A 57,357-nucleotide genomic window follows, 5' to 3' on the forward strand; every position below is an offset into this window, starting at 1 on the left:
TCGGGAGGCCACCCGCACCGGGTGAAGGAGACCTCGAACGATCATGTTCGAGGAGGCTTTGTGCCCGTGCAATCCGTGGCGTCGCCCGGTCTGTGGTTCGTGAGCATCGCGGCGCTGCTCGCCCTGCTGGTGGTCGACTTCCTGGTGACCCGCCGCCCGCACGAGGTGTCCGTCAAGGAGGCCGCGGGCTGGTCCGTCTTCTACCTCGCGCTGCCGCTGGTGTTCGGGCTCTGGCTGTGGTTCGAGTTCGGCAGCGGTCAGTCGCTGGAGTTCGTCACCGGGTTCGTGGTGGAGAAATCCCTCTCGGTGGACAACCTGTTCGTCTTCATGCTGCTGCTCGCCGCGTTCAGCGTGCCGTCGGAGATCCAGCAACGCGTGCTGCTCTACGGCATCGTCGGCGCGTTGGTGCTGCGCGGCATCTTCATCGCGGCCGGCGCGGCGATGCTGTCGGCCGGGACCTGGGCGTTCCTGGTGTTCGGGCTGGTCCTGTTCGCCTCGGCGCTGAAGATCCTGCACTCGGCCCTCGCCGGTGAGCCGGCCGCGAAGGACACCTCGAAGATGCTGTCCGTGCGCCTGCTGCGCAGGCTGATGCCGGTCACCGACGACTACCGTGGCACCAGGATGACCGTCCGCGAGAACGGCCGGAGGGCTCTCACCCCGCTCGCGATCGTGGTGGTGGCGATCTTCGCGACCGACGTCGTGTTCGCGATCGACTCGGTGCCGGCCGTGTACGGCATCACCGAGGACCCGTACCTCGTGTTCACCACCAACGCGTTCGCGCTGCTCGGCCTGCGGGCGCTCTACTTCGTGCTGCAGTCGTTGCTCGCCAAGCTCGTGCACCTCAACCACGGGCTCGCGATCATCCTGGCGTTCATCGGGGTGAAGCTGGTGCTGCACTGGGCGCACGGCGTGTGGCCGGCCGTGCCGACGATCCCGACCCCGGTGTCGCTGGGCGTCATCGTGGCGACGCTGGGCATCGTCACCCTGACCAGCCTGCGTTCCCGGCGCGAGGAAACGGTCCCCAGGCCGTAAGTTCGGTGGATGCAGGAACAGCCTTGGGCCATCGAGGTGCGCGGCGCGCGGGTGCACAACCTCCAGGACGTCGACGTCACGGTGCCGCTGCGCCGGCTCGTCGCCATCGCGGGCGTGTCCGGATCGGGCAAGTCCTCGCTCGCGATGGGCGTGCTGTACGCCGAGGGGTCGCGGCGCTACGTCGAGGCGCTGTCGACGTACACCCGCCGCCGGATGTCCCAGGCACCGCGGGCGGCCGTCGACAGCGTCCGGCACGTCCCGGCCGCCCTCGCCCTGCGGCAACGGCCGGGCGTGCCCGGGGTGCGCAGCACGTTCGGCACCTCCACCGAGCTGCTCAACGTGCTGCGCCTGCTGTTCTCCCGGCTCGCCTCGCACCGCTGCCCGAACGGCCACAGACAGGAACCCACGATCGCCGTGGCGCAGGAGCTGGACCTGACCTGCCCGGTCTGCGGCGTCACGTTCACCCCGCCTGGTGCGGAGTCGCTGGCGTTCAACTCCGACGGCGCGTGCCCGCACTGCACCGGGACCGGCGTGGTCCGGGAGATCGACGAGGACCGGCTGGTCCCGGATCCCTCGCTCACGATCGCCGGCGGGGCGGTCGCGCCGTGGTCGCTGTTCGGGCTGGCCGTCATGCCCGAGGTCGTCGGGGAGTTCGGCGTGCGCACCGACGTGCCGTACGCCGATCTCACCGACGAGGAACGCGAGATCGTCCTGCACGGTCCCGCGGAGAAGCGGCAGATCCGCGTGCCGTCCAAGGCCGGCAGGCTGTTCGACCTGAACTTCACCTATCGCAACGCCCGGGTGGCCGTCCAGGAGGCGATGGACAACGCCACCACCGAACGCGGCCTGAACCGGGTCAACAGGTTCATCACCACGCAGACCTGCCCCACCTGCCACGGCACCCGGCTGAGCCCGCAGGCGCTCGCCCCGCTGGTCGGCGGGATCAACCTCGCCGAGGCCACCGCGAAGACGCTGGACGACCTGGTCGCCTGGGTTCCGCTCGTGGTGGAGTCCCTGCCGCCGGACATGCTCGCGATGGCCCGGAGCATCACCGGTCAGCTGCTGGGGACCGCGCGGCGGCTGGTCGAGCTCGGCCTCGGGTACCTGAGCCTCGACCGGGCGTCCTCGACGCTGTCCACCGGCGAACGGCAGCGCGTGCAGCTCGCGCGGGCGGTGCGCAACGAGACGACCGGCGTGCTCTACGTGCTGGACGAACCGTCCATCGGCCTGCACCCGTCCAACGTGGACGGACTGCTCGGCGTGGTGCGGGACCTGTTGCGGGACGGCAACTCCGTGGTGCTCGTCGACCACGACGTCCAGGTGCTGCGCGAGGCCGACTGGCTGATCGAGATCGGTCCCGGTTCCGGAGCGGAGGGCGGGCGCGTTCTCGCCACCGGCGACGTCACCGCGCTCGCGGAGCATCCGGACTCGTTGCTGGGCGGCTTCCTCGTCGGCCGCGAACCGGTGGTCGTGCGGTCACGGGCCGGCGAGGCCGAGATGTTCGAGCACGGCCGCATCCACCTCGCCACGCGTCCGCTGCACACGGTCCACGCGCTGGACCTCGACCTTCCTCAGGGGCGCCTCACCGCGGTCACCGGCGTGTCCGGTTCGGGGAAGACCACGCTGGTCCTCGAAAGCCTCGTGCCCGCGCTGGAGGCCAAGAACTCCGGCACCAGGCTGCCCGCCTGGGTCGAGGAGGTCGACGCCGGTTCGATCACGCGGGTGAACGTGGTCGACGCGACCCCCATCGGCGTCAACGTCCGCTCCACCGTCGCCACCTACAGCGGTGTGCTGGACGACCTCCGGCGTGCCTACGCGGCCGCCGCGGAAGGCTTGACGGCAAGCGACTTCTCCTACAACACCGGGTCGCTGCGGTGCCCGCGGTGCGAGGGCACCGGCGAGATCTCGCTCGACGTGCAGTTCCTGCCGGACGTCGACATCGCCTGCCCGGACTGCGGCGGCACCCGCTACTCCCCCGCCGCGAGCGGGTTCCGCCGCGCCGAGGGCGGGATCCCCCTGCCCGGACTGCTCGCGCTGACCGTGCGGCAGGCCGTCGAGCACGTGTGGGACATGCGCCGGGTGCGCACCCGGCTGCAGGCGTTGATCGATCTTGGTCTGGGCTACCTCACACTCGGCGAGGCCACCACCGCGTTGTCCGGCGGCGAGGCCCAGCGGCTGAAGCTCGCCTCCGAACTGGACCGGGACCAGGCGAACGCGCTGTTCGTGCTGGACGAGCCCAGCGTCGGCCTGCACCCGCTCGACGTCCGCACGCTGCTGTCGGTGATCGGGCGCCTCACCGACAGGGGCGCGACGGTCGTCGTCATCGAGCACGACCTCGACCTGATCGCCAACGCGGACCACGTCGTGGACATGGGCCCCGGAGGCGGAGCGGCGGGCGGCACGATCGTCGCCGCGGGAAGTCCGCAGCGCGTCATCTCGGAACCGGGCAGCCTGACGGGCCGGTACCTCGGCAAACACATCGCCGTCTAACGGACAAGTGTCCGATATCGTGGGCACATGCCTGCTCGCCCTGACACCGGCCCCGACTTCATCGAGGCGCTCGCCCGCGGCCTGGACGTGATCCGCGCGTTCCGGCCGTTGCGCCCGGTGATGACGCTCAGCGAGGTCGCCTCGGCCACCGGGCTCGCGCGACCGACGACGCGCCGCATCCTGCTGACGCTCGCCGAGCTCGGGTACGTGCGGCAGAGCGAGGCCGGCTTCGCGCTCACGCCTCGGGTGCTCGACCTGGGCGTCGCCTACGTGCGGTCGATGGGCCTGTGGGACGTGGCCCGGCCGCACATGGAACGGCTCTGCGCCCGCACCAACGAGTCCGTGTCGATCGCGCAGCTCGACGGGCCGGACATCATCTACGTCGCACGGGTCGCCGTGCCGAAGATCGTCACGCTGTCCGTGCAGATCGGCACGAGGTTCCCGGCTCTGCCGACATCACTGGGGAAGGTGCAGCTCGCCGCCCTGGCGCCGGACGAGCTGGAGGCCGTGCTCGCGCAGCCGACCCGGTCCGGGCTGACGTCGCGCTGGCAGCCGGACGCGGCCGAGCGCGACGCCGAGCTGCGGGACGTCCGGGCGCGCGGGTGGGCGTTGACCGACGAGCAGCTCGCGCTGGGCATCCGGTCGGTCGCGGCGCCGTTGCGCGACGGGAGCGGCAAGGTCGTGGCCGGGATCAACGTCAACTGCCACGCGTCCGAGACATCGGTCGAGCACATGGTCGAGCACCACCTGCCGCTCCTGTTGCAGGTCGCGGGCGAGATCAGCGCCGACTTCGCCCGGCTCGGCACGGTGCCGCACGAGGTCGTCGCGTCCTGAGGGGTTGACCAGCGGCCGTCGAAGGTTGACGATTCAACGGACACCTGTCCGCCAGACGGTCAAGGGAGTTCCCGATGGGTTCGGTCGTCCTGAGAAACGGCACTGTCCTGACCATGGACGGCCGCCAGCCGCTCGTCGACCACGACGTCCTCGTCGCCGATGACCGGATCGCCGCGATCGGGCCTCGGCTGGAGGTGCCGGAAGGGACCGTCGAGATCGACGCCACGAACGGCATCGTCATGCCGGGCATGATCGACACGCACCGGCACATGTGGCAGACGGCGATGCGCGGCTACGGCGCCGACTGGACCCTCACGCAGTACTTCGTCTGGTACTACCTGGAGTGGGGCAAGGCCTTCCGGCCCGAGGACGTCCACGCCGGCAATCTCCTGGGTGCGGCCGAGGCGCTCGACGCCGGTGTCACCACGACCGTCGACTGGTCGCACGGCCTGCAGACCACCGACCACGCCGACGCCGCCGTCGACGCGCTGCAGGCAGTGCCCGGCCGGTTCGTGCTGGCCTACGGCAACATCCAGGACAGCCCCGCCGCCTGGACCGCCACACCCGAGTTCCGGGACTTCGTCTCCCGCCGCATCACCGGCGACGACATGCTGGGCTTCCAGCTCGCGTTCGACGTCACGGGCGACCCGTCGTTCCCCGAGAAGGCCGCCTTCGAGGTCGCGCGGGAGCTCGGCGTCCCCGTCACGACGCACGCGGGCGTGTGGGGTGCGACGAACGACGACGGCATCAGGCTGATGTACGACAACGGCTTCATGACGCCGCAGTCGATCTACGTGCACGCGGCGACGTTGTCGGCCGACTCCTACCACCGCATCGCGGCGACCGGCGGCTCGATCTCCGTGTCGACCGAGAGCGAGCAGAGCGCGGGCCAGGGCTACCCGCCCACCTGGGAGATCCGCGAGCACGGCATCCCGGTGTCGCTGTCGATGGACACGTCGGTGTGGTGGAGCGGCGACCTGTTCTCCGCGATGCGCGCGACGCTCGGTGCCGACAGGGCCCGCGAGCACATGGCCGCGCACGCCAACAACGACACCGTCACGCACTCGTCGTTGCGGGCCGAGCAGGTCGTGCAGTGGGCGACGATGGGGGGCGCACGGGCGTTGGGACGCGCCGCGGACCTCGGCAGCCTCGAAGTCGGCAAGAAGGCCGACATCGTGCTGCTGCGCAACGAGGACTCCCCCGCGATGTTCCCGATCCTCAACCCGTACGGGCACGTGGCGTTCCAGGCGCAACGGTCCGATGTGGACACCGTGCTCGTGGACGGCCGGATCGTGAAGCGCGACCACAAGCTCGTCGGCGTCGACCTCGGCTCCATCCGCGCCAGGGTGTCGGACACCGTCGACCACCTGCGGGCGCAGCTCGGCGAGGAGGCGTGGGCGAAGGGCATGAACCCGGACATTCCGGAGTCCAAGGTTTTGGACAACCCCTACACCTACACCGAGTACCGCGGCGACACCCGGACGTCCGTCTGATGGGCCCTCTCGAAGGCCTGCTCGTCGCCGACTTCTCGCGCGTGCTGGCGGGCCCGTACGCGACCATGCTGCTGGCCGACATGGGCGCCTCGGTCGTCAAGGTCGAGGGACCGGCCGGCGACGAGACCCGCACGTGGATGCCGCCCGTCCGCGACGACGTCTCGACCTACTACCTGGGCGTCAACCGGGGCAAGCGGTCGATCGCGCTCGACCTGCGCACCGAGGACGACGCCGCGCTGGGACGGGAACTCGCCCGGCGCGCGGACGTGGTGATCGAGAACTTCAAGCCCGGTGGCCTCGCCAAGTACGGGCTCGACCACGCCTCGGTCAGCGCTGCGAACCCGCGGGTGATCTACGCGTCGATCACGGGGTTCGGTTCCGGGGAGGGCAGCCACGTTCCCGGCTACGACCTGATGGTGCAGGCGATCTCCGGGTTGATGAGCCTGACCGGTGATCCGGACGGACCGCCTTACCGCGCGGGCATCTCGGTGTTCGACGTGATGGCGGGCAATCACGCCGTGATCGGCATCCTCGCCGCGCTGCGCCACCGCGACTCGACGGGGCAGGGCCAGCTCGTCGAGGTGAACCTGCTGTCGTCGGCGCTGACGGGTCTGGTCAACCACAGCTCGGCGTTCGCCGCGGGCGGCGTCGTGCCGTTCCGGATGGGCAACGCGCACCCCAGCGTGTTCCCCTACGAGCCGTTGCCGACCGCGGACAACGACCTGATCGTCGCGGCGGCCAACGACGGCCAGTTCCGGCGGCTGTGCGAGGTCCTGGAGCTGCCCGAGGTGCCGGACGACCCGCGGTTCGCCCGCAACGCCGACCGCACGCGCCACCGCGAGGAACTGCGGCCGATCCTGGTGGAACGGCTCCGGACCCGTGGCGCCGTCGAGTGGTTCGACCTGCTCGTGGGGGCCGGGGTGCCGTGCGGGCCGATCAACACGATCGACGGCGGGTTCGCGATGGCCGAACGGTTCGGGCTCGACCCCGTCGTGGTGGTCGGCGACGTGCCGACGACCCGGCACCCGATCCGCTTCTCGGAGACACCGGCGGTCTACCGGCTGCCACCGCCCGAACTGGACGAGCACGGCGAAGAGCTGCGCGCATGGCTGAAGGAGGACCGTGACGGTCTATGAAACGGCGCTCGGCGCGTCCACGCCCGACACCATCACGTTGCTGGGCAAGGACCTCGCGCGTGACGTGATGGGCACCGTCGGGTTCGGCGAGCTGGCGTTCTGGCTCGCCACCCAGCGCAGGCCGAGCCCCGGCGAGACGCGGCTGTTCGAGGCGGTGCTGGCCGCGCTCGCCGACCACGGGTTCACGCCGACCGCCATCGTCAGCCGCCTGACCTTCCTGTCGGCCCCCGACTCCGTGCAGGGCGCGCTGGCGGCGGGACTGCTCGGCGGCGGTTCGCGGTTCCTCGGCGTCACCGAGGACGCGGGCCGGTTCCTCAACGCCGTGGTCACCGCCCACGCACCTCGCGAGGACTGGGACGCACTCGCGTTGGAAACCCTTCAGGCGCAAGGAAAAACCCGCATTCCCGGGCTCGGGCACCACGTGCACAAGCACGGCGATCCCCGCACCCCGCGCCTGTTCGAGATCGCCGAGGAGGAAGGCCTGGTCGGGCCGCACCTCTCGTTGTTCGCCGCGATCGGCCGCGTGCACCCGCAGGTGCTCGGCAGGACGTTGCCGCTCAACGGCGCCGGCACGTGCGGCGCGGTGCTCGCCGACCTCGGCCTGCCGCTGGAGCTGTTGCGGGGCTTCGCGTTGCTGGCCCGCACCGCCGGGCTGATCGGGCAGCTCGCCGAAGAGCTGCGCAACCCCGTCGCCAACCAGATCTTCCTTTCCGTCGATGAGAACACCAGGTCCGTCGCGCCTGTCGAGGAGTGAGCAATGCAGCTCGTCACCGAGGACAACATCACCGCGCTCGCCGAGCAGCGCTGGGCCACCGCGAAGGACCCGCGGACCGCGCAGCTCATGGCCGCGCTCATCCGGCACCTGCACGACTTCGCCCGCGAGGTGCGGCTCACCGAGGCCGAGTGGATGGCCGCGATTCAGTGGCTCACCGCCACCGGGCAGATCAGCGACGCCAAGCGCGAGGAGTTCATCCTGGCCTCGGACGTGCTCGGCCTGAGCATGCTCGTGGTGCAGATGAACCACCGGTTCTCCGCGGGTGCGACACCGGCGACCGTGCTCGGGCCGTTCCACATCGACGGCTCCCCCGAGCTCGGGTTCGGCGGTGACATGTCCGACGACGTGGACGGAACTCCCCTGTACCTCACCGGAAGCGTGCGTTCGCTGGACGGTTCGCCGGTGCCCGGCGCCGTGCTGGACGTCTGGCAGGCCGACGCCGAGGGCGCGTACGAGGCACAGCTCGAAGTGGACGAGGCACGGCTGCGCGGGAAGTACCGGGCCGAAGCAGATGGCACCTACTGCGTCCGCACGATCACGCCGAAGGGGTACGCGATCCCGATGGACGGGCCGGTCGGCGCGTTGATCGGACAGACCGCGATCAGCCACTTCCGGCCGGCGCACGTGCACTTCCTGCTCACCGCCGAGGGGTACGAGCCGCTGATCACGCACCTGTTCGAGGAGGGTGCCGAGTACCTCGACAGCGACGTCGTGTTCGGCACCAAGCAGGAGCTCGTGGTCAGGTTCCAGCCGCGCGAGCCCGGTCCGACGCCGGACGGCGGCACGTCCGAGGTGCCGTGGGTCCTGGCCGAGTTCGACTTCGTGTTGCAGCCGTGCGCGCCGCAGTAGTCGTTCGTCCCGGTCAGCCTCCGTCGCTCGTTGACCGGGACGAGCCCACCGGCGAGGTCGTCGTGGACGTCCTCGCCGCGCCCATCACCCCGCTGGACCGCTTGTGCGCCAGCGGCACGTCCTACTTCGGCGTGCCCGCGACGCCCTATGTGCCCGGGGTGCAGGGGATCGGGACCGTGAGCGGGCGGACGGTGTGGTTCCCCACCAGCGCCGGGATGGCTCCCGGCGACGGGAGCATGGCCGCGAAGGCGGTGGCACGGGAGGAAGACCTCGTGTTCCTGCCGGACGTCGACCCGGTCGTGATGGCCGCGCTCGGGCTGTCCGCGGTCGCCGCGCACATGGCGTTGAGCAGTCTGTCGCCGGGCGAGTCCGTGGTCGTGCTGGGCTGTGGCGCCGTTGGTCAGGCCGCGATCCAGCTCGCCCGGCTCGCCGGAGCCGGACGGGTGGTGGCCGCCGCGCGTTCGGCGGAAGGCCGTGCGCGCGGTGCGGGCGGGAGCGGACGTCGTGGTGCCGCTGGAGGACGTGGCCGAGGCCGCCCAGGACGCCGACCTGCTGATCGACCCGTTGTTCGGGGCGCCCGCCGCCGCGGCCGCCCAGGCGTTGCGCCCCGGCGGCCGGTGGGTGAACCTCGGCGGGTCGGCGGGCGAGACGAGCCCGATCACGTCGTCCACGCTGCGCAGCCGGTCGTTGCGCCTGTCCGGCTACACCAACAACGAGCTGACCGCGCGGCAGCGGGCCGACGCCATCTCCGTGATCGCCGGGTACGCGGCGGCGGGTGCGCTCACCGTCGACCACGAGGTGGTACCGCTGGCCGACGTCACCGGCGCCTGGCACCGCACCGCGCACGGCCGGGTCGTGCTGGTCGTGTAGTCCCGCACCGCCCACGGAGTGCGGAGCTGATCATGGCGTGCCAGCATGGATCAGGTGGATCGACGCGGATTTCTGAAGGTCGCGGGCCTGGCCGGTGCGAGCGCGGCGCTCGCCGGCTGTTCCTCCCCCACCACCACCCCGGTTCCGCCACCGTCCAGTTCGTCCGTTCCGAGTGGACCGCCCGACTGGACCGCTTTGCGTTCCAGGCTGTCCGGGCAGCTCGTGCTGGCCGGCGACGACGGGTTCGCGTACCAGGGCTTCAACCCCGTGTGGGACGGCCGGAAACCCGCCGCCGTCGCCAAGGTCGCCTCCGCCGCGGACGTGCAGGCGTGCGTCGAGGCGGCACGGGGACGCGTGGCCATCGCCGCCCGCAGCGGAGGTCACAGCTATGCCGGGTACTCGTCGCCGTCCGGTGGCCTGCAGGTCGACGTGCGCGGGCTGGCCGGCGTCGAGGTGCTGCCGGGTGATCAGGTCCGCGTCGGGTCCGGTGCCGCTCTCGGCGACGTGGCCGGCAAGCTGGTGGCTTCCGGCCGGTGCCTGCCGACCGGCACGTGCCCGTCCGTCGGCGTCGCCGGCCTCACGATGGGCGGTGGTATCGGCGTGCTGTCCCGCAAGTACGGGCTGACGTGCGATCACCTGGTGTCGGCAACGGTGGTGACCGCCTCCGGACAACTGGTCGCCACGTCCGCCCAGCAGGAGCCCGACCTGTTCTGGGCGTTGCGCGGTGGTGGCGGGGGCAACTTCGGGATCGTCACCGAGTTCGTGTTCGCCACGGTCCCCGCGCCGGACGTCACCGTGTTCTCGCTGTCCTATCCGGCCGGTGCCGCGGCGGACGCGCTGGGCGCGTGGCAGACCTGGATCGCCAAGGCGCCGAACGAACTGTGGTCGAACGTCGTGGTGCGTGGTGGCGCACAGCCGAGTTGCAAGATCGGCGGGTGCTTCGTCGGCTCTGTCGGTGGGCTCGCCGCGCTCGTGAACGAGCTGCCCGCGCCGGCGCAGCGGTTCATCCAGGCCCAGACCTACACGGAGGCCACGCGGTACTTCGCGGGTGGTCCGATCGCCCGCGAGTCGGCCGTGGCGTCGTCGCGCATCGTGCGTGAGCCGATCAGCGACCCCGCGCAGGCCGTGGACCTGCTGGCGGGCCAGTCCGACGAGACGTACCTGATCTTCGACGGTCTCCGCGGCGCGGTGGCCGGCGTCGCGCCGGACGCGACCGCGTTCCCGCACCGCACGGCTCTCGCGAACGTGCAGATCTACCTCAAGACGCCGCCCGAGGCCGCCGACCAGGCGCGCGGGACCCTGGCGACCATCCGCGACGGGCTCGGCGCGCTGGTCGGCGACGCCGGGTACGTCAACTACATCGACCCGCAGATGCCGCAGTGGGCGCAGGCGTACTACGGCGGCAACCTCGCCCGTCTGAAGGACGTCGCCGCCAAGTACGACCCGGACCACGTGTTCGCCTTCGCGCAGGCGGTGTCCGGGTGACCCGCTCGTGAAAACGACACGGCGGCGGATCAGGCGGCGTCCCGTGAGCAGGCGGGACGCCGCCTGAAAATCAGGGAATGCGGGCGCCCACCGCGGCGAGGGCTCGGGTGACGGGCTGGAAGAACGTCACGCCGCCCTGGCGGCAGTCGCCGCTGCCACCCGAGGTCAGGCCGATCGCGTTGCCGTTGGCGGTGAAGAGCGGTCCGCCGCTGTCGCCGCCCTCCGCGCACACGGTCGTCTGGATGAGACCGGTGACGCGTCCCTCCGGGTAGTTCACGGTGGCGTTGAGCCCGGTGACCCGACCGGCGCGCAGTCCTGTCGTGCTGCCCATCCGCTGGACCTGCGTGCCGACCCGCGCCTCGGCGGCGCGCTGGATCCGCACCTTGCGGCCGTTGCCGGTGTCGACCTCGCTGGGCGCGTCGGCGTTGCGGTCGTTGTAGGTGAGCAGGGCGAAGTCGCCGTTGCCGGGGAACGTCGAGCGCGCGACGGTCGCGGCGGCACGGCCGCCGGGGGTCAGGGAGAACTGCCTGCCCGCGGCCGTGCAGTGGCCTGCGGTGAGGATGCCGGGACGGCCGTCGTCCGTGACGACGTTGAAGCCGAGCGAACAGCGGCTGTTGCCGGCGAAGATCCCGTCGCCGCCCTCGGCGAACAGCTTGAACGTGCCCTCGGTGCGTTGCAGCCTCACCCCGGCGCCCATGCCCTTCACCGTGGACACCAGGTTGTCCCACTTGGCGCCGGTCACGGTGCTGTCGGCGGTGACCAGGACCTCGTTCGTCGACGGGTTGACGGCCCACGCGGTGCCCGGCACGGAAGCCTTCTCCCGCAACGTCTCGGTGGCCTGTGCGGGCGCCGTGCGCTGCTCCGGTGCCGCCTGGCTCGCGGTGAACGTCGCGGCGGTGATCGCCACGGCGACGAGCCCGATGGCGCCCGCGATCACCTTCGCCCGGCGGTTGTCGTCGTGGTGTTTGCCCATGTGGCGCCCTCTCGTTACCGGATCGAGATCCGCTCCTGTCTGGGAGTACGTACAGCGCCACGTTCCGGTTTAGATGAATCGTCGGCCTCAGAACGATCGGCGAACACCTGCACATGTCCTCTTAGGACGTACAGGCGAGGATGGGGGCATGAACTCGCTGTTGCTCGCCGCCGCGTTCGCCGTGGTCGTCCGGTCGCTGGCGGCGAACCGGCTGGACCGAGCATCGAGCTCGACCCCTCAGGGCCGAGAAGCTGACAAGCTCTTGGCGAAGTGGAACGCGGGGATGACGAAGCCCGACGCCAGGTAGAGGCGGTGCGCGTCGTGCCTCGGCGTACCGGAGTCGAGGTGCACGCCCGCGCAGCCCAGGCGGCGGGCCTCCTCGTCCACCCACCGCAGCAGCGCCGCCCCGTGCCCCTGCCTGCGGGCGTACGGGAGCGTGCTCAGGTCGTCGATGTAGAGGTGCGGCCCGGCGTAGAGGTTGGTCATGTGCCGGAACCCCGCCACGGCGACGACCCGGCCGTCCGCGTCGAACGAGGCGGCGATCCGGTAGCCCTCCCGCCGCTGGGCGCGCACGAGCTCGACGAACTCGTCGACGTCGGTGAGGTGCGGCCGGAGCTCGCGCATCGCATCGAAGGCGAGGGCGGTGTCCGCGCCGTCCAGCTCGGCGATCGCGAGGGTGTGCTGAGTGGTCATGCTGATGATGTTCGCCGAACAAGTGGCCTCTAAGAATACCCAGTGCAGGGATAAACCAAGAGGCCACTTGCCACGGAGCCTACGGGGTCAGGTTGATGCCCCACGTGTCGATCGTGCCGACGTCGGACGCCGCGAGGTCGCGGACGCGGAGCTTCCACGTGCCGTTGGCGGTCTCGCCCGACAAGTTGGCCGTGAAGGTGCGGTCGATGTTGTCCGCGGAACCACCCGAGCGGTTGTGCAGTGTGTACGCCGAGCCGTCCGGCGCGATCAGGGCCACCGTCAGGTCGCCGACGTACGGGTGGACGATCCGCACCGTCACCACCGAGCTGGCGGACGGCGTCGCGGAACACCCGGCGATCACGACGTCGCTGTCGACCGCGGCGCCCGCGTCCGGGATGGCGACGTCGCTGGGGTTGGTGCCGGTGCAACTGCCGCCACCGCCGCCCGTGACGGTCAGCGAGTAGGTGGCCGTGCGGGAGGCCGAGCCGGCCGCCGTGATCGTCACCGGGTATGTGCCCGCCGCGACGGACGCCGTGGTGCTGATGGTGAGCGTCGAGGCCGATCCCGTCTGGACGGACGCCGGGCTGAAGGAAGCCGTTGCGCCGGAAGGAAGTCCGGACGCGGACAGCTGCACGGTCTGCGGGTCACCGCTGACCGTCGCGGTGCCGACGGTGGCCGAGACCGATGAGCCCGCCGCCACCGAACCGGACGTGGGCGACACCGACACGGAGAAGTCCGCGCCCGGCGTACCGGTGCCGACAGCGGACTTCCACAGGGTGTAGGCGATGCCGTCGACCGCGCGGTTGAGGTGCGTGTCGCTGATGTTCGCGACGGTGTCGCAGGACGCGTGGTAGCAGGGGTCGAACGCGGCACCCGAGGTACCGCCCCACTTCGTCGCCTGCGCCGCCGTCTTGCGGGCGCTCGCACCCATCGCGTAGCCGGACGCGGGGATGCCCGCGTTGGTGAAGGACGCGTCGTCGGAACGGTTGCGGCCCTCGGTGTTCTCCTCCGGCTGCAGGCCCAGGGAGTCCCAGTACGCCTTCATGTGCGTGGACTGCGCCGAGGTGATGTTGTTGATGAAGTAGCCGCCGTTGGTCGAGGCCACCATGTCGAAGTTGTAGTAGGTCTTGATCTTCGTGCGCTCGGTGGACGGGAGCTGCGAGACGTAGAAGCGCGAGCCGTTGAGGCCCTGCTCCTCGTCGGTCCACCAGCCGAAGCGGACCTTGTTCAGCATCGACGGGTTGGTGCGCGAGAGCACGAGCGCGGTCTCCAGCAACGCCGACGAGCCCGAGGCGTTGTCGTTGATGCCGGGACCCGCGGACACGCCGTCGAGGTGGGCGCCGAACATGTAGACGTTGTTCGCGTTGCCGCCGGGCCACTCCGCGATCACGTTCGGACCGGCACCGGTGGTGCAGCCCGAGGTGCAGGGCTGCTCGGTGACGCTGAAGCCCGCCGCGGTGAGCTTGTCCTTCACGTACGTCACCGACGCGCGGTAGCCCGCCGAGGTCGAACGCCGGTTGCCGCCGTTCTGCGAGGCGATCGTGCCGAACGCGGTCAGGTGCGCCTTGACCGCGTTGATGTCGATGTCCGGGATCTGCGGACCGGTGCCGCCGGTGACCGTCAGCGTGTAGGTCGCGGTCTTGGTCGTGCCGCCCGCGGCCCGGACGGTGATCGGGTAGGTGCCCGACGAGATCGACGCCGTGGTGCTGATCGACAGGGTGGAGTTCGTGCCCGTCGTGATGGAGGAAGGGCTGAACGACGCGGTGGCGCCGGAGGGCAGGCCGGTCGCGGTCAGCGCGACGGTCTGCGCCTGGCCCGCCGTGGTCTGGGTCTGGACGGTCGTCGAGGCCGCCGAGCCCGCCGCCACCGAACCGGAGGCGGGTGAGACGGCGACGGAGAAGTCGTTCGCCGGGGTGGAGCCGCCGAGGTTCAGCGACCACGCGTCGATCCGGCCGACGTCGTTGTTCGCGTTGTCGTTGACCCGCAGCTTCCACGTGCCGTTCGAGGTCTCGCCCGACAGGTCGACGGTGTAGGTCTGGTCGATGTTGTCCGCGGAACCGCCGGAGCGGTTGTGCAGGACGTAGGCGGAGCCGTCCGGGGCTACCAGGCTGACCTGGAGGTCACCGACGTAGGTGTGGACGATCTTCACCGGCACCGTGGCGGTCGCGGACGGGGCCGAGGCGCAGTCGGAGATGACGATCGAAGACTCGACGGTCGTGTTGTCGCCGATCGACACGTCGCTTTCGTTGGTGCCGGAACACCCGGCCAGTGCGGCGGGCGCGGCCGATGCGGGGACTGCCAGCGCTGCCACGGTCATCGACACCAGTGCTGTGGCGAGCAGAGATCTTCTTCTTCGCACAGTCGGGCTCCTTCGCAGGGATGCAGGGTCACGCGACCGTAGCCGTCGAAGTCGCGGCCGACATCCGGTCGTTCGGATGGTTGTCACCACGATCGACGTGCGGTGATCCACCGATGTCCGTTTTCACTTTTAAGTCACGGCTTCCGTTGCGCCATCGGAGGGATAGCGTCGGAGAACCCGGCCGGAAGGAGACATCGATGTCGCTCTCGCCAGACACGCCTCCTGGCTTCGCGGACGCCCTGCGCGCGGCCGTCGCGGCACGCGGCCTGTCGCTGGAACGGATCCGCGACCACCTCGCCCGCCGCGGGGTGTCGGTCAGCCTCGCGACGCTGAGCTACTGGCAGACGGGCCGCAGCCGTCCGGAACGCCGTGCGTCGCTCACGGCGGTCGGTCATCTCGAAGAGGTGCTGGTTCTCGAACCCGGTGCGTTGTCGGAACTTCTCGGTCCCGCACAGCGCGGAAGCCGTCGTGAGGCGGGCACGATCAGCGCGTTCTGGCCGGTGCCGTCGGTGATAGACGACGTTGTCGGCGGGGTCGACACGCGCTGGGACTCGCGGCTGACCCGGATCAGCCAGCACGACCGCGTGACGGTCGGGCCGGAGCGCGGCGAACGGTCGTACGTGTCGCGGCAGGTGCTGCGGGCCGAGGAGGACGGGCCGGACCGCTGGGTGGTGATCCTGCACCTCGACGAGCACGACCGGCCGTTGCCGTCGATCAGGCCGCTGCACAACTGCCGGCTCGGACGCGTCGTGACCCGGCCGTCTGAGGGACTTCTCGTGGCGGAGCTGATGTTCCGGGCGCCGTTGCGCCGGGGGCAGACCGTGATCACCGAGCACGAGCTGGTCAACCAGGCGCCGTATCCGCCGGCCACCAACTACTCCCGCAAGTTCCGCCGGCCTGTGCACGAGTACGTCCTGGAGATCACCTTCGACGCCTCGGCGCTGCCCCGCTCCTGCCGCCGGGTCGTCCGGGACGCGGACGGCGGGCGGCAGTCGTCCGGGGTGCGGGTGGACGAGGGCGACTCGGTGCTGGGCGTCGCCCTGAAGTTCGGGCCCGGCTGCTACGGGTTCGAGTGGACCTGGTGAGCGGTCGCCCACCAGGTCCACCCCCTTGCTAGACCGTGAGCGACCAACTGCTCAGGACGCCCGTGTCACCGGGGCCGTTGTCCCCGATGCGCAACGTCCAGGTGCCGCTCGCGGTCTCCCCTGCACCGGGGACCACGGTGAACGCCTTGCCCGCCGGGAACGGGTGGCAGCTGTAGCCGCCACCGGGCGTGCGCATCAGCGCGTACGCGCGGCCGCTCGGCGCGACGAGCGTGACGTTCAGGTCTTCCAGGCACGTGTGGGTGGCGTCCACCTTGACCGTGATGGGGTTCGTGGCGGAGCCCGTGGCGGTGGATCGCACCGCGCTGATCGCCACCTGGAAGTCACGGATCGGGTAGTCCGTGTCGTTGGTGAACGTGCGGGTGTTGCCGGACGACGTGCGCGCGTTGAGTTCAGCCGACGGCTTCGACTGGTTCCCGGCCGCGTCCACCGCACGGACGGAGAACGTGTACGCGGTGTCGGCGTTCAGACCGGTCACGGTCGCGGTGGTGCCCGTGACCGTTGTGGCGACGGCGCTGCCGTTGAGCACCTCGTAGCCCGTCACGCCGACGTTGTCGGTCGAGGCGTTCCAGGCCAGCGAGACGCTCGACGCCGTGACGCCGGTCGACCGGAGGTTGTCCGGTGCGGTCGGCGGTTCCGCGTCCGCGGTGCCCGGCCGGGTGCGGGCGCTGACGGCCGCACTGGCCGCCGACGCGTTGCCCGCGGCGTCCTTGGCCTTGATGGTGAACGTGTAGTCGTTGTCCGCCCTGAGACCGCTCACGGTCGCCGTGGTGCCGGTGACCGCGGTGGCGAGCGTGCTGCCGTTGTAGACGTCGTAACCCGTCACGCCGACGTTGTCCGTCGAGGCGTCCCACGCCAGCGAGACGCTCGACGCGGTGGTGCCGGTCGAGCGGGCGTTGCCCGGAACGCTGGGCGCCGTGGTGTCGTTCGAGCCTCCGGTCACCAGGGTCAGGTTCCACTTGCGCAGGGCCTCGTCGACCGGCTGGAAGATCGACAGGTCGGCGTCGTTGGTCGGGTTCTGCACGCACTGCGACGGGCCGCCGTCGTGCAGGCCGACCGCCTTGTCGCCGAGCAGCCACGCGCCGCCGGAGTCACCGCCCTTGGAGCACGCGGTCGTCCAGGTGAGGCCCTCGATCACCAGGCCACCGCCGTAGTCCACGGCCTTGTTGGTGTACTTGACCTCGCCGCACTGCCACTTCGAGGTGTTACCGGAGTGGCAGACGCGGTCGCCGACCATCGCCTCGGCCGAGCCGGTCACCGTGATCGCGGGCTGGCCCCAGGTGTTGACCGCCGCGGACAGGGTCCAGCCGGCCTCGGTCACCGCGACCACGCCCATGTCGCCCTCGCGGGCGTTCACGCTGCGGGAGCCGCCGACGTTCGAGGTGCCGATCCTGTTCTGCTGCCCCGACTGCCCGTACGCGGCCTGGTTGGCGTCGTTCGTGCAGTGCCCGGCGGTGAGGAAGTGCTTGCCGCCGTTTGCGTCCGTAGCGGCGAACCCGATCGAGCAGTTCGACTCCGACCCCGGCCACCACGGGCTGCCGGCCTGCACGGTGCCGGCCTGCTGGCGTTGCTGGGAGGTGGTCTCCGAGACGTGGACACCGTCGCCGAGCGCGCGCACCTTCTCCAGGAACCGTTCGGTGGCTTCGGTTCTGCGCGTGGTGTTGACCGTGACGTCGACCTGGTTGTCGCGCACGTCGACACCCCAGCTGTACACACCGGGAACGCCGTCACCGATCAGCTTCTTGACGTCGCCGAGCAACTTCTCCAGGTCTGCGGCGCTGCGTCGCACCACAACGGCGTTGATGCCCTCGGCGCGTGCTTGCCGTGCTGCTTGCTCGTCCGGCACGGCGACGGTGAGCTTTCCCGCCGCCGAGTCGAACCAGTGGCCGGCGAGCTGGCCGCGCAGGCCCTGAGACAGGCCCTTGAACCGCTGGTGTGCCTCGTCCTGCTGCTGGGCGCGGACGTCCGGCTGGACGGCGGCCGCGTTCGGAACGGCTGTGAACGCACCGATCGTCAGGACCGATCCGCACGCGGCAGCGATGATTTTGCTGCGCATTCGCATGAGTGGGACTCCTTCAAAAGGCAGGGTGCGGAAACGGTATTCCGGCCTGCCTCGAAGGCGCATTGTTTAACTGTTCAGTCAGCGCGGCCAGCGCACGTGCTCGTCGTTGATGCGGAACTCGTGGGCGTGCGTCCACACAACGCCCTCGGCGTCACGATGTTCATGCTCGACCACTTCCGGATCGTGCGTGGGCCAGAACTTCACGGCGATCACCGCGGCCGCGGCGGTCACCGCGCCGAGAACGAGGAAGGCCGTGGCCGTGCTCGCGGACGTCGCCACCCAGCCGGCGAGCGGATAGCAGAGCAGCCAGCAGGCGTGGGACAGCGCGAAGTCCGCGGCGAACAACGCCGGGCGGTCCGCGGGATCGGCGGAGCGGCGCAGGAGACGCGCTCCCGGCGTGAGGGCGAGCGAACAACCGGCACCGATCAACGCCCACAACACCAGCAACGTCTGCCAGTGCCCGGCGAGCACGGTCCCCGCGAACAGCACGACGACCAGCAGGATCGCCGCGCGCAGCACCACGGCGCGGTCCGCGAACCGGTCGAGGAGCCTGGGCAGGGTGAGTGCCGCGACGAGCGATCCCATGCCGTTCGCGGCCAGTGCGACGGCGACGTCGGACGCGTCGCGGCCGAGGCCGTCCCGCACGTGCGCCACGGTGTTCACGAACACCATCGAGCCCGCGGCCGCTGCAGCGAGGTGCACGGCGAGAAGCCCGCGCAACCGCGGGGTGGCGAGGTAGATGCGGATGCCCCGGGTGGTGGTGTCGTACCAGTCACCGTTGCGCGGCAACGATTTCGGCCGTGGCAGAGCGACGGAGAGCACGAGCAGGGCCGACGCCGCGAAGCCGAGAGCGGTGCCGAGGAACAGCTCTTGGAAGCTCACCAACGCCAGAGCCGCGGCGGCGAGCGCCGGGCTGAGAAGGCTCTCCAGGTCGTAGGCCGTGCGCGACAACGTGATCGCGCGGGTGTACTCCCGTTCGTCGGGAAGGACTTCGGGAATCGTCGCCTGGAACAACGGCGTGAACGCGGCGGATCCGGCCTGCAGCAGGAAGATCAGCACGTAGACCTGCCACACCTCGCCGACCCACGGCAGCATCGCCGCGACCGCGACGCGGACGAGGTCCAGCGCCACCAGCACCGCTCGGCGCGGCAGCGCGCCGAGCACCGCCGTGGCGATCGGCGCCACCGTGACGTAGGCGATCATCTTGATCGCCAGCGCCGTGCCGAGCACCGCGCCCGCCTCGGACCCGGCCAGGTCGTACGCCAGCAGGCCGAGCGCGACGGTCGCCAGTCCCGTACCGGTCAGCGCCACGACCTGGGCGCCGAACAGATTCCGGTAGACGGGATTGCGCAGCACGGAAATCACGGCGGAACTATAAGCACGAGAACAGGTTTGCGTCGACGGTGCAACAGCCGAACACTGGCAACAGCAATGAACTCACATTAATTCGCTGTAGGATTTTTCCGTGCCCACCCCGTACGACGCCGTCGCCTCGCTGTACGCCGAACTGTTCAGCGACATGCTCGACACCAGGCCCCTCGACCGCGCGATGCTGGCCGCGTTCGCCGAACTGACCGACGGCCCGGTGGCGGACCTCGGCTGCGGTCCCGGTCACCTGACCGCGCACCTGCACTCGCTCGGGCTGGACGTCTTCGGCCTCGACCTCTCCCCCGCGATGATCGCCCTCGCCCGCGAGGCGCACCCGGAACTGAGGTTCGACCAGGGGTCGATGACCGCGCTGGACCTCGGTGACGGGGTTCTCGGTGGCATCCTGGCGTTCTACTCGGTCATCCACATGCCGCCGCACGAGCTCCCGGCCGTGTTCGCGGAGTTCTTCCGCGTGCTGGCTCCGGGAGGCCACCTGCTGCTGGGGTTCTTCGCGGGTGACGATCCCGAGCCGCAGGAGTTCGACCACAAGGTGACGCTCGCCTACCGCTGGTCCCCGTCCACCCTGGCGGAACTGCTGGGGAAGGCCGGTTTCGCCGAGGTCGGTCGGCTGGTGCGGGAACCGATCGACGGCGAACGGTTCCTGCAGGCCCAGCTGCTGGTCCGCAAGCCCTAGTAGAGCGTCGCGGCTTAGCTGTGCTGCGTTGAGTCGCGCACGGGGCTGGGCGGCCTGGCCTGGTCGGTCGTTACCGAAGCCCGGATGGTCGCGCGCTCACGCACGTCGCCGCCGAGTTGGCGGCAGAAAACTGCCGGCGCAAACGTTTGCTGATCACCCCAACTACCGCCAACCGCGCAGGTGACAGCCATGAGAGCGCGATCTTCATGATCGAAAATCAGCAACCTGCCGCCATCGCTATCCCAAGAGATAGCCGCGACGCTCTACTAGCGGAAGACGACCGTGCCGTTGCCGTTGAGCAGGACGCGGTGTTCGCAATGCCAGCGGACGGCCCGCGACAGGGCGAGTGCCTCGGCGTCGCGGCCCGCGGCGGTCAGCGCACGCGGGTCGTAGGAGTGGTCGACGCGCAGGACCTCCTGCTCGATGATCGGGCCCTCGTCGAGGTCCGGGGTGACGTAGTGGGCAGTCGCGCCCACGTACTTCACGCCGCGGTCGTAGGCCTGGTGGTAGGGCTTGGCGCCCTTGAAGCCCGGCAGGAACGAGTGGTGGATGTTGATCACCCGGCCTGCGAGCTTCGAGCACAGGTCGTTCGACAGCACCTGCATGTACCGCGCCAGCACCACCAGGTCGGCCTGGTACTCCTCGACGAGCTCGACCAGCCGCTGTTCGGCGGCGTGCTTGGTGTCGGCGGTGTTCGGCACGTGCACGAAGTCGAGGCCCGCCGCCTCCGCCATCGGACGCAGGTCCTCGTGGTTGGACACGACGGCGGCGATCTCCCCGCCCAGACTGCCCGCGCGCCACCGGAACAGCAGGTCGTTCAGGCAGTGTCCGGCCTTCGAGACCATCACGAGGACGCGCGGCGGCCGGTCGTCCCACAGGTCGAAGTCCATCTCGAACTGGCTCGCGACCTTCGCGAACTCCGTGGCGAGGTCGTCGGCGTTCGAGGAGTCGCACGAGAACGCGGTGCGCAGGAACAGCTTCCCGCGCACGTCGTCGTCGAACTGCTGGTGCTGGACGATGTCGCAGCCGTGGTCGACCAGGAACGACGTGACGGCGTGCACGATGCCCGCCCGCTCCGGGCAGTGGAGGGTCAGCGTGAACTGGGGCATCACGCCACCGCCAGGTACTCGGCGCAGGCGTCGCTGAGCCACGCCGCGAAGTACTCGGCGAACGACGACCGCACCAGGATCGCGTACCGGTCCTCGCCGGTCACCTGCAGGACGATTCCCGTCCTGGCGAGGAGTGTCTGCACGCAAGTGCCGACGGGAGCCGAAGACGGGTGCAGGTCCACGGAACATCCGTGAGCCAGCACTTGCCGGACGAGCGGCCCTTGAAGGACCACGGTCGTGCGCTGAGCCGAAGTGTCCACAACGGACCCTCTGACAGTCCCGAGCGCGCCACGCAACACCTCCTCGATCGTGACCTGCAGGCCGGGCGGGGTCGTGACGAGGAACTCGTCAGGTCCGAGCCAGAGCACCTCGACGTCCCCGAATGGTCCGGTGCCGGAGGTGGAAGTGCAAGCAGTGGAAGGGAACGGAACTCCGAGCGCCGATCCCATCGCCGCGATGGCGTCCGGGTCGGACACGCGGACGGTGAGCTGCGAGCGGAACGGCACCTCGGCGACGTCCAGCACCGGGGCGAGCGCCGCCAGCCGGTCATGCCAGGCAGCGAGGGGACTAACCGTCACGACGGGCTCCTTCCTTGTCGTACAGCACGGATTCGGTGACGGTCACCGGCACGAGCGAGTCCTCGACGGGCACGTACAGCGTCTCGCCGATGCGTTCGTGACCGGAGCGCACCAGCGCCAGCGCGAACGTCCGGCCCAGAGCGGCACTCGGGTAGCTGGACGTGACGTGGCCGAGCATCCGCACCGGTGGTTCGGGCAGCCGGTCGGTCTCCACGATCTGCGACCCCTCCGGCAGCAGCACGGCCGGATCGACGGGCAGGAGCCCCACGAGCTGCTTGCGGTCCGTGCGGTTGTTCTCGGCACGGGCGAACGAGCGCTTGCCGATGAAGTCGGGCTTCTTCTTCGACACCGCCCACGACATGCCCAGGTCCTGCGGCGTGACCGTCGCATCGGTCTCCTGCCCGATGATCGGGTAGCCCTTCTCGGCGCGGAGCACGTGCATGGTCTCGGTGCCGTACGGCGTGATCCCGTACTGCTTCCCCGCCGCCATCAACGCCTCCCACACGGCGATGCCGTGCCACGCGGTCACGTTGATCTCGTAGGCCAGCTCGCCGGAGAAGCTGATCCGGCACACCCGCGCCGGCACACCGGCGACCTCCGTGTCGCGCCAGGTCATGAACTCGAACGCCTCGTTGGAGACGTCCAGCGAAGGGGCCACCGCGGCCAGCACGTCCCGCGATCGCGGGCCCACCAGCGGGATCGTGGCCCAGTGCTCGGTGACCGAGGTGCAGTGCACGTCGAGGTGCGGCCACTCCGTCTGCAGCCACTCCTCCATCCAGTCGAGGATCTTGGCCGCGTTGCCGGTGGTCGTGGTGACCAGGTACCGCTCCTCGCCGACCCGGATCACGGTGCCGTCGTCGATCACCATCCCGTCGACGCCGCACATCACGCCGTAGCGGATCCTGCCGACCTTCAGCGTGCTCATCATGTTCGTGTAGAGCATGTCCAGGAACTTGCCGGCGTCACGGCCCTGCACGTCGATCTTGCCGAGCGTCGAGCCGTCCATCATGCCGACGCTCTCGCGCGTGGCCCTGCACTCGCGCAGCACGGCCGTGTGCAGGTCTTCACCGTCCCGCGGGTAGTACCAGGGCCGCTTCCACTGGCCGACGTCCTCGAACAACGCCCCGTGCGCCACGTGCCACGGGTGGATCGACGTGACGCGCACCGGGTCGTGCAGCGCGCCGCGGTCCCGCCCGGCCAGCGCGGCGAACGACACCGACGTGAACGGCGGGCGGAACGTCGTGGGCCGCTGCTCGGCCAGCTCGACGCCCAGCTCCTCCGCGACGATGCCCGCGGCGATCATGCCGGACGTCTTGCCCTGGTCGTGCGCGGTGCCGATGGTCGTGTAGCGCTTGACGTGCTCGAGTGACCGCAGACCCGCGCCGGTCGCCCGCAGCACGTCCGCCACGGTCGAGTCCCGTTGCAGGTCGACGAAGCTCACGTCCTCGTTGCCCGGCACCCGCCACAGCACCAGGCCGGAACGGGCCGTGCAGCGCGAGTCCGACACCGGCAGCGGAACCTGGCCGCCCCGTGTGAACCCGGCGGCGGCCGCGGCTTGCGCACCGGCGTCCCGGCCCTGCCGCGCACACGCGCCGAAGTCCAGTTCGCCGGTCGCGGATCCGACGACCCGCACGGTGGGAAGTTCCTCGCCCGGCACGAAAGCACCGAGTTCGGCGTCGTAGCGCAGCTTGCCGCGCGCCTGGCTGAACAGGCTCACCACCGGGTTCCAGCCGCCCGACACCAGGACGGTGTCGCAGGCGACGGTGACGTCCGGCGAGGTGACGGCCAGCGGAGCGATCCGCACCCCGGTCACCCGGCTCTCGCCCTCGGTCCCGACGACCACGTGTCCGGCGCGGACCTCGATGCCCCGCGCCGCGCACTCCGCCGCCAGCCGGGCAGGGGTCTCCGGGCGGGCGTCCGCGATCAGCGCGATGTCCACACCGGACTCGGCCAGGTCGATCGCCGCGCAGTACGCGCTGTCGTTGGTGGTGAACACGACCGCCCGCGAGCCGGGCAGCACGCCGTAGCGGTGCAGGAACGTGCGGGCCGACGAGGCGAGCACGATCCCCGGCCGGTCGTTGTCGGCGAAGGCCACGGGACGTTCGTGGGCGCCGGTGGCGAGCACGGTCTGCCGCGTCCTGATCCGCCACACCCGCTGGCGGGCGACCGAGGCCGGCGCCGCGAACCCGAGGTGGTCGGTGCGCTTCTGCAGCGCCAGCACGAACCCGTCCTGGTACATGCCGAACGCCGTGGTGCGCTCCAGCACCAGCACACCCGGCGTGCTCCTCAGCTCCGCCACGACGTCCGCGACCCACTCGGCGGACGGCCGGTCGTCCAGGTACTCGTCCACGCCCAGCAGCGCGCCACCGGCCTGGTTCTGCTCGTCGACCAGCACCACCCGCGCGCCGCTGCGAGCGGCGGTCAGCGCCGCGACCAGACCGGCGGGCCCGGCGCCGACGACCAGCACGTCGCAGTGCTCGTGCTTGGCGTCGTAGCGCGCCGGGTCCGGTTCGGCCGACAGCCGGCCCTGACCCGCCAGCCCGCGCGCCACCAGACCGTCGTACAGCTCGACGGTCGTGGCGAGCAGCATCGGCTCGGAGAACGGTGCCTCGACCTGCACCAGTGACGTCGGGTCCTCGGACCCGGCCGCGACGATGCCCCGCGGTCGGCCGAGCTTCACGCTGCTGCCGATCTCGTGCACCCCGTGAGCGAGCAACGCCGACGCGAGCGTGTCGCCGGGGTGCCCGGTGTACGGGCGGCCGTTGAAGGTGAAGTGCAGCGAGGTGTTCCGGTCGATCGAACCACCGGTCGGGGTGCGGAAGGTCATTCGGTCACCTCGGGCATGGGCTCGCCCACGCGGTAGACGGCCAGCAGGTCGTGGGTACGGGTGTCGCGGACGGCGTTGAACCACCGCCGGCATCCGGCGTGGTGGCTCCAGCGCTCGGCGAACGGGCCGCTCGGGTTCTCCCGGAAGAACACGTACTGCGCCCACTGCTCGTCGGTCAGCGCGGACGGGTCCTCGGGGTACGCGACGTGGGCCTGGCCGCCGTAGTGGAACTCCGCTTCCTCGCGCGGGCCGCACCACGGACACGGGATGAGTTGCATGCCTGCTCCTAGTGCGCGACGGCGGCGGCGCCGTGCTCGTCGACGAGAGCGCCCGTGGTGAAGCGCTCGAGGGTGAACGGCTCGTTGAACGGGTGCGGCTTGTCGTGGGCGATGGTGTGCGCGAAGCAGTCGCCGACACCGGGCGTGGCCTTGAAGCCGCCGGTTCCCCAGCCGCAGTTCAGGTACAGGCCGCCGACGGGCGTGAGGCCGACGATCGGCGAGGCGTCCGGGCTGACGTCGACGATGCCCGCCCACGTCCGCAGCAGGTGGGCTCGCGCGAAGACCGGGAACAGCTCCAGCGCCGCCGACATCTGCTGCTCGATGATGTGGAACGAACCCCTTTGCCCGTACCCGTTGTAGCTGTCGATGCCCGCGCCCATCACCAGTTCTCCCTTGTGCGCCTGGGAGACGTAGACGTGCACGGCGTTCGACATGACGACGGTCGGGTGGACGGGTTCGAGCAGTTCGGAGACGAGGGCCTGCAACGGGTGCGAGGCGAGCGGCAACCGCAGTCCGACCATCTTCGCGAGCACCGAGCTGTGCCCGGCCGCGCACAACGCGACCTTGCCGGCTGCGATGCGACCGCGTGACGTCTCGACCGCGGTGACCCGGCCTTGCGACGTCTCCAGACCGGTGACTTCACAGTTCTGGATCAGGTCGACGCCCATCGCGTGCGCCGCCCGCGCGTAGCCCCACGCCACGTAGTCGTGCTTCGCGATGCCCGCGCGCGGCTGGTAGGTCGCGCCCAGCACCGGGTAGCGGACGTCCGGCGAGGTGTTGACGATCGGGCAGATCTCCTTGACGCCGGCGGGATCCACCCACTCCGCGTCGATGCCGTTGAGCCGGTTGGCGTTGACGCGCCGGACGCTGTCGCGCACGTCCTGCAGGCTGTGCGCCAGGTTCAGCACACCGCGCTGGTCGAAGAGGATCGGGTAGCCGAGGTCGTCCTCCAGGCCCTCCCACAGCTTCAGCGAGTGCTCGTAGATGCCGGAGCTCTCGTCCCACAGGTAGTTCGACCGGATGATCGTGGTGTTGCGGGCCATGTTGCCGCCCGCGAGCCAGCCCTTCTCCAGCACCGCGACGTTCGTGATGCCGTGCACCTTCGCGAGGTAGTACGCGGTCGCGAGGCCGTGCCCTCCACCGCCGACGACCACGACGTCGTAGGAGGACTTCGGTTCCGGGTCGTCCCAGAGGAAGTCCGGGTGCTCCGGCAGGTGCGCTCCGGGCGGTTGAGCCGAGCTGGTCATGCGCGACGCCTCCAGCTGAATCATCTGGTCGACTACTGGTATATCAGTCTGTGCGTTACGGTAGGTCACATGAACGCACGGGTCAACGACGAGCCCGCCTCCGTCTCACTCACCGAGCGGGCGTACGCGGTCCTGCGAGATCGCCTGGTCATGCTGGAGATCAAGCCGGGTGAGCCCATCAACGAGGACAGGCTGCGCACCGAGCTCGGCGTCGGCCGCACCCCGATCCGCGAGGCCCTCAAGCGGCTGGAGCAGGAACGGCTCGTCGTCGCCTTCCCGCGCCGCGGCACGTTCGCCACCGACGTGAACATCTCCGACCTCTCCCACATCTCCGAGGTGCGCCGGACCCTGGAACCCCTCGCCGCGGCGGCCGCGGCCGAACGCGCCACGACGCAGGACAGGACCGCTCTCACCGAGCTGCGCTCGCGGCTCGACACGGCGGCGCCGACGGGCGACAACACGGAACTCCTGCGCACCGACGTCGGCGTGCACCGCGCGATCTACGGGTGCGTGCACAACCCGTTCCTCGAGGACACCCTGATCTCCTACGACAACCTGGCCACCCGGATCTGGTGCGTCTTCCTGCCACGACTGTCCGGAATGGCCGGTCACGTCGACGAGCACGTGCCCCTCCTCACCGCGATCGTCGAGGGCGACGCGAAGAAGGCGAGCGAACTGGCTTCACAGCACGTCGTCGGGTTCGAGCGCGCGATCCGGGCGTTGATCTGAGACCAGCGGGTCACTGCGCAGGTCCTTCACCAGCGCCACGCACGCCACGACCATGACGACCGCGAACGGTGCGGCGGCGATGATCGTGAGGTTCTGCAACCCGGTCAGGGCGGTCGCGCCTCCCCCGCCGACGAGCAGCATCACGGCAGCCACGCCACCGGTCGCCACACCCCAGAACACCACCAGCCGGCGATGCGGCTCGCCCGCCCCGCGCTGGGACAAGGTGCCCATCACCAGTGAGGCCGCGTCGGCACCGGATACGAAGAAGATCGCCACCAGCACCATCACCACCACCCCGGCCACGGCGGCGAACGGGAACTGGCCGAGCACACCGAACAGCTGCGACTCCGGGTTCGCCGCGCCCGCCAGGTCAGTGCCCTCGCGCTGCACCGAGATCGCGGTCCCGCCCATGATCGCGAACCAGACCAGGCTCACCACCGAGGGCACGAGGATCACGCCCTTGACGAACTGCTTGATCGTGCGGCCGCGGCTGATCCGGGCGATGAACATGCCGACGAACGGCGTCCACGAGATCCACCAGGCCCAGTAGAAGATCGTCCAGCCGGACAGCCACGTCTCCATGGCGTTCCCGCCGGTCCCCGCCGAGCGGGAGATCATCTCGCCCATGTCGCGGAAGTAGTCGCCGACCGCCGCGGGAATCAGGTTGAGGATGAGGATGGTCGGTCCGACGACGAACACGAAGACCGCGAGCACGGTCGCGAGCACCATGTTGATGTTCGACAACCACTGGATCCCCTTGGCCACGCCCGACACGGCCGATGCCACGAACGCCACCGTCAGCACCGCGATGATGCCGATCAGCACGCCGACACCGGGGTTCTCGCGCACGAACCCGCCCGCCTTCAGCCCGCTGCCGATCTGCAACGCGCCGAGCCCGAGCGAAGCCGCCGACCCGAACAACGTCGCGAAGATCGCCAGCACGTCGATCAGCCGTCCCAGCGGCTTCTCCGAGACCCGGTCACCGAACAAGGGGGCGAACGCGGCGCTGATGAGTTGCCTGCGGCCACGACGGAAAGTCCCGTAGGCGATCGCGAGGCCGACGACGGCGTAGATCGACCACGGGTGGATCGCCCAGTGGAACAACGACGTCGCCATCGCCACGTCGATCGCCGCGTCCGAGCCGCCTTCGACCGACCCCGGCGGCGGCTTCACGAAGTGCGCCAACGGTTCCGCGACACCGTAGAACATCAGGCCGATGCCCATGCCCGCGCTGAACATCATCGCGACCCACGAGATCGTCCGGAACTCCGGCTTCTCACCGTCCTGGCCCAGCGGAATCCGTCCGTACTTGCTGAAGGCCAGCCACAGGGCGAAGATCACGAATCCGGTCGCCGCCGTGAGGAACGCCCAGCCGGTGTTGCGGATGACCCAGCCGAGGACCGCGGTCGACACGCTGCCGAGACTGCTGGTGCCGATGACGCCCCAGCCGAGGAAGGCCGCGGCGACAACGGCGGAGACGACGAACACGACACGATCCGTGCCCGTCTTGGTGGTGGGTGAGAACTTCGGTTCGGACATGGTGTCTACCGCCTCGTCGCGGATGTGACTTCCTGGACCCAGCGGTGGAACTCCCCGATGTGGTGCTCAGAGGGGACCAGCACACCCCCGTTCGCGTAGGCCCGCGACGACATCGCGGGCTGACACCGTTCGCAGGCCTCGAAGTCCTGCTCGTTGACCCGGTGGAAGAGCTCGACGGACCGCGACACGTCCTTGCCGGTCGCGACGACGTCCTTGGCGTAGAGCCAGTCGCACTCGACGATCGTGCGGTCGGCGGACATCGGGAACATCCGGTGGATGATCACGTGGTCCGGTACGAGATTGATGAACACCTGCGGCCGCACGGTGATCGCGTAGTACCGGCGTTCCTGGTCGGAGGCGACGCCGGACAGGTTCTCGAAGCCCTCGCTTCCGTCGATCGTGAAGCCCTTGATCTCCTCGCCGAACACCGCCCCGTGCCCGACGTAGTACTGCGCGGCGTACCCGTCCGCGAACTCCGGCAGGACCTCCGTGAGCTCGGGGTGGATGGTCGCGCAGTGGTAGCACTCCATGAAGTTCTCGATGATGAGCTTCCAGTTGGCCTTGACGTCGTAGGTGATCCGGCGGCCCAGCTCCAGTTCGCTGACCTGGTAGTTGCCGATCGCGTCGAGGTTGCCCAGGCGTTCGCGCACGTCCTGCTGCACGGTCTCCTCGAACGACGCGGGCTCGTCGGCCAGCGAGATCCACGCGTAGCCGAGCCACTCGCGCAGGTGCACGGTCTTGAGCCCGTACTCGACGCGGTCGACGTCCGGCATCGACGTGAGGTTCGGCGCGGCGACCAGCTTGCCGTCCAGCCCGTAGGTCCAGGCGTGGTACGGGCACTGGAAGTTGCGCTTGACCGTGCCGGTCTCCTCGACGCACAGCTTGGCGCCGCGGTGGCGGCAGATGTTGAGGAACGCGCGCAGCGACCCGTCGCGCGAGCGGGTCACGAGGACGCTCTCGCGTCCGATCTGGACGGTCCGGAAGTTGCCCGCGTCCGGCAGGTCGGCACCGCGGACCGCGCAGAACCACATCCGCTCGAAGATGTTCTGCTGCTCCAGCGCGAAGATCGCCGGGTCGGTGTAGGTGTTGCCGGGCAACGTGGGGATCAGGCTGGACGGCAGTTCGGTCGCGGTCATGGTGGCTCCGTGAAGAGAAGTCAGAACAGGAGGAAGCGCGTCAGCGTCAGGACCGGATCCGCGTCATCTCGGGGTCGAACAGCGGTTCCGACGACACGACGGCCTGGACGCGGTCACCGAAGTACTCGATCTCCACCGCACTGCCTTCGACCGCCACTTCGGCCGGAAGCCAGGCGTAGGCGATGTTCTTGCCGATCGAGTACCCGCGAGCCGCACTGGTGACGTACCCGACCGGCACCCCACCGGCGAACACCGGTTCCGAGCCCATCACGACCTGGTAGTCGTCCTCGATCACCAGGCACGTGAGCTTGCGGGCCGCGGTCTCCTCCGACCTGCCCTCCAACGCCTTGCGGCCGTGGAAGTAGCCCTTGTTCATCCGCACCGCGAAGCCCAGCCCCGCCTCGAACGGGTCGTGCTCGGTGGTGACGTCGGCGCCCCACGAGCGGTAGCCCTTCTCCAGCCGCATGCTGGTGAACGCGCTGCGGCCGGCGGCGATGACTCCGTGCCGCTGCCCGGCCTCCCAGAGCGTGTCCCAGAGACGCCGCCCCATGTCCGCGGTGGTGTAGAGCTCCCAGCCGAGCTCACCCACGTACGACAGGCGCATGGCGGTGACCGGCACCTCGCCGATGAAGGCTTCCTGGGCCTTGAAGTAGCCCATCGCCTCGTGGGAGAAGTCGGTGCGGGTCAACGGCTGCAGGAGGTCACGGGCCAGCGGTCCCCACAGGCCGATGCAGCACGTGCCGGGGGTGATGTCGGTGATGTGCACGCCGCCGTTGGGCGGCATGCGCCTGCGCAGCCAGTCGAGGTCGAGCGGGCCGTTCGCGCCGACCTGGAACCGGTTCTCGCCGAGCCGGGCGACGGTCAGGTCGCTGCGCACTCCCCCGTCCTCGTTGAGCAGCAACGTGTAGACCACCGCGCCCGGCTTGCGGTCGAGCTGGTTCGTGGTCATGGTCTGCAGGAACGTCAACGCCTCCGGGCCGCTGACCTCCAGCCGCTTCAGCGCGGTCATGTCGAACATCGCGACCCGCTTGCGCGCGACGAGGGCCTCGGCGCCGGCGATCGGCGACCAGAACCGGGACGCCCACTCGTTGCGTTCGGGGATCTCCGCGACCTCGGGCAGTGAGGCGTTGGCCTCGTACCAGTGCGGCCGCTCCCAGCCCGACGCCTCGAGGAACACCGCGCCGAGTTCCTGCTGCCGCTCGTAGAACGGGCTGGTGCGCAACGGCCGCGGGTTCTCGGCGGGCTGCAGCGGGTGCAGGACGTCGTAGACCTCGACGAACGCCCGGCAGCTGCGTTCGTACACGTGACCGGGCGAGCGCTGGACGTCCTCGAACCGGTTGAGGTCGCAGCCGTGCAGGTCGATGCCCGGCTGCCCGTCCACCAGCCACTCGGCCATCGCCTTCGCGACACCGGCCGAGTGCGTGATCCACACGGCCTCGGCCACCCAGAACCCGTTCAGGCCGGGGTGTTCGCCGAGCAGCGGGTTGCCGTCCGGGGTGAAGGAGAACAGGCCGTTGACGCCCTCCTCGACCTTCGAGTCGGCCAGCACCGGCAGCAGGTCGACAGCGGCGTCCCAGGAGGTCTCGAAGTCCTCCGGGGTGAACGCGATCTCGGACGGCATGGTCGGTGCCACGTCGAAGTCGAGGATGTCGTCCGCCGAGATCGGCATCGGCCGGTGCCCGTAGGCGCCGATGCCGACGCGGTCGACGTGCTCGCGGAAGTACAGGTCCGCGTCCTGGTGGCGCAGCAACGGCTTCGACATCTCGGACAGCTCGGTGTTGACGCCCTTCAACGCCGGCAGCGGAGCCGTTTTCGCGTACTGGTGGGCCATCGGGACGAGCGGGATGTCGAGGTCGACCATCCTGCCGATGCGCGAACCCCACATGCCGACGCAGGACACGACGATGTCGGCCTGGAACGTGTCGTGCTCGGTGACGACGGCCTTCACGCGGCGCCCGGTGCGTTCGATGCCGGTGACCTCGTGGTGTGCCAGGAACTTCGCGCCGCGTTCCATCGCCCTGCGCGCCTGTGCCTCGGCCGCGCGCAACGGCTTCGCGAGGCCGTCGCCGGGGATGTGGAACCCGCCGAGGATCTTGGCCGGGTCGAGCAGCGGGTGCAGTCGCGCGCACTCCTCCGGGTCGCGCAGGAAGCTCTCGACGCCCCACGACGTCGCCCAGCCGTGGCGGCGCTTGATGTCCGTCCAGCGTTCCGGGGTGGTGGCGACCTCCAGGCCGCCGAGCTGCTGGAAGCACCACTGGTCGTCCATCGTCAGCGCCGTGTACTTCTCGACGGTGTACTTGGCGAACGACGTCATGGTCTTGCAGCCGGTGGTCTGGAAGACCAGGCCCGGCGCGTGGGAGCTCGACCCGCCGGTCGCGAACAGCGGTCCCTGTTCGAGCACGGTGATGTTGGTCCATCCGCGCGCGGTCAGTTCGTCGGCCAGCGCGCATCCGACGATGCCCGCGCCGATCAGCACGACTCTCGGCTGGGTCACAGGACCACCACCGAACGCAGCACGCGGCCGTGGTGCATGTCCTCGAACGCCTTCTCGACGTCGCCGAGCCCGATGGTCTCCGAGACGAACGCGCCGAGGTCCAGCCGGCCCTGCAGGTACAGGTCGATCAGCATCGGGAAGTCACGCGAAGGCAGGCAGTCGCCGTACCAGGACGACTTCACCGCGCCGCCGCGCGAGAACACGTCGATCAACGGCAGTTCCAGCAACATGTCCGGGGTCGGCACACCCACGAGCACGACGAGGCCGGCGTGGTCACGGGCGTAGAACGCCTGCTGGAACGTCTCGGGGCGGCCGACCGCGTCGATCACGACGTCGGCGCCGTTGCCCTCGGTGAGTTCCCGGATCGCCTCCACGACGTCCCGCTCGCGGGCGTTGATCGTGTGCGTGGCACCGAATCCCCGCGCCCATTCGAGTTTGGTGTCGTCGAGGTCGACGGCGATGATCGTGCGCGCCCCCGCCAGCCGGGCGCCCGCGATGGCCGCGTCACCGACGCCGCCGCAGCCCAGGACCGCCACGCTGTCACCGCGGGTGACGCCACCGGTGTTGATCGCGGCGCCGATGCCCGCCATCACGCCGCAGCCGAGCAGGCCCGCGACCTCCGCCGGTGCCTTCGGGTTCACCTTGGTGCACTGTCCCGAGTGGACGAGCGTCTTCTCCGCGAACGCGCCGATGCCCAGTGCGGGCGACAGCGGTGTGCCGTCCTCCAGCGTCATGGGCTGCGCCGCGTTGTGGGTGTTGAAGCAGTACTGCGGCCGGCCGCGCAGGCAGGAGCGGCACGAACCGCACACCGCGCGCCAGTTGAGGATCACGAAGTCGCCGGGTTCGAGGTCGGTCACGCCGTCGCCGACTGCCTCGACGACGCCCGCGGCCTCGTGCCCGAGCAGGAACGGGAACTCGTCGTTGATCCCGCCCTCCCGGTAGTGCAGATCGGTGTGGCAGACCCCGCAGGCCTGCACCTTCACCAGTGCCTCGCCGGGGCCGGGGTCCGGCACGAGGATGGTCTCGACCGAGACCCTGGCCCCACGCCCCGCAGCCACGACACCGTTCACCGCATGTGCCACTTGAGTCGCTCCTGTCAGAGGTGGGGGTAGAGGGGGTTCTTCGCCGCCAGCCGGGCGACGCGAGCGGAGAGGTCGTCCTCGTCGGAGGACGGCTGGAGGGCAGCGGCGATGATGTCGGCGACCTCGGCGAAGTCGCCGGCGGTGAAGCCGCGGGCGGCGAGCGCGGGGGTGCCGATCCGCAGGCCGGAGGTGATCATCGGCGGGCGCGGGTCGAACGGGACGGCGTTGCGGTTGACGGTGATCCCGATGCGGTGCAACCGGTCCTCGGCCTGCTTGCCGTCCAGTTCGGACTCGACGAGGTCCACGAGCACGAGGTGCACGTCGGTGCCGCCGGAAAGCACCTTCACGCCGGCTTCGGCGCAGTCGGGCCGTGTGAGGCGTTCGGCGAGGATGCGCGCGCCTTCGAGGACGCGCTGCTGGCGTTCGCGGAACTCGCCGCCCGCCGCGATCTTGAACGCGACCGCCTTGGCCGCGATGACGTGTTGCAGTGGCCCGCCCTGCTGGCCGGGGAACACCGCGGAGTCGATCTTCTTGGCCAGTTCCCTCCGGCACAGGACCACGCCACCGCGCGGGCCACCGAGCGTCTTGTGCGTCGTGGTGGTGACGATGTCGGCGAACGGCACGGGGTTCGGGTGCAGGCCCGCCGCAACGAGACCGGCGAAGTGCGCCATGTCGACCATGAGCCTGGCGCCGGCGAGGTCGGCGATGCGGCGGAACTCGGCGAAGTCGAGCTGCCGGGAGTGGGCCGACCAGCCCGCGATGATCAGCTTCGGCCGCGACTCCAGCGCGAGCCGTTCGACCTCGGCCATGTCCACGCGGCCGGACTCCCGGTCCACGTGGTAGGCCACGACGTCGTACAGCCGGCCGGAGAAGTTGATCCGCATGCCGTGCGTCAGGTGGCCGCCGTGCGCGAGGTCGAGGCCCATGATCGTGTCACCGGGCTGCAGCACCGCCGCCATCGCCGCGGCGTTGGCCTGCGCGCCGGAGTGCGGCTGGACGTTCGCGTGCTCGGCGCCGAACAACGCCTTCACCCGCTCGATCGCCAGCGCCTCGATGACGTCGACGTGCTCGCACCCGCCGTAGTAGCGGCGGCCCGGGTAGCCCTCCGCGTACTTGTTGGTCAGCACCGATCCCTGCGCCTGCAGCACGGCGACCGGCGCGAAGTTCTCGGAGGCGATCATCTCCAGCGTCGACCGCTGGCGGTGCATCTCGGCGCGGATCCCGGCGGCGACCTCCGGGTCGAGTTCGTCGAGGTCCTGGTCCAGAACCGTGGTGGTGGGAACGGAGAGCGACAACGGGCCAACCCTTCCGAGCAAGTTCCGCAATACGCAACGAGGTCCGCATTATGCAACTGCAGCGCGCATCACGGTGCGACCCGCACGAGCCGTTGTCAAGCCCTTGTCGCACGGACGGAGGCACCCGAAACGACGACGAGCCCCCGGCCGAGGCCGAGGGCTCGTCGTTCATGAACGTCTTTCACAGCACGGGATGCCCCATGCGGACGGAGAGGTCGCGCGACGCCACGCGCAGCTCCTCGACGATCTCGGGCATGCGCTTCTGCGAGAGCCGGTAGGCGGGACCGGCGGCGCTGATCGCCGCCACGACGTCGCCGCGCGAACCGAACACCGGCACCGCGACCGCGTGCAAGCCGGCCTCCAGCTCCTCCATGCAGGTGGCGAACCCGTCCTCGGCGGTGCGGCGCAGCACGCTGCGCAGCTTCACGGGATCGGTGATCGTGCGCGGAGCACAGGACTCCAGGTCGCCGGACAGCAGGCGTTCCTGCTCGGCCGGTGGCGCGGCGGCGAGCAGGACCTTGCCGCTCGAGGTGGCGTGCAACGGCGTGCGCTGGCCGATCCAGTTCTGCGCCGCCACGGCGGAGCTCCCCCGCGCCTGGCTCACGTTGAGGGCCACGTCGCTGTCGAGGATCGCGATGTTGACGGTCTCCCCGAGCCGATCCGCGAGCGCCGAGCAGACGGGGCCTCCCACCCGGACGTAGTCGAGCTGGCCGCTCACCGCTCCGGCGAACCGCAGCATGCCGAGACCGATCCGGAACGGGCCGCGTTCGCCGTCCTGTTCCACGAGCTCACGGGCCTGGAGCGTGTAAACGAGTCTGGACGCGGAGGACTTGTGCACGCCGAGCTCGGCGGCGATCTCGGTGATTCCCGCTTCCCCGTTGCGGACCAGCAGTTCCAGCACCGACACCGCCCGATCGACCGATTGCACCAGCGCCGGGTCGCGCGCCTCCCCGTTGTTGCTCATCACGCAACAGTATCCGATTGGCGCAACGCTGTGTTGCGAACGAGCACGCGGTGTTGCACGCGAGAAACGCTGGACATTTGCGCCTTGACGCGTCCGAGCACCTCCGTCATTCTGCTGTTGCGTATCGCACACCCGGTTCCGTAATACGCAACGGAGGGTTTTTGATGATCACCGCATGCGCCGTCGACGACCTGCCACCGGGCGAGTCCGTGCGGGTCGACGGCAAGCCTGCGATCGCGGTCTTCAACGCGGACGGCGAGTTCTACGCGATCGACGACACCTGCAGCCACCAGGACGCGTCCCTGTCCGAGGGCTGGCTGGAGGGGTGCTTCGTGGAATGCCCGCTGCACGCCGCGCTCTTCGACCTCCGCACCGGCATGCCGACGTGCCTGCCCGCCAAGAAGGCCGTGCGCACGTACCCGGTCGTGGTGCGGGACGGCGTGATCTACGTGGACACCGGTGGCCGCGAAGCCGTGGCGTGAGAACAGCTGCGGGCCTCTACCTAAGCGAGGTCCTCCGCCTGCAGCTCGGCCCGCGACGACACCCCGAGCTTGCGCAGCACCCGTGCCGCGTGCTGCTCGACGGTGCGCGGCGACAGGAACAGCACGTCGGCGATCTTGCGGTTGGTGTGGCCGGCGACCAGCAGCCGGGCGACCTCCTGCTCGCGTGGCGACAGCTCGTCGCCGTACCCGCGCCGCCCGCGCCGTGACGGTTTGCCGCCGCCGATGCTGCGCAGCTGGTGCCGGCACCGGGCCGCGTCACGGGTGGCGCCCAGGCCGTCGAACGTGTCCACCAGGGCCGACAGGATCTCGGCCGCCTTCTCCTGGTCGGAGGACAGCAGGCAGGCGGCTTCGCGTTCAGCGACCAGTGCGGTGAGGTAGGGCGCGGGCAGGGCCGAGTACCGGTCGGCGGCCTCGCGGAAGAGCGACATGGCGGCGTCGGCCTGGCCGCGTGCCTCGGCGAGCAGGCCACGGCACCAGGCGAGGGCGGCGAACGCCATCGGTGCGTCCCTGCCCTCGATCCCCGCCTCGATCTGCTCGATCAGCGTCTCGGCGTCGGTCTCCCGCCCGGCGGCGAGGAACGTGGCCACGGCGACCGGGCCGAGTTCGGTCGCCCACACCCACACGCCCTTCGTGCGCACGATCGCGAGGCCTCGGTCGACGTCCACGCAGGCACGGGTGATCTCGTCCTGGGCCAGCATCGTCCGAGCGAGAGCCGCGCAGCCCGCGATGGCGACCGGCACGATCGACTCCTCGGGGGCGAACGCGCCGGTCTCGGTGAGGTAGCTGGTCGCCTCCGCCCACTCACCCCGCGCCATCGCCAGCGAGCCGAGGACCAGGCACAGCTCGCTGGCCAGCGGGAACAGGTCGCGGTACTCGTCGAGCAGGCTCGACGCCCGGTCGGCGAGGCCGTCCCAGTTGCCGGTCAGCCAGTCGAGGCGGGCCCTCGTCGCGTGGGCGGTGCTCGCCGTGAACGGGGCACCGCACTCGGCGGCGAACCGCAGGCCGTCGCGCAACAGGTCGGCGCACCGGCCGAAATGACCGGTCGTGGTCATGGCGTCGGCGAGGTTGCAGTGGGCGCGGGCGAGCTGGCGCAGTTCGCCGGAGGTGGACGCGGGCCGGAAGTCCCACTCGGCCAGCACCGAGGGGTCGCCCGTGTGCATCTTGGAACCGACCTCGTTGGCGTACAACGCCATCTTCTGCTCGGGGTCGGTCGCTGCCGCTCGTGCCCGGCTGACGCGGTCGAGCCAGGGCTGGACCTCGCTCATCGGGGTCATGCCGAGGTAGGACAGTCCCAGCACGGCTTCTCCCCTCGCGGCGAGATCCGGGCACTCGGTCAGGTCGGCGACGGCCCGTTCGAGCTCGGAGCGGGCCTCCTCGACACCGCCCGCCTGGCGGATCAGCAGCACACCCCGGTAGTGCCGGACCTGCCCGCGCGCCGCCGTCGACAGGCGCCGGTCCGACAGCAGGCGTTCCAGCGCCTCGGTCGGGTCCAGCTGGTCGAGGCCCTGGTGGGCGACCTGACCGAGCTTGATCGCGAGCCGGTCGACGTCGGCCGCGGGTACGGCCGGGTCGAGCAGCAGCCGTTGCAGCAGGGCGGTGGCCGTGCCCGCGTCGCCGTTCTCGACCGCCCGGTCCGCGGCGGCCTCGCCGTAGCGCAGCCACTCGGACGTGCGCCCGGCGCGTTCGCTGTGCTCGGCGAGCTGGACGAGCGGGCGTGGTTCGACCCGGTCGAGCACCTCGGCCGCGCGGCGGTGCAGCTCCTGGCGGTCCGGTCCGCTCAACGTGTCGTAGACGGCCTGCTGGGCCAGCGCGTGCCGGAAGCCGTACCGCCGTGCGTCGACCTCGTGCAGAACATGGCCCGTCAGCGCGTGCGTCAAGGCGGCACGACTCTCACTGATCTCCGCCACCTCGCCGAGCAGTTCGGCGGACGCGGGCGCGCCCAGCACCGCCGCGGCCTCGACCAACCTCGTCGCGGCGGCGGGCAACGCGGCCAGTCGTTCGGCGATGGCGTCGCGCAGCAGGACCGGAACCTCGACGTTGTCGAGCAGCCTGCGCGCCGTGGCGCCGTCCGCGTGCACGGCACCGGCGGGATTCCGCAACGCCCGCAACGTCTCCTCGACGACGAACGGGATGCCCGCCGTGCGTTCGTGCAGCTTGGCCGCGAACTCCGCCGACACCGTCTCGCCGTCGAGGATCGCCGACGTCAGCGCCCGCACCTCGGCCACGTCGAGCGGTTCGAGTTCGAGCAACGCGCTGGTGATGCCGGTGGGCGGCCGGTACGCCGAGCCGAGCGGCACACCACCCGGCACGTCCTCGCGCCGGTAGGTGACCACGATGGACAGATTGGCCGGCGGGTCGCCCATCAGGAACCGCAGCAGCTGCCGGGACCCGTCGTCGGCCCAGTGCAGGTCCTCGACGACGAGCAGCACCGGCCCGAGCACGCTGATCAGCTCGCGCATCGCGCGGAACAGCCGGTGCCGGTCGGCCCGCGGATCACCGGTCGGGGGCAGCGGTGGTGGCAGGTACTCGGCGAGTTCCGGCAACGGTGAACCCAGCACACCCGACACCGGGCTCAGCCGGGAGTGGTTGCGCGCCAGGCGATCCGTGCAGTCGCGCAACGCCTCCAGCACCGCGCCGTACGGGAACGGCTCCCCCACCGGCTGGCAGTGGCCCATGAGGACGAAGAGCGGCCCCAGGTCGGCGTCCAGCAACTCCCGCACCAGGCGTGACTTCCCGACGCCCGCCTCGCCCTCGATCATGACCACCGCGGGCTGGCTCGGCACGGCCGCTCGCAGCGCGCCGAGCTGGTCACCCCGGCCCACCAGCACCGGCGAGCTGGTGCGCATCAGTCCGCCGGGGTCGCAGCGCCGCGCCCTGGACTTCGGTGTCCGGCTCATCCGCACCGATGTTAGGTGAAAGACGGGTATCCCTACGTAGAGATATCCGGATTGTTCGCCGTTCGGCCTCGATCGATGGTGATCGGCACGTGCCGCCCATCCCTGCAGTGGCGGCCAGAACGGAGAACCCGAGATGCGACTCGATCGCACGACACGCGTGCTCGCGGCCGCCGGCATCGGCCTGGCCGTCGCGGCAGCGGTGAGCAGCCCTGTTTCCGCTCAAACGGGCTCGATCCAGAAGAGCGACAAGCCAGTCGCGGGCAGCTACATCGTCGTCTTCAAGGACGGTGCCACCGACGTCCCGACCACCAACGCCAAGGCCCTCGACCTCGCCCGCAAGCACGGCGGCAAGGTCAGCAACACCTACGTCGCGTCGGTGCGCGGCTTCGCCGTCAAGCTGGACGAGGCGGCGGCGCGGCGGCTCGCGACCGACCCGTCGGTGGCCTACGTGCAGCAGGACGGCTGGGCGAGCATCTCCGACACCCAGACCAGCCCGACCTGGGGGCTGGACCGGATCGACCAGGCGAACCTGCCGCTGGACCAGCGCTACACCTACCCGAACACCGCCTCGAACGTGACCGCGTACGTCCTGGACACCGGGATCTACAAGGCGCACACCGAGTTCGAGGGCCGGGCCAAGGACGGCTACGACTTCATCGACAACGACGCGGACGCCTCGGACTGCCAGGGCCACGGCACGCACGTCGCCGGCACGGTCGGGTCGAAGACGTACGGCGTGGCGAAGAAGGTCAACCTGGTCGCGGTCCGCGTGCTCGACTGCTCCGGCAACGGCCAGTACTCGCAGATCATCAAGGGCATCGACTGGGTGGCCCAGAACGCGACGAAGCCCGCCGTGGCGAACATGAGCCTCGGCGGCGGCGCGGACTCCACTGTGGACAACGCGGTGAAGCGCGCGATCGCGGCGGGCGTGACGTTCGGCCTGGCTGCGGGCAACAACAACGGCAACGCCTGCAACACCTCTCCCGCCCGCGTGCCGGAGGGCATCACGGTCGCCGCCAGCGACTCGGCCGACAGGCGCTCGATCTACACCGGCGGGCAGGCCTCGAACTGGGGCTCGTGCGTCGACCTCTTCGGGCCCGGCTCGAACATCACGTCGACCAGGAACGGCGGCGGCACCACGTCCATGGGCGGCACGTCGATGGCCACCCCGCACGTCGTCGGTGCCGCCGCGCTGTACGTGTCCGCGAACCCGTCCGCAATCCCTGCCCAGGTTCGCGACGCGCTGGTGAACAACGCGACGACCGGCAAGATCACCGATCTCCAGGGCTCGCCGAACAAGCTGCTCAACATCAGCTTCATGGGCGGCGGTGGCCCCGACCCGGAGCCGTGTGCCGCGGCCACCAACGGGGACGACGTGTCCATTCCGGACAACAACACCGCGGTCACGTCGTCGGTGAACGTCACCGGCTGCACCGGCAAGGCCTCGGCCACCACCCAGGTGAAGGTCGACATCAACCACCCGTACACCGCTGACCTGGCCATCGACCTGGTCGGTCCGTCCGGTGCCGTCCACAGCCTCAAGAAGGCCAAGGGCGCCACCTCGTCGGCCGGTGTGCACGAGACCTTCACGGTCGACGCCTCGGCCGAGAACCGCAACGGCACGTGGAAGTTGCAGGTGACCGACGTCTGGACCTACGACGCCGGGAACATCGACACCTGGACCCTGACGTTCTGACGACGCCGGAAGGACTTCCCATGCACCGCACCACCTGCGGGCTCGCCGTTCTGATCGTCGCCTCCGCCCTGCTGGCCACCCCGGCACAGGCGGCTGAGGCCGACTTCGTCAAGGCCAGGAACCCCGTGGCCGGCGGCAGTTTCATCGTGTCCCTGCAGCCCGGCGCCGCCGTCCAGACGTCGTCGAGCGCTCTCACTCAGAAGTACGGCGGCACCCTCGACGCCGTGTTCTCCCGTGCCATGCGCGGCTTCCAGGTCAAGAACCTGACCGAGGCCGCGGCGCGGAGGCTGGCGGCCGACCCCGCCGTCAAGGCCGTCTACCAGGACGGCACCGCGAAGGCCCTGGACGTGCAGGACAACCCGACGTGGGGCCTGGACCGCGTGGACCAGGCCGCGCTGCCGCTGGACAAGAAGTTCACCTACCCCGGCGGCGGCGCGTCGAACGTGACGGTCTACATCACCGACACGGGCGTCAAGACGTCGATCGCCGACTTCGAGGGGCGCGCGTCCGTGGGCGCCGACTTCATCGAGGACGGCCAGAACGGTCAGGACTGCTCGGGCCACGGCACGCACGTGGCGGGCACGGTCGGCTCGAAGACCTACGGCGTGGCGAAGAAGGCCAAGCTGGTCTCGGTCCGCATGCTCGGCACGAGTTGCGGCAGCAGCGGCCCCGACTCGGCCGGTGTGAAGGCCATCGAGTGGATCACGGCGAACGCGCAGAAACCCGCCGTGGTCAACGCTTCCTGGACCTTCGACACCGCCGACATCGGCAACGACGCCATCGCCGGCATGGTCGCCTCCGGCGTGCAGATGGCCGTCGCGTCGGGCAACAGCTCGACGAACGCCTGCTCCACCGGCCCTGCCAAGATCGCGTCGCTGATCACGGTGAACGCGACCTCGTCCAACGACGCACGCGCCTCGTTCTCGAACTACGGCTCGTGCACGGACATCTTCGCCCCCGGTGACGGCATCACCTCGCTGGGGCTGAACGGCGGCGCCACGAACATGTCCGGCACGTCCATGGCCACCCCGCACGTCGCGGGTGTCGCGGCCCTGTACCTGTCGGCCACCCCGTCCGCGAGCCCACAGGCCCTGCGCGACGCGCTGGTGAACAACGCCACCGACGGCAAGGTCACCAATCCCGGTACCGGTTCGCCGAACAAGCTGCTGTACAGCGGTTTCATCGGTGGCGGTCCCGACCCGGTGTGCGGCCCCGGCACGAACGGCGACGACGTGTCCATTCCGGACACCGGCACCGCCGTCTCGTCGTCGGTCACGATCTCCGGCTGCACCGGCAACTCCACGGCCTCGGCAACCGTCAAGGTCGACATCAACCACACCTACACCGGCGATCTGGCCATCGACCTGATCAGCCCGTCCGGCAAGTCCTACGTGCTCAAGAAGGCGGGCGGTGCTTCGTCGTCGGCGGGTGTCCACGAGACCTACACCGTCGACCTGTCCGCCGAGGCGCGCAACGGCACCTGGAAGCTGCAGGTGAAGGACGTCTACACCTACGACACCGGCAACATCGACACCTGGACTCTGACGGTCTGAGTCTCGCAACGAAGTGAAGAGTCCCGGAGCCGCAAGGCGCCGGGACTCTTCCTTTCCCTGTTCCCCTGGGGGTCTAGCGGGTGACGGTCAGCGTGAACGTGGTCGTGCCGGTCTTCCCGTCGGCCGAGGTGGCCTTGATGGTGATCGGGTAGGTGCCGGGCGGGGTGGAGAAGTTCGTGAAGACCCAGACGTTGCTGCTGCCGTTCTGGCCGATCGTGGCCGGGTTGAACGACATCTGGGCACCGGTGGGCACACCGGACGCCGTCAACGTCAGGTTGCCGGTGCCGCCGGCGGCCTTCACCAGGGTCTGGGCGAGCATGCCCTGCCTGACGCTGGCCGACGACGGCGACGCGGTCACCGTGACCTCACCGGTCGGCGGTTCGCTGCCTTCGACCGTGAGCGACACCGTCGTGGTGGCGGTCTTCCCGCCCGCGTCCGTGCCCGTCACCGTGATGCTGGACGTGCCGGCGGTCGCGGTGCTGGAGACGTCCAGGGTGAGCTTGGACGAGCTGCCGGCACCCACCGACGACGGCTGGAACGTGGCCTTGACGCCGCTGGGCACGCCCGAGGCCGACAGGGTGATCGTCCGGCCGTCGCCACTCGAAGAGATCGTGGTGGAGACGTACTTCCCCTTGGCCGCCTTCACGCTGTTCGGCGAGGCTCCCAGGGTGAAGTCGCCCGGCTGCGGGTCGCCACCGCCGGTGACGGTCAGCGAGTACTTGCCGGACGCGGTCTTGCCGCTCGTCGTGGTGCCGCCGACGGTGATCTCGTAGGTGCCGTTCGGCGCCGAGGTGCTCGCCTCGAACGTGACCTTGGCCGAGTTGCCGGTGGTCACCGACGTCGGCTGGAAGACCGCCTTCACGCCGCTGGGCAGGCCGCTGGCCGACAGCGTGGCGTTCTCCGCGCCACCCGAACCGGCCGTGGTGGTGATGCCCGCGGACACCGTCCTGCCCGCGGCGACCGAACCACTGCCCGGCGCGACGGTCAGCCCGAAGTCGCCGACCGGGGGCTGCTCACCGACCTCGGTCTTGACCCAGTCGCCCATCTCGTTGTCGAGGCGGCCGTAGATCGAGTACCACTTGAAGTCCGACCGGCTCCACGACGCGACACCGTAGATCTTGCCGTCGAAGATCAGCGGGCCGCCGCTGTCACCGGGCAGGATCGAGATCCGGCCGTCGGAGTACCCGGCGCAGATCATGGTCGCCGACTTGAAGCCCGCGCCGACGCCCTGGCAGACGCTGTCCCCGTTGACGACCGGAAGGGTCGCCTTGTCGAGGGTGACGTCCTGCGAGTTGTCGTTGAAGTCCTTCTTGCCGTAGCCGAAACCGAGGCCCGTCTTGCCCGGCGCGGCACCACCGGCGTCCGCGGAGGTGGCGAACTTCGGGTACGCGGCACCGCCCTTCAACGCGATGTCGCGGTCCACGGTCACGACGGCGACGTCGTAACCCTGGTCGAAGTTGACGTACTTCGGGTGCTTCTTGTAGCTGACGACGTTCACGGCGAACCCGGTGCCGGCGCCGCCCTGGTAGTCCTTGAGGTCGTCGAGCCCGTAGACGAACTTCTTCTCCCCCTGGGCATCCGCGCAGTGCGCCGCGATCAGGATCTTGCGCGGCGCCACGACCGTGCCGGTGCAGGTCTGGCCCTCCGGCCGGGTGCCACCGGCGCGGATGCCCGCGATGATGCCGGGGAACTCGCTCACGGTGGCGTTCTGCCCGCCGACGAACATGGGCGAGGCGTCACCGAGGTTGGCGGGGACGGTGTCCCCCAGGTAGTTCGCCGCAGGGGCGTTCGGCGGTGCGGCGTTCGCGATGCTGACCGGCGTCAGCACCGTGGCCGCGACCAGGGCCAGCAGGCCCCAGGACCGTGGTGTTCTCGTCACGTTGGTTCCTCTCCGGATCTCGGAACGGCCCACCTCAGGGCAGGGACGGCGGCCGTTCGCTGCGATCACTGTCGGAGCCCCGCACGCGCGGAACAATCAGGGTCCGCATCCGTAGGGGTACGGAACTTTCACCTACCTATGGTCGTCGGAAGATCGTGATGGAGTGGCCGACCACGTCGATCGGGGCGCTCGTGTCGATCAGTGCGCGCAGCACGTCGTCGGCCTTGGCGATGGCCGTGTTGGAGACGACGAGCAGCCCGTGCACCTGGTCCGGCGGCACCTCGCGCGGGTCGGCGGCACTGATGCCGTAGTGCTCGGGCACGCCGGAGCCCTTGTAGACGAGCCACTTCCGTTCGCCGGAGTACCGCTTCAGGCGCTCGGCCAGTCTGCCCAGGTCCTGGCCCCAGTCGACGTTCGAGTCGTGCAGGTGCAGGTGGGTCTTGGACGGGCCTCCGAACACCTCGTTGGAGTACGGCAGGTAGTAGGGGAACGTCCACAGTGAACTGACTGCGGCCAGCGCGACCGCGAGTGCGGCGTAACGGCGGTGCGCGACCACCGCGGCGGCGACCGCGAGGAACATCGGCACGAAGATCGCGTACCGGACGCCGAGGTCGCGGTTGCCGGTCATCGCGAAGAGCAGCAGCACGGCGGCGGGAGCGAGGACGTACGCGGCCGCCGGGCGTTTGACCATCGCGACGGCTCCGGCCGCCCAGAGGAGCAGGGCTCCCAGCGGTGTCTTCACCAGCAACGCGGCCGGCAGGTAGTACCAGTGCGAACCCTCGTAGTGCGTGCCGAAGAGGTAGCCGCCCCAGACGCGGTTCTCGAACCCCAGCTGGACGCGCATCCCGTCGAGGTAGGGCTCGGGGAACGGCAGCAGACCGACCGGCGCGGACGGCAGGCCTGATGGCGTCTCCCAGCGCAGCAACGGGTCCACGGCGAGGTACGACGCCCACACCACGGCGACGGCGATCAGCACCATGACGAGCACGGCTTTGACGCGGGCCTGCCAGAAGGCCAGGAACAGCAGCACCGGCACCGCGGCCAGGGTGTTCATCTTGGTCGCCAGTGCCGCGCCGAGGGCAAGTCCGGCGAGCGGCAGGTAGAGCGCGGGGTCGGTGCGCGCCCGCCACAGCAGCCAGGCCGACGTGAGCAGGAACCCGGCCGCAGGAACGTCCAGCGTGGCCAGCGATCCGTGGGCGATCAGGTCGGGCGAGAACGTGTACAGCGCGAGCGCGACGAGCCCGCCGGACCTGTTCGTGATGTCGGTGGCGAACAGGAGGACGACCACGCCGAACAGCAGCGTCAGCACGATCATCGGCAACCGGGCCGCCAGCAGCAGCTCGCCGGGGTCGTTGCCCGACTCGTAGAGCAGGTGCCTGCCCAGTTCGGTCTGGTCGCCCTGGAAGCCGGCGTCGAGGCGGACGTCGGCGAACGCGAGTCCGGTCGCCATGATCAGCTTGCCCAGCGGTGGGTGCTCGGGGTTGTACCGCAGGCTGTGCTGCTGCAGCTGGACGACCGTCGCGCCGAGGTAGACGGGTTCGTCGACCGTCGGCGTCTGCCCGACCGCGGTGGTGATCATCGCGATCGCCATCTGGACCAGCAGCACGGCCGCGGCCAGCACGAACAGCCAGCGCCGCGGTGCTCTCACCGGCACCGGCGGCTGCGGCACCCCGGCGGGGCGCTGGATCGTGGCGAGCGACAAGACCGCTCGGTCCTCTCCTGTGGATGAGCCGAACCCGACACTTCCCGAAACGGGATGCCCGCCGGATCGGTTGCTCCACACCCGCCGCAGACCGTTGCGAAATGTCGTCCCGTTGCCCGCACTGCCCCTGGTGCCGCAGCGGAAAATTCGTTTCAGCGAAGCGGCGACACAGGTCTAGCCTGCGCGAATGCCGTTGGGAGACTTGGACAGGATCGCCGAGGACACCGGTTTCTCCGGCGTGGTCCAGATCGACCGCGCCGGGGAGATCGAGTTCGCGAAGGCCTACGGGCTCGCCAACCGCGCGTACGGGGTGCCCAACACCGTGGACACCAGGTTCGGCATCGCCAGCGGTGGCAAGGGGTTCACCGCGCTGACCGTGCTCTCGCTGATCCACGAGGGGAAGCTGGCGCTCGACACCACCGCCCGCTCGCTGCTCGGCGACGACCTGCCGTTGATCGCCGACGACGTGACGGTCGAGCACCTGCTCACGCACACGTCCGGCATCGGCGACTACCTCGACGAGGAGGGTGACTGGGAGGCCGACGACTACGTGATCGGCGCCGTGCACGTGCTGACCACGACGGAGGCCTTCCTGCCGTTGCTGGACGGGATTCCCACCAAGTTCAAGGCCGGTGAGCGGTTCGGGTACTGCAACGGGGGCTACGTGGTGCTGGCACTGCTGGCCGAGCGGGCCGGCGGGCAGTCCTACCACGACCTCGTCCGCTCCAGGGTGCTCCGCCCGGCGGACATGACGAGGACCGACTTCCTGCGCTCCGACGAACTGCCCGGCGACGCCGCCGTCGGTTATCTGGAGGGTCTCGACCGCTCGAACGTCTTCCACCTGCCGGTGCTGGCGACCGGTGACGGCGGCATCCACACCACGGCGGGCGACATGTCGAAGTTCTGGCGCGCGTTGTTCGCCAGTGGCGACGCGGAGCTGGTGACGAGGCCGCACCACGACGTGCCCGAGGAGTCGCTGCGCTACGGCCTCGGCTTCTGGCTGCACCAGACCAGCGACACCGTGATCCTCGCCGGGTACGACGCCGGTGCGTCGTTCAAGTCCACTCACGACCCGCACACCGGCACCACCATCACCGTCCTGTCGAACACCTCCCCCGGCGCCTGGCCGATCGCGCGGGCACTCATCCCCTGACAGCACTGTTCTGAACGGGTGACGGATGCGAACATGTGTTCGTGAGCACCCCGATCCTGCACGCCGACCTCGACGCGTTCTACGCGTCGGTCGAGCAACGGGACGATCCGAGCCTGCGCGGCCGTCCGGTGATCGTGGGCGGTGGAGTGGTGCTGGCCGCGAGCTACGAGGCCAAGGCGTTCGGCGTGCGCACGGCGATGGGCGGCGCGAGGGCACGGCGGCTGTGCCCGCACGCGATCGTCGTCCCGCCGCGGATGTCGGCCTACTCCGCCGCGAGCAAAGCGGTGTTCGAGGTGTTCCGCGGCACGACGCCGCTGGTCGAGGGCTTGTCGATCGACGAGGCGTTCCTCGACGTCGGTGGCCTGCACCGGATCGCCGGTCCGCCGGAGGTGATCGCCGCACGACTGCGGGCGGACGTGCTCGCGCAGGTCGGCCTGCCGATCACGGTCGGGGTGGCGCGGACGAAGTTCCTGGCCAAGGTCGCGAGCGGGGTCGCGAAGCCGGACGGACTGCTGGTCGTGCCCGCCGACCGCGAGCTGGAGTTCCTGCACCCGTTGCCCGTCGAACGACTGTGGGGCGTCGGCGAGGTGACGGCGGCCAAGCTGCACGCCCTGGGCCTGCGCACGGTCGGTGAGGTCGCCGGGCTCGGCGAGGCAGGGCTGGTCTCGATGCTCGGCCGGGCGGCGGGCCGGCACCTGCACGCGCTGGCGCACAACCACGACCCGCGCCCGGTCCAAACAGGACAGCGCCGCCACTCGATCGGCTCACAACGCGCGCTGGGCCGCCGGGAACGCACCCGAGACGAGCTCGACGCCATCCTCGCCTCGCTGCTCGACGGCATCTCACGGCGGCTGCGCACGGCCGAGCGCGCATGCCGGACCGTGGTGCTGCGTTTGCGGTTCGGGGATTTCACGCGAGCGACGCGTTCGCACACGTTGAGGCACCCGACAACGGAGACAGAGGTGCTGCTGGCGGCGGCGAGGGAACTGCTCGGCACCGCGACGCCGATGATCGAGAGCCGGGGCATCACGTTGCTGGGCGTCTCGCTCACCAACCTGCAGAACGACGCGCCGATGCAGCTGGCACTGCCGTTCGAGGAGCGGAAACCGGCCGCGCTGGACGCCGCGCTGGACCACGTGCGCGACCGCTTCGGGTCGGCGTCCGTGACGCGGGCGACGCTGCTCGGCCGCGATCCCGGCATCTCCGTGCCGCTGCTGCCGGACTGATCACGTGGTCCGCGCACAACACTGTGGAGTGACCGGCCGATGACCGATCACTCCACAGTGGACGTACCAGGTCTAGACGAGGCGCACGGCGCGAGCCTGCGGCCCCTTCTGCCCCTCACCGATCTCGAACTCCACGGCCTGGTCGTCGGCGATGCCGTGATGCCCGTAGTCCTGCACCTCGGACTGGTGCACGAACAGGTCCGGCCCGCCGCCCTCAGGCGCGATGAAGCCGAAGCCCTTGCTGCCGTTGAACCACTTGACAGTTCCTCGAGTCACCTGCGAGCTCCTTCGACGCTGACTGCGGTGGATGCCGGCAGGTTCGCCAGGCCGAGCATGGACAACAGATCAAGGCAGTCGCCCGCGTCACGAGCGTTCTCAGCCACTCGCTTGGCGGCCTGGCGCTGGTGCTGGATCCCGGTGGTCTCGGCGAACAGCCTCGCTTGCGCGAAGTCCTGCGCCGCGTGACGCGGCTTGCCGAACCGGGAAGACGAGGAGGGTGAAGATGGGAATTCCGGCTGCAAGCCGGTGCTCCGTTCTCCGGCCGGAGACACCGGACCGGACGGGATCGGGGACCGCAGCGGCTGGTTGCCGTCGGCTGGTACCCCAACCTGACCCACAGTAGCCCAATGACCAGCGCGAAGCACCACGAGCACCGCGTATCGTCGATCCATGCCAAAAGACGAAGGTGGACCGGCGCTCGCGCCCACGCTGTCCGAATGGCTCAAAGCACGCGAGGAAACGGCCCGCCACCTGGCCACCGGCGCCGCGCGCACGGTCGACGAGACATGGGTGCAGCGGCTCGCCGACCTGCTCGCGACCGAGAGGTCCTGGCAGGAGCAGTACACCGAACTGGTGGCTCTCGGTAGCACGGACGGCCGGTTCCCGACCTCGAACCGCTGAGCACGCGTCCTGCGCCCGCGTGCTGACGGCTGAAGTTCCGGTCCGTCATATTCTTGCGTGATCCTGTTGACATCTTGCACTCTTGAGTCGGGTCGCCGACAAAGGAGTTCGCGATGTCCCTGTCACGCCGAACACTGCTCAGCACCGCGCTCGCCGCTCCCGCGCTGGGGTTCCTGCCCACCTCCGCGCACGCGGCCAGCCCGCCCGGCGACGTCGTCGGCAAGATCACCGTCGGGTACCAGGGCTGGTTCGCCTGCCGCGGGGACAACTCCCCGATCGACGGCTGGTGGCACTGGAACGACAACTGGAGCCAGCCTCCCGCACCGCCCACCAGTTCCATCGTCGCGTGGCCGGACGTCCGCGACTACGCGCGCACGTACCCGACCGCGTTCGCCGACCTGGGCGACGGCCGGCCCGCCACGCTCTTCTCCAACCACGACCGGTAGACCGTCGACGTGCACTTCCAGTGGATGCGCGACAACAACATCGACACGGCGGCCCTGCAGCGGTTCGACCCGACCGGCGGCGAGGGCCCGATCCGCGACGCGGTGACCGCGCACGTCCGGCCGGCCGCGGAGGCCACTGGTTCAAGGCGCGCGGCTGTTACGTGATCGGCGGCGTCCCCACCCACTGGCGGCTGGGGATCGAGGACTCGCGGCAGGGCTTCGGCAACGTCTACCGGTCGTTCGACATGATCTCGCCGTGGATGGTCGGCCGGATCGGCACCCCAGCGGACACGGATCGCTTCCACACCAACGTGAACACACCCGACCAGGCTGAGTGCAACGCGCGCGGGATCGACTACCAGCCGTGCGTGCTTCCGGGCGATGTCGGGTCGCGGCAACGGTTGCACGGCGACTTCATGTGGCGGCAGTTCTACAACATGGTCCGCCTTGGCGCGCAGGGCATCTACATCTCGATGTTCGACGAGTTCGACGAGGGCAACCAGATCTGCAAGACCGCCGAGACGCAGGCCGACGTGCCGGTCGGATCCGGCTACCTCGCGCCGGACGAGGACGGCACCCGCTGCTCCGCCGACTACTACATGAGGCTGACCGGCGACGGCGGCAGGATGCTCAAGGGCCTGATCGCGCTGACCGCGATCAGGCCCACCCCGCCGTGGGTCGGCGATCCTCCCACCCCGGACGTCGACCTGGCTGCCGGACGCCCCACGACGCAGAGTTCGCAGACCCAGCACTACGGCAGCGGTCTCGCCGTCGACAGCGATCCGCACTCCTACTGGGAGAGCGCGAACAACGCCTTCCCGCAGTGGATCCAGGTCGACCTCGGGGCGGCGCACGCCGGCCGCAGGGCCGTGCTCGCGCTCCCGCCGAACCCCGCGTGGGGCCGGCGCACCCAGACCGTGACGATCGAGGGCAGCACGAACGGCCAGTCGTTCATCCCGCTCGCCGGGCCCGCCGGGTACGTCTTCGACCCCGCGACCGGCAACTCCGCCACGGCCGCGCCGCCCGGCACCCAGGTCCGGTACGTCCGGCTCACCTTCACCGGGAACACGGGCTGGCCCGCGGGTCAGCTGTCGGGAGTGCGGCTCCACACCTGATCAGGCGGCTTCTCGCCGGATGGGCGCTGTACAACTAGAACGTGTTCTAGGTAATCTGCACCACATGATCGCCACAGTGGTGTGGGGCACCGGCAACGTCGGCCGTGCCGCCATTCGCGCCGTCGATGCCCATCCGGCGCTGAAGCTGACGGCCGTGGTCGTCCACAACCCGGAGAAGGTCGGCCGCGACGCGGGCGACCTCGCGGGGATCGAGCAGGAGCTCGGAGTCGCGGCCACGAACGACATCGACGCGGTACTCGCCACGAGTCCGCGCGCCGTGGTGTACGCCGCGTCGGGTGACATCCGGCCGGACGACGCGCTGGCCGACATCACGAAGGCGATCCGCGCGGGCGCGGTGGTCGTCACGCCGTCGCTGTACGCGCTGTACGACCCCCGCAGTGCGCCACCTGAACTTCGAGAACCGGTTCTAGCCGCCATCAAGGAGGGCGGCGGGTCGCTGTTCGTCTCCGGCGTCGACCCGGGCTGGGGCAACGACGTGCTGCCGTTGCTGATCAGCGGGCTCGGCCACACCGTCGACGCGGTGCGCTGCCAGGAGATCTTCGACTACTCGACCTACGACCAGCCCGACGCGGTGCGGTGGCTGATCGGGTTCGGACAGCCGCTCGACTACCAGGCGCCGATGCTGATGCCGACGGTGCCGACCATGGTGTGGGGCGGGCAGATCCGGTTGATGGCCAGGGCGTTCGGGGTCGAGATCGACGAGATCCGCGAGACCGTCGACCGGCGCGCGCTCGACGAGACGGTCACGACGCGGACCATGGGCGAGTTCGAGAAGGGCACCCAGGGCGCGATCCGGTTCGAGGTGCAGGGCATCGTGAACGGTGAGCCGCTCATCGTCATCGAGCACGTGACACGCATCCACAACTCGTGTGCGACGGACTGGCCGATGCCCCCGTCCGGCGACGGCACGCACAAGGTGATCATCGAGGGCCGGCCGCGCATCGAGGTCTCGGTCGAGTCCGCCGACGAGGGCGAGAACCGGTCCGCGGGCGGCAACGCGACCGCCGTCGGCCGCATCGTGAACGCCATCGACTGGCTCGCCGAGGCCGAGCCGGGACTCTACGACGCGCTCGACGTCCCGCTGCGCGCCGCGGCCGGCAAACTCGGAAGGAGCAAGCCGTGAACATCGACATCCCCGAGGGCAAGGATCCCATCGGATACGTGTGGGGCGAGCTCGTGCCGGGCATCGGCATGGCCGCCGCGAACCTCTCGCTGGCCGTGTACCAGCACACCACGCTGGGGCTGCGCGAGTTCGAGGCGGCGCGGCTGCGGATCGCGCAGATCAACGGCTGCATGTTCTGCCTCGACTGGCGGACCGAACGCGACGGCGTGAAGGTCGAGGACGGCTTCGTCGACGCGGTGACCCAGTGGCGCACCACCGACGCCTTCGACGACCGGGCGAGGCTGGCCGCGGAGTACGCCGAGCGGTACGCACTGGATCACCACGGTCTCGACGACGAGTTCTGGTCGCGCATGACCCGGCACTACAGCCAGGTGGAGATCGTGGAACTCACGATGAGCATCGGGGCCTGGCTCGTGTTCGGCAGGTTGAACCGGGTGTTCGGCCTCGACGCCCTGTGCGTGCTACCGAAGTTCTGACGTCCACACCGGACTCAGAGATCGGTGGCGATGATCTTCTCGATGTTCCTCTCGGCCAGCGCCGTGATCGTGACGAACGGGTTCACGACGGTGGTGCCGGGGATCAACGACCCGTCCATCACGTACAGGCCCGGATAACCGTGCAGGCGCCCGTAGTTGTCGGTGGCCTTGTTCAGGACCGCGCCGCCGAGCGGGTGGTACGTCAGGTGGTCGCCCCAGATCTTGTAGACGCCGAAGAGGTCGGTCCGGTAGATCGTCCCCTCCTTTGAGTTGATCCTGTCGAAGATGGACTTGGCGGCGTTGATCGAGACCTCCTTCCACGCCGTCTGCCAGTTCAGGTCGACCTTGCCCGCGGCGGGGTTCCAGGTGAACTGGGCGCGGTTCGGGGTCTTCGTGATCGACAGGTAGAACGACGCGTAGGTCTCGATGCCGGTCGGCAGCGGTGCCACCTCGGCGAAGGCGCCGCCCGCCGCCCAGTTGTCGATGCCCAGGGTGGGGATGGACGACTGCAGCTTGCCGGTCGGGTCCCACATGTGGTTCGCGCGGCCGCACATGACGTTGCCGTTGTCGCCCCAGCCCCTGCCGACCTCGCCGTTCAGGTTCGGCAGGGCGCCCGTGGCCTTGAGCTTGACCAGGAGCTTGCTCGTGCCGACGCTGCCCGCCGCGAAGAACACCTTCGCCGCGGTCACCTCCTTGACCGCGATCGGGTCGCCATTGGTGTTGAGCTGCTCGATGGTGACCTTGTAGCCGCCCGTCGCCGGGACGACCGAGACGACCCGGTGCAGCGGCGAGATGGTGACGCGCCCGGTCGCCCTGACCTTGCTGAGATAGGTCTTCTGCAACGACTTCTTGCCGTAGTTGTTGCCGTAGAGGATCTCTCCCACCAACGCCGACTTCGGCGCCGTGCCGGCCGCCTCCTGCTCCATGTAGTTCCAGTCGTACACCGTGGGCACGAAGACGTACGGGAAGTTCGACCGCTGGGCGTGCTTCCGGCCCACACGCGAGTACTGGTAGGCCTCGGTCGTCTCGAACCAGGCCGAGCGGATCATGTTGACCCCGAGCTCGGCATTGGCGCGGGGGTAGTAGGTGCCGTACATCTCGTCGGGGTTCACCGTCGGCAGGACGTCACCGAAGTACTCGCGTTTCGGCGTGACGGCCATGCCGCCGTTGACGAGCGAGCCGCCGCCGACGCCGCGTCCCTGATAGACGGTGATGCCGGCGAACTCCTCCGCGTCGAGGATGCCGGTGTAGCGCGGGATCGCCTTGTCGATCGGGAAGCCCAGGAAGTTGCTGAGCGGTTGTTTCGTCTTGGTGCGCAGCCAGAAGGACCGCTGGTCCGGGGTGGTGGTGTTGGCGAAGATCTTCCCGTCCGCGCCTGGGGTGTCCCACGCCATGCCCATCTCGACCATGTGGACGTCGACACCGGCCTGGGCGAGACGCAGGGCCGCCACGCTTCCGCCGTACCCGGTGCCGATCACCAGGGCGGGAACCACCGCCGCGTCCGCGATCGACGCCGCCGCCTGTGCCACCGGCGTGACGCCACCGAGCGCGACAGCTCCAATAATAGAACCTGTTCCAGCTATAAACGAACGTCGTGAAGGACCCTTCAAACCGTTGTCACACGTCATTGTGTGGGTCATGTGATCTTCCTCACTGTGGGCGCATGAGAACAAGTTATACCTGCGGTTGGAGATCAAGTCACTACCTGGCAGGACCGGTTCGCCCAGGTGCGCGGCGCAGGTGAGGGTCCTGGCGGCTGGATTCGGGTCCTCGAAGGACAGCGCGACACCGGCCGGTGGCAGAGCGATCTGAGAGCGCGCTCGGTTCCACACCCCTGCCGAAATTGAGTGGAACGGTGCGGCGCCAGGCCGTTACGTTCCTGCCGGACTGATCCCTGGGTTAGGACGTGCCGTTGTACACCGTTTGAGTTTTCCCGAGCGCTGGTCTTCGTTGCGCGCCGCTCTCTGAGCAGCGCGCTCCCCTTGCTGCGGATTTCTCACCGAACGGTGTACCTCTGTGCTCTCCACCTGGGCCGTCGTGCCCACCTGTCTTCCCCTCGTCCGCCGTCGTTGCCACGTGTGCTCCGCCGACCGCTTCCGGGCGAGCGGCAAGTTCCGCGTCAACGCCAACCACAAGGTCCTCGACGCCTGGCTCCTCGTGCTCTGCACGGGCTGCGGGGACACGGCCAAGCTCACGATCTTCGAACGAACTCACGTCCGCACGGTGCGGCCCGCCTTGCTGGAACGGTTGCACGCCAACGACCTCTCACTGGTCGCGGAACTGCTGCAGGACACCGTTCTCCAGCGCCGCAACCACATCTCCCTCGACTGGGAGGGTGCGTGGCGGCTCGACACCGGCGGGTCCGATCACCTGGACCAGGAGGTGGTCGACGTGTCGGTCCGTTTCACGGCACGGATCCCGGTCCGGCCGGTGCGGCTGATCGCGGACGCGTGCGGGCTGTCGCGCGGTGAGGTCGAACGGCTGATCGCCGAAGGGAAGGTCGTGTCGGCGATCCGGTTGACCGGCAAGGTCTCCGGCGACTTCACCTTCACGCTCAAGCGCTGAACGAGCGCGTCAACGCAGCCAGTACGGCGGCCACGCCCGGTGGGTCGGGCGGGTCGCCGTACGTCGCGGCGTGGATCTCGCGGTGGAGACCCACGAGTTCGGTGGCGTGCACGTCCGGGCGCCGGTGCGCCTGCAACCCCAGCCCGGCCAGGATCGCCACGCCCGCGCCGGCGGCCACGAGTGCCTGCACCACCACCATGTCGTCGCTGTGCGAGGCGATGCGCGGTGCGAAGCCCTCGCTCCGGCAGACGGTCTCCAGTTCCACCTGGCACGCGTCGCACCCGCCGATCCACGCCGAGTGCCGGTGGTGCGCGAGGCTGTCGTCCGGCCGCGTGCTGATCAGGTAGATCGGATCGTCACCGAGGTGGACGAAGCGGAACCCCTCCTCCACGGGCGTGCCGGAACACGACGGCGACCTCGGCCTCGCCGTGCCGCAGCATCGCCAGCGCGTCGACCGGATGCCGTTCGAAGAGGCTCAGTTCGAGTCCGGGGTGCTCCCGGGCCAGCGCGGCGGCCGCCCTGGGAACGATCGTGGCGGCCGTGGAGGCGTTGGCGGCCACCCTGACCCGGCCGGACTGCAGGCCGACCTGGGCCGCGAGTTCGGTGGTGGCGGCGTCGACCCGTCCGACGATCTCGGAGGCTCTTCTGGCGAGCAGCTGCCCTTCGGACGTGAGGCGGATGCCGCGGCCGATCCGTTGCACGAGCTTCACTCCCGTGGCCGCCTCCAGCCTCGCCAGGTGGTGGCTCACCGACGGTTGCGAGTAGTGCAGCTGCTTCGCGGCCTCCGTCACCGAGCCGTGCCGGGCCACCGCCGCCAGCACCTTCAGGTGCACCAGGCTGAGCATTCATCAAGGCTATCAATGAGTTGAGCGCACTTTTGGCATTGGACGTCATGGGTCAGGCGAGCCAGGCTGGGTTCATGACCAAGGTGACGTGCGACCTCTCGATCTCTCTCGACGGCTACGCGGCGGGGCTCGGCCAGTCCGAGGACCGTCCGTTCGGTGACGACGGCGGCGACGGCTGGGGCAGCGAGCTGCACGCGTGGTTCGAGGACCCGGCCGAGCAGCGGTGGCAGATGGACCGCATGGCCGAGACCAAGGCGTTCATCATGGGCCGCAACATGTTCGGCCCGGTCCGCGGCTCCTGGGACCGCCAGTGGAACGGCTGGTGGGGCGACAACCCGCCGTACCACGGCCCGGTCTTCGTGCTCACCCACCACCCGCGCGAACCTCAGCCGATGGAGGGCGGCACGACGTTCCACTTCGTGACCGAGGGCATCGCGGCGGCGTTCAAGCTCGCCCGCGAGGCGGCCGGGAACGGCAACATCTCCATCCACGGCGGTGCCGCCACGATCAACCAGTACCTGACCGCGGGCCTGATCGACGAGCTCCGGCTGCGGATCGTGCCGATCACGCTCGGCGCCGGGTCGCGGCTGTTCGACGGCGTTCCCGGGCTGAACCTCGAACAGGTCGAGTCCCGCGCAGGGGCCTCCTTCACGCACGTGACGTATCGCGTCGTGCGCTGAATGGCCTCTTGATCGCTCCACATCGTCAGGCCAAGGTGAGGAACGTTCAGGTACCTGAACACCTCGGAAGCCGACGGCGTCAGACGAGGAGCACGAATGCGGAAACGCACGACGATCGTCCCTCTGCTAGCCCTCCTGAGCCTGGTCCTCCCCGCACCCGCCACCGCCCAGCCGGGCGGCACGGTGGTCTCCGGGCAGGCCAGGTTCCAGATCCTGTCCCCCACCCTGGTCCGTTCCGAATTCGCCGGGGACCGCCGCTTTGAGGACCAGGGCACTTACAACGTTGTAAATCGCACCTTCCCCCGCACGGCCTACACCTCGCGCGTGCAGGACGGCTGGCTGACCATCACCACGTCGGCCATGACCCTGCGGTACCGGGTGGGGTCCGGGCCGTTCCGCGCGGACAACCTCGAGATCAGGACGGCCGGCACGACCGCGTCCCCGTGGCGGCGGGTGGTCTGTGCGACCGGGCAGCTCTGCGAGGCGGAGGACCAGCAACGGGAAGGCCTGCTGGTCGCGGCCGATCATCCCGGCCATACCGGTGCGGGATTCGTCGCCGGGTTCTCCTACACCAACAACGGGATCACGGCGACGGTGCGTGCTTCCAGCGCGGGCAGGCACCGGCTGGTCGTGAAGTACGCGAACGGGCGGGGTGGCGACGGCAAGCACGAGAACCGCACGCTCGGACTCGCCGTCGACGGGCAGGCTCCACGCCAGATCACCCTGCCCGCGACCGCCGACTGGGGTGCCTGGCAGCAGGTGTCCACGGACGTCGACCTGTCCGCGGGCGAACACCGCGTCTCCCTGACGCGCGGTGCCGCCGATTCGGGCAATGTCAACGTTGACAGCCTTGCTCTGCTCACCGGCGACCAGTCGTACCCCGGTGTGCGAGCGGTGGACGACTGCCGGTTCGGCACGAGCTGCGAGGCCGAGAACGGCCTGGTCACCGGTGCGGCGAAGATCGCCGTCGAGCACGCCGGGTTCGCGGGCACCGGGTTCGTCGCCGAACTCGTCGGGGGCACGCGGCTGAGCCAGCGCGTGACCAGCGTTCCGGCGGCGGGCACGTATCCCGTGGTGCTGCGC

Annotated in this window: 50 protein-coding genes (1 of these 50 cut by a window edge); 26 read left to right on the forward strand and 24 right to left on the reverse strand. The window is 69.9% G+C overall.

What is annotated here, in order from left to right; all coding sequences use genetic code 11:
• Positions 1-60: 60 nt before the first annotated feature.
• From SK571_RS10580 to SK571_RS10620, 9 genes are all read left to right on the forward strand, one after another.
• Complete coding sequence (locus tag SK571_RS10580) at positions 61-1,032, forward strand: TerC/Alx family metal homeostasis membrane protein (protein WP_319983849.1); 972 nt, start codon at positions 61-63, stop codon at positions 1,030-1,032.
• A 9-nt stretch (positions 1,033-1,041) separates the two neighbouring features.
• Positions 1,042-3,522 (forward strand): excinuclease ABC subunit UvrA, encoded by a 2,481-nt coding sequence (locus SK571_RS10585; RefSeq protein WP_319983850.1) that lies wholly within the window; start codon positions 1,042-1,044, stop codon positions 3,520-3,522.
• A 27-nt stretch (positions 3,523-3,549) separates the two neighbouring features.
• Positions 3,550-4,356, forward strand: coding sequence for an IclR family transcriptional regulator domain-containing protein (locus SK571_RS10590; protein WP_319983851.1), 807 nt, complete (start codon positions 3,550-3,552; stop codon positions 4,354-4,356).
• A gap of 74 nt (positions 4,357-4,430) precedes the next feature.
• Positions 4,431-5,849 (forward strand): amidohydrolase family protein, encoded by a 1,419-nt coding sequence (locus SK571_RS10595; RefSeq protein ID WP_319983852.1) that lies wholly within the window; start codon positions 4,431-4,433, stop codon positions 5,847-5,849.
• Positions 5,849-6,985: a CaiB/BaiF CoA transferase family protein gene (locus tag SK571_RS10600; RefSeq protein ID WP_319983853.1), complete on the forward strand. Its 1,137-nt coding sequence runs from the start codon at positions 5,849-5,851 to the stop codon at positions 6,983-6,985. The genes SK571_RS10595 and SK571_RS10600 overlap by 1 nt, the downstream gene beginning before the upstream one ends.
• Positions 6,972-7,739, forward strand: coding sequence for a citryl-CoA lyase (locus SK571_RS10605; RefSeq protein ID WP_319983854.1), 768 nt, complete (start codon positions 6,972-6,974; stop codon positions 7,737-7,739). The genes SK571_RS10600 and SK571_RS10605 overlap by 14 nt, the downstream gene beginning before the upstream one ends.
• 3 nt (positions 7,740-7,742) lie before the next feature.
• Complete coding sequence (locus SK571_RS10610; RefSeq protein ID WP_319983855.1) at positions 7,743-8,609, forward strand: dioxygenase family protein; 867 nt, start codon at positions 7,743-7,745, stop codon at positions 8,607-8,609.
• A 387-nt stretch (positions 8,610-8,996) separates the two neighbouring features.
• Complete coding sequence (locus tag SK571_RS10615; protein WP_319983856.1) at positions 8,997-9,479, forward strand: zinc-binding dehydrogenase; 483 nt, start codon at positions 8,997-8,999, stop codon at positions 9,477-9,479.
• 45 nt (positions 9,480-9,524) lie between these two features.
• Complete coding sequence (locus SK571_RS10620) at positions 9,525-10,964, forward strand: FAD-binding oxidoreductase (protein WP_319983857.1); 1,440 nt, start codon at positions 9,525-9,527, stop codon at positions 10,962-10,964.
• Between the two features lie 70 nt (positions 10,965-11,034).
• On the opposite strand, the gene SK571_RS10625 is transcribed toward SK571_RS10620, so the two are convergent.
• From SK571_RS10625 to SK571_RS10635, 3 genes are all read right to left on the reverse strand, one after another.
• Positions 11,035-11,937, reverse strand: a complete 903-nt coding sequence (locus tag SK571_RS10625) for a S1 family peptidase (RefSeq protein WP_319983858.1) — start codon at positions 11,935-11,937, stop codon at positions 11,035-11,037.
• A gap of 237 nt (positions 11,938-12,174) precedes the next feature.
• A complete protein-coding gene (locus SK571_RS10630; protein WP_319983859.1) occupies positions 12,175-12,630 on the reverse strand; it encodes a GNAT family N-acetyltransferase in 456 nt (151 codons plus the stop codon).
• 79 nt (positions 12,631-12,709) lie between these two features.
• Positions 12,710-14,989 (reverse strand): proprotein convertase P-domain-containing protein, encoded by a 2,280-nt coding sequence (locus SK571_RS10635; RefSeq protein ID WP_319983860.1) that lies wholly within the window; start codon positions 14,987-14,989, stop codon positions 12,710-12,712.
• Between the two features lie 197 nt (positions 14,990-15,186).
• Here SK571_RS10635 and SK571_RS10640 point away from each other — a divergent pair, with 197 nt between their 5' ends.
• Entirely contained in the window at positions 15,187-16,074 is an 888-nt protein-coding gene (locus tag SK571_RS10640) for an XRE family transcriptional regulator (protein WP_319983861.1), read from the forward strand.
• Positions 16,075-16,102: 28 nt separating this feature from the next.
• Here the strand turns inward: SK571_RS10640 and SK571_RS10645 are convergent, their stop codons facing one another.
• Together SK571_RS10645 and SK571_RS10650 are read right to left on the reverse strand one after the other, a co-directional pair.
• Complete coding sequence (locus SK571_RS10645; RefSeq protein WP_319983862.1) at positions 16,103-18,148, reverse strand: fibronectin type III domain-containing protein; 2,046 nt, start codon at positions 18,146-18,148, stop codon at positions 16,103-16,105.
• A gap of 84 nt (positions 18,149-18,232) precedes the next feature.
• On the reverse strand, positions 18,233-19,519 hold the full coding sequence (locus SK571_RS10650; protein WP_319983863.1) for an MFS transporter: 1,287 nt from the start codon (positions 19,517-19,519) through the stop codon (positions 18,233-18,235).
• A gap of 154 nt (positions 19,520-19,673) precedes the next feature.
• On the opposite strand from SK571_RS10650, the gene SK571_RS10655 reads away from it, so the two are divergent.
• Positions 19,674-20,216 carry a class I SAM-dependent methyltransferase gene (locus SK571_RS10655; RefSeq protein ID WP_319984027.1) on the forward strand — a complete coding sequence of 181 codons (543 nt, stop codon included), beginning with the start codon at positions 19,674-19,676 and terminating at the stop codon, positions 20,214-20,216.
• Between the two features lie 266 nt (positions 20,217-20,482).
• On the opposite strand, the gene purU is transcribed toward SK571_RS10655, so the two are convergent.
• The 5 genes from purU to SK571_RS10680 are packed head-to-tail and all read right to left on the reverse strand — an operon-like array spanning position 20,483 to position 26,255.
• Positions 20,483-21,325: a formyltetrahydrofolate deformylase gene (purU, locus tag SK571_RS10660; protein ID WP_319983864.1), complete on the reverse strand. Its 843-nt coding sequence runs from the start codon at positions 21,323-21,325 to the stop codon at positions 20,483-20,485.
• A complete protein-coding gene (locus SK571_RS10665; RefSeq protein ID WP_319983865.1) occupies positions 21,325-21,903 on the reverse strand; it encodes a sarcosine oxidase subunit gamma in 579 nt (192 codons plus the stop codon). Before SK571_RS10665 ends, purU begins: the two co-directional genes overlap by 1 nt.
• The gene (locus SK571_RS10670) at positions 21,893-24,730 is read right to left on the reverse strand and encodes a 2Fe-2S iron-sulfur cluster-binding protein (protein WP_319983866.1); all 2,838 of its coding nucleotides are present in this window, start codon (positions 24,728-24,730) and stop codon (positions 21,893-21,895) included. Before SK571_RS10670 ends, SK571_RS10665 begins: the two co-directional genes overlap by 11 nt.
• Positions 24,727-25,008 carry a sarcosine oxidase subunit delta gene (locus tag SK571_RS10675; protein ID WP_319983867.1) on the reverse strand — a complete coding sequence of 94 codons (282 nt, stop codon included), beginning with the start codon at positions 25,006-25,008 and terminating at the stop codon, positions 24,727-24,729. Before SK571_RS10675 ends, SK571_RS10670 begins: the two co-directional genes overlap by 4 nt.
• Before the next feature lie 8 nt (positions 25,009-25,016).
• Positions 25,017-26,255: a sarcosine oxidase subunit beta family protein gene (locus tag SK571_RS10680; protein ID WP_319983868.1), complete on the reverse strand. Its 1,239-nt coding sequence runs from the start codon at positions 26,253-26,255 to the stop codon at positions 25,017-25,019.
• 69 nt (positions 26,256-26,324) lie between these two features.
• Between SK571_RS10680 and SK571_RS10685 the strand changes: the two genes are divergently transcribed.
• Positions 26,325-26,984 (forward strand): GntR family transcriptional regulator, encoded by a 660-nt coding sequence (locus tag SK571_RS10685; protein ID WP_319983869.1) that lies wholly within the window; start codon positions 26,325-26,327, stop codon positions 26,982-26,984.
• On the opposite strand, the gene SK571_RS10690 is transcribed toward SK571_RS10685, so the two are convergent.
• The 6 genes from SK571_RS10690 to SK571_RS10715 all read right to left on the reverse strand — a co-directional run bounded on the left by SK571_RS10690 (position 26,937) and on the right by SK571_RS10715 (position 35,494).
• The gene (locus SK571_RS10690; RefSeq protein ID WP_319983870.1) at positions 26,937-28,523 is read right to left on the reverse strand and encodes a BCCT family transporter; all 1,587 of its coding nucleotides are present in this window, start codon (positions 28,521-28,523) and stop codon (positions 26,937-26,939) included. The genes SK571_RS10685 and SK571_RS10690 overlap by 48 nt on opposite strands.
• 5 nt (positions 28,524-28,528) lie before the next feature.
• Positions 28,529-29,659, reverse strand: coding sequence for an aromatic ring-hydroxylating oxygenase subunit alpha (locus tag SK571_RS10695; RefSeq protein ID WP_319983871.1), 1,131 nt, complete (start codon positions 29,657-29,659; stop codon positions 28,529-28,531).
• Between the two features lie 46 nt (positions 29,660-29,705).
• The gene (locus SK571_RS10700) at positions 29,706-32,153 is read right to left on the reverse strand and encodes a GcvT family protein (protein ID WP_319983872.1); all 2,448 of its coding nucleotides are present in this window, start codon (positions 32,151-32,153) and stop codon (positions 29,706-29,708) included.
• On the reverse strand, positions 32,150-33,235 hold the full coding sequence (locus SK571_RS10705) for an S-(hydroxymethyl)mycothiol dehydrogenase (protein WP_319983873.1): 1,086 nt from the start codon (positions 33,233-33,235) through the stop codon (positions 32,150-32,152). Before SK571_RS10705 ends, SK571_RS10700 begins: the two co-directional genes overlap by 4 nt.
• Positions 33,236-33,249: 14 nt before the next feature.
• On the reverse strand, positions 33,250-34,530 hold the full coding sequence (glyA, locus tag SK571_RS10710) for a serine hydroxymethyltransferase (RefSeq protein ID WP_319983874.1): 1,281 nt from the start codon (positions 34,528-34,530) through the stop codon (positions 33,250-33,252).
• 181 nt (positions 34,531-34,711) lie between these two features.
• A complete protein-coding gene (locus SK571_RS10715; protein ID WP_319983875.1) occupies positions 34,712-35,494 on the reverse strand; it encodes an IclR family transcriptional regulator in 783 nt (260 codons plus the stop codon).
• Positions 35,495-35,658: 164 nt separating this feature from the next.
• Between SK571_RS10715 and SK571_RS10720 the strand changes: the two genes are divergently transcribed.
• On the forward strand, positions 35,659-35,976 hold the full coding sequence (locus SK571_RS10720; protein ID WP_319983876.1) for a bifunctional 3-phenylpropionate/cinnamic acid dioxygenase ferredoxin subunit: 318 nt from the start codon (positions 35,659-35,661) through the stop codon (positions 35,974-35,976).
• A 20-nt stretch (positions 35,977-35,996) separates the two neighbouring features.
• On the opposite strand, the gene SK571_RS10725 is transcribed toward SK571_RS10720, so the two are convergent.
• Positions 35,997-38,894: an ATP-binding protein gene (locus SK571_RS10725; RefSeq protein WP_319983877.1), complete on the reverse strand. Its 2,898-nt coding sequence runs from the start codon at positions 38,892-38,894 to the stop codon at positions 35,997-35,999.
• Between the two features lie 133 nt (positions 38,895-39,027).
• On the opposite strand from SK571_RS10725, the gene SK571_RS10730 reads away from it, so the two are divergent.
• Together SK571_RS10730 and SK571_RS10735 are read left to right on the forward strand one after the other, a co-directional pair.
• Positions 39,028-40,590 carry a S8 family peptidase gene (locus SK571_RS10730; RefSeq protein ID WP_319983878.1) on the forward strand — a complete coding sequence of 521 codons (1,563 nt, stop codon included), beginning with the start codon at positions 39,028-39,030 and terminating at the stop codon, positions 40,588-40,590.
• Positions 40,591-40,610: 20 nt separating this feature from the next.
• Positions 40,611-42,143, forward strand: coding sequence for a S8 family serine peptidase (locus SK571_RS10735; protein WP_319983879.1), 1,533 nt, complete (start codon positions 40,611-40,613; stop codon positions 42,141-42,143).
• 73 nt (positions 42,144-42,216) lie between these two features.
• On the opposite strand, the gene SK571_RS10740 is transcribed toward SK571_RS10735, so the two are convergent.
• Together SK571_RS10740 and SK571_RS10745 are read right to left on the reverse strand one after the other, a co-directional pair.
• Complete coding sequence (locus tag SK571_RS10740) at positions 42,217-44,022, reverse strand: trypsin-like serine protease (protein ID WP_319983880.1); 1,806 nt, start codon at positions 44,020-44,022, stop codon at positions 42,217-42,219.
• Positions 44,023-44,158: 136 nt separating this feature from the next.
• Entirely contained in the window at positions 44,159-45,724 is a 1,566-nt protein-coding gene (locus SK571_RS10745) for an ArnT family glycosyltransferase (RefSeq protein WP_319983881.1), read from the reverse strand.
• Between the two features lie 187 nt (positions 45,725-45,911).
• Here SK571_RS10745 and SK571_RS10750 point away from each other — a divergent pair, with 187 nt between their 5' ends.
• Both SK571_RS10750 and dinB read left to right on the forward strand, forming a co-directional pair.
• Positions 45,912-46,877, forward strand: coding sequence for a serine hydrolase domain-containing protein (locus SK571_RS10750; protein ID WP_319983882.1), 966 nt, complete (start codon positions 45,912-45,914; stop codon positions 46,875-46,877).
• A 35-nt stretch (positions 46,878-46,912) separates the two neighbouring features.
• Positions 46,913-48,103 carry a DNA polymerase IV gene (gene dinB / locus SK571_RS10755; protein WP_319983883.1) on the forward strand — a complete coding sequence of 397 codons (1,191 nt, stop codon included), beginning with the start codon at positions 46,913-46,915 and terminating at the stop codon, positions 48,101-48,103.
• Between the two features lie 72 nt (positions 48,104-48,175).
• Here the strand turns inward: dinB and SK571_RS10760 are convergent, their stop codons facing one another.
• Positions 48,176-48,379 (reverse strand): cold-shock protein, encoded by a 204-nt coding sequence (locus SK571_RS10760; RefSeq protein WP_258949282.1) that lies wholly within the window; start codon positions 48,377-48,379, stop codon positions 48,176-48,178.
• On the reverse strand, positions 48,376-48,624 hold the full coding sequence (locus SK571_RS10765; RefSeq protein ID WP_319983884.1) for a hypothetical protein: 249 nt from the start codon (positions 48,622-48,624) through the stop codon (positions 48,376-48,378). Before SK571_RS10765 ends, SK571_RS10760 begins: the two co-directional genes overlap by 4 nt.
• A 148-nt stretch (positions 48,625-48,772) precedes the next feature.
• Between SK571_RS10765 and SK571_RS10770 the strand changes: the two genes are divergently transcribed.
• The 6 genes from SK571_RS10770 (at position 48,773) to SK571_RS10795 (ending at position 52,184) form a co-directional block, all read left to right on the forward strand.
• Entirely contained in the window at positions 48,773-49,003 is a 231-nt protein-coding gene (locus SK571_RS10770; protein WP_319983885.1) for a hypothetical protein, read from the forward strand.
• A gap of 113 nt (positions 49,004-49,116) precedes the next feature.
• Complete coding sequence (locus SK571_RS10775; RefSeq protein WP_319983886.1) at positions 49,117-49,449, forward strand: glycoside hydrolase family 71/99 protein; 333 nt, start codon at positions 49,117-49,119, stop codon at positions 49,447-49,449.
• A gap of 9 nt (positions 49,450-49,458) precedes the next feature.
• Positions 49,459-49,614, forward strand: a complete 156-nt coding sequence (locus SK571_RS10780) for a hypothetical protein (protein WP_319983887.1) — start codon at positions 49,459-49,461, stop codon at positions 49,612-49,614.
• On the forward strand, positions 49,611-50,564 hold the full coding sequence (locus SK571_RS10785; RefSeq protein WP_319983888.1) for a discoidin domain-containing protein: 954 nt from the start codon (positions 49,611-49,613) through the stop codon (positions 50,562-50,564). The genes SK571_RS10780 and SK571_RS10785 overlap by 4 nt, the downstream gene beginning before the upstream one ends.
• Before the next feature lie 64 nt (positions 50,565-50,628).
• A complete protein-coding gene (locus SK571_RS10790; RefSeq protein ID WP_319983889.1) occupies positions 50,629-51,708 on the forward strand; it encodes an NAD(P)H-dependent amine dehydrogenase family protein in 1,080 nt (359 codons plus the stop codon).
• Positions 51,705-52,184, forward strand: coding sequence for a carboxymuconolactone decarboxylase family protein (locus SK571_RS10795; protein ID WP_319983890.1), 480 nt, complete (start codon positions 51,705-51,707; stop codon positions 52,182-52,184). The genes SK571_RS10790 and SK571_RS10795 overlap by 4 nt, the downstream gene beginning before the upstream one ends.
• 14 nt (positions 52,185-52,198) lie before the next feature.
• Here the strand turns inward: SK571_RS10795 and SK571_RS10800 are convergent, their stop codons facing one another.
• A complete protein-coding gene (locus SK571_RS10800; RefSeq protein ID WP_454780182.1) occupies positions 52,199-53,713 on the reverse strand; it encodes a GMC oxidoreductase in 1,515 nt (504 codons plus the stop codon).
• Positions 53,714-54,200: 487 nt separating this feature from the next.
• On the opposite strand from SK571_RS10800, the gene SK571_RS10805 reads away from it, so the two are divergent.
• The gene (locus SK571_RS10805) at positions 54,201-54,749 is read left to right on the forward strand and encodes a DUF1062 domain-containing protein (protein ID WP_319983891.1); all 549 of its coding nucleotides are present in this window, start codon (positions 54,201-54,203) and stop codon (positions 54,747-54,749) included.
• Here the strand turns inward: SK571_RS10805 and SK571_RS10810 are convergent.
• Both SK571_RS10810 and SK571_RS10815 read right to left on the reverse strand, forming a co-directional pair.
• Complete coding sequence (locus tag SK571_RS10810; RefSeq protein ID WP_319983892.1) at positions 54,739-55,140, reverse strand: LysR substrate-binding domain-containing protein; 402 nt, start codon at positions 55,138-55,140, stop codon at positions 54,739-54,741. The two genes, SK571_RS10805 and SK571_RS10810, sit on opposite strands and share 11 nt — an antisense overlap.
• Positions 55,106-55,594 (reverse strand): LysR family transcriptional regulator, encoded by a 489-nt coding sequence (locus SK571_RS10815; RefSeq protein WP_319983893.1) that lies wholly within the window; start codon positions 55,592-55,594, stop codon positions 55,106-55,108. Before SK571_RS10815 ends, SK571_RS10810 begins: the two co-directional genes overlap by 35 nt.
• Before the next feature lie 74 nt (positions 55,595-55,668).
• Between SK571_RS10815 and SK571_RS10820 the strand changes: the two genes are divergently transcribed.
• Positions 55,669-56,274: a dihydrofolate reductase family protein gene (locus tag SK571_RS10820; RefSeq protein WP_319983894.1), complete on the forward strand. Its 606-nt coding sequence runs from the start codon at positions 55,669-55,671 to the stop codon at positions 56,272-56,274.
• A 96-nt stretch (positions 56,275-56,370) separates the two neighbouring features.
• Positions 56,371-57,357, forward strand: partial view of a CBM35 domain-containing protein gene (locus SK571_RS10825; RefSeq protein WP_319983895.1) — the 5' portion only. The gene runs 51 nt beyond the window's last position; the window shows 987 of its 1,038 coding nt (coding positions 1-987); it begins with the start codon at positions 56,371-56,373; the stop codon falls past the right edge of the window.

The organism is Lentzea kristufekii (assembly GCF_033949925.1).
Taxonomy (GTDB): domain Bacteria; phylum Actinomycetota; class Actinomycetes; order Mycobacteriales; family Pseudonocardiaceae; genus Lentzea; species Lentzea kristufekii.

What these genes read in the sequence shown, in the direction of transcription:
- SK571_RS10790 (WP_319983889.1), top strand. Translation starts at nt 50,629, where the DNA reads ATGATCGCCACAGTGGTGTGGGGCACCGGCAACGTCGGCCGTGCCGCC.
- SK571_RS10680 (WP_319983868.1), bottom strand. Translation starts at nt 26,255, where the DNA reads ATGACCAGCTCGGCTCAACCGCCCGGAGCGCACCTGCCGGAGCACCCG.
- SK571_RS10725 (WP_319983877.1), bottom strand. Translation starts at nt 38,894, where the DNA reads ATGAGCCGGACACCGAAGTCCAGGGCGCGGCGCTGCGACCCCGGCGGA.
- SK571_RS10715 (WP_319983875.1), bottom strand. Translation starts at nt 35,494, where the DNA reads ATGAGCAACAACGGGGAGGCGCGCGACCCGGCGCTGGTGCAATCGGTC.
- SK571_RS10730 (WP_319983878.1), top strand. Translation starts at nt 39,028, where the DNA reads ATGCGACTCGATCGCACGACACGCGTGCTCGCGGCCGCCGGCATCGGC.
- SK571_RS10720 (WP_319983876.1), top strand. Translation starts at nt 35,659, where the DNA reads ATGATCACCGCATGCGCCGTCGACGACCTGCCACCGGGCGAGTCCGTG.
- purU (WP_319983864.1), bottom strand. Translation starts at nt 21,325, where the DNA reads ATGCCCCAGTTCACGCTGACCCTCCACTGCCCGGAGCGGGCGGGCATC.
- SK571_RS10695 (WP_319983871.1), bottom strand. Translation starts at nt 29,659, where the DNA reads ATGACCGCGACCGAACTGCCGTCCAGCCTGATCCCCACGTTGCCCGGC.
- SK571_RS10640 (WP_319983861.1), top strand. Translation starts at nt 15,187, where the DNA reads ATGTCGCTCTCGCCAGACACGCCTCCTGGCTTCGCGGACGCCCTGCGC.
- SK571_RS10585 (WP_319983850.1), top strand. Translation starts at nt 1,042, where the DNA reads ATGCAGGAACAGCCTTGGGCCATCGAGGTGCGCGGCGCGCGGGTGCAC.
- SK571_RS10630 (WP_319983859.1), bottom strand. Translation starts at nt 12,630, where the DNA reads ATGACCACTCAGCACACCCTCGCGATCGCCGAGCTGGACGGCGCGGAC.
- SK571_RS10645 (WP_319983862.1), bottom strand. Translation starts at nt 18,148, where the DNA reads ATGCGCAGCAAAATCATCGCTGCCGCGTGCGGATCGGTCCTGACGATC.
- SK571_RS10600 (WP_319983853.1), top strand. Translation starts at nt 5,849, where the DNA reads ATGGGCCCTCTCGAAGGCCTGCTCGTCGCCGACTTCTCGCGCGTGCTG.
- SK571_RS10625 (WP_319983858.1), bottom strand. Translation starts at nt 11,937, where the DNA reads ATGGGCAAACACCACGACGACAACCGCCGGGCGAAGGTGATCGCGGGC.
- SK571_RS10815 (WP_319983893.1), bottom strand. Translation starts at nt 55,594, where the DNA reads ATGCTCAGCCTGGTGCACCTGAAGGTGCTGGCGGCGGTGGCCCGGCAC.
- SK571_RS10620 (WP_319983857.1), top strand. Translation starts at nt 9,525, where the DNA reads ATGGATCAGGTGGATCGACGCGGATTTCTGAAGGTCGCGGGCCTGGCC.
- SK571_RS10670 (WP_319983866.1), bottom strand. Translation starts at nt 24,730, where the DNA reads ATGACCTTCCGCACCCCGACCGGTGGTTCGATCGACCGGAACACCTCG.
- SK571_RS10775 (WP_319983886.1), top strand. Translation starts at nt 49,117, where the DNA reads ATGTCCCTGTCACGCCGAACACTGCTCAGCACCGCGCTCGCCGCTCCC.
- SK571_RS10595 (WP_319983852.1), top strand. Translation starts at nt 4,431, where the DNA reads ATGGGTTCGGTCGTCCTGAGAAACGGCACTGTCCTGACCATGGACGGC.
- SK571_RS10655 (WP_319984027.1), top strand. Translation starts at nt 19,674, where the DNA reads ATGCTCGACACCAGGCCCCTCGACCGCGCGATGCTGGCCGCGTTCGCC.
- SK571_RS10590 (WP_319983851.1), top strand. Translation starts at nt 3,550, where the DNA reads ATGCCTGCTCGCCCTGACACCGGCCCCGACTTCATCGAGGCGCTCGCC.
- SK571_RS10675 (WP_319983867.1), bottom strand. Translation starts at nt 25,008, where the DNA reads ATGCAACTCATCCCGTGTCCGTGGTGCGGCCCGCGCGAGGAAGCGGAG.
- SK571_RS10770 (WP_319983885.1), top strand. Translation starts at nt 48,773, where the DNA reads ATGCCAAAAGACGAAGGTGGACCGGCGCTCGCGCCCACGCTGTCCGAA.
- SK571_RS10690 (WP_319983870.1), bottom strand. Translation starts at nt 28,523, where the DNA reads ATGTCCGAACCGAAGTTCTCACCCACCACCAAGACGGGCACGGATCGT.
- SK571_RS10750 (WP_319983882.1), top strand. Translation starts at nt 45,912, where the DNA reads ATGCCGTTGGGAGACTTGGACAGGATCGCCGAGGACACCGGTTTCTCC.
- SK571_RS10685 (WP_319983869.1), top strand. Translation starts at nt 26,325, where the DNA reads ATGAACGCACGGGTCAACGACGAGCCCGCCTCCGTCTCACTCACCGAG.
- SK571_RS10610 (WP_319983855.1), top strand. Translation starts at nt 7,743, where the DNA reads ATGCAGCTCGTCACCGAGGACAACATCACCGCGCTCGCCGAGCAGCGC.
- SK571_RS10820 (WP_319983894.1), top strand. Translation starts at nt 55,669, where the DNA reads ATGACCAAGGTGACGTGCGACCTCTCGATCTCTCTCGACGGCTACGCG.
- SK571_RS10735 (WP_319983879.1), top strand. Translation starts at nt 40,611, where the DNA reads ATGCACCGCACCACCTGCGGGCTCGCCGTTCTGATCGTCGCCTCCGCC.